Origin of the sequence: Vibrio rarus (assembly GCF_024347075.1) — a bacterium.
Lineage (GTDB): Bacteria > Pseudomonadota > Gammaproteobacteria > Enterobacterales > Vibrionaceae > Vibrio > Vibrio rarus.
Window position 1 is genome coordinate 1,383,872 of the sequence record NZ_AP024900.1, and the last position, 57,671, is coordinate 1,441,542.

Sequence of the window (57,671 nt, forward strand, 5' to 3'; positions counted from 1 at the left end):
GATAGTTGGCAAGCAAATCTTCTAAAAGTTCCAATGTTTCGATATCTAAATCATTGGTCGGTTCATCGAGTACCAATAAATTGTTCGATTTAAGGAAAATTCGCGCCAATAATAAGCGGTTTTTCTCACCACCAGAAAGCGCCTTAACCGGTGAACGAGCACGACGAGGAGAGAACAAGAAATCTTGCAAATAACTTAATGCATGACGCTCACGGCCACCCACTGTCACTTCTTGTTTGCCATCGGCTAAGTTATCAATCACGGTTTTTTCAGGATCAAGGGCTTCACGGTATTGATCAAAATAAGCAATATCGAGTTTGGTACCACAGTGCAGACGACCACTATCTGGTTGTAATTCACCAAGCATCAACTTCAGCAAGGTACTTTTACCACAACCATTAGGACCAATTAAGGCAATTTTGTCGCCACGCATAACCGTGAAGCTAAAGTCATCAACAATGGTTTTGCCATCAATACTGTAACTCACATTTTGCGCTTCAAATACGATCTTACCACTGCGAGCACCGTCATCAATTTCAATTTTGGCTTTGCCCTGCACGGCTATTCTGTCTTTACGTTCGTTACGTAATTGCTTTAATGCACGCACACGCCCTTCGTTACGAGTACGGCGTGCCTTAATGCCTTGTCTTATCCAAGTTTCTTCTTGAGCGAGCTTTTTATCAAACTCCGCATTTTGTGCTTCTTCTACACGAATCGCTTCTTCTTTATCAATCAAATACTGTTGGTAGTTACCAGGAAACGATGACAATTTACCACGATCTAAGTCGACAATGCGTGTGGCCATAGATTGAATAAAGCTACGGTCATGGGAAATAAAGATAATGGCACCACGAAAATCTTTTAAAAAAGTCTCTAACCATTCAATGGTCGTCACATCCAAATGGTTGGTAGGCTCATCTAAAAGTAATACGTCAGGATCGCACACTAAGGCACGAGCAAGAGCGGCTTTACGTTGCCAACCGCCGGATAAGTCCGTGAGTAAAGTGTGGCCATCTAAAGCTAGCGCTTCTAATACATTAGTTATGCGGCTTTCAAAGCGCCACGCACCACTATGGTCCAACTGTTCTTGAACCTTAGATAAGCGATTAATGTTCTTTTCACTTGGGTCTTCAGCCACAAGATCCAGCAGATCTTGATAGATCTTAAGTTGCTTGCCTATCTCTGCCAGCCCTTGAGACACATACTCATAAACAGTACCCGCTTGATTACGAGGTGGATCTTGCTCTAGACGAGAAACCACGACATCTTGGGTAATTTGCATATGACCATCGTCCATTTGCACATCACCGGCGATGACTTTCATCAAAGTGGATTTACCCGCCCCATTGCGTCCGACTAAACAGACACGTTCATGCTCTTGTAGCTGAAAATCAGCTTTATCTAATAAAGGAATATCGCCAAACGCGAGTTGACCATTATGAATGGTAAGTAATGCCATTATTGTCTAACCAATGTTGTAATTGTTGTAAGTTAAAGGGCCAATTGAGCTGTGAATCATTAACAGAGACCACGGGGATAGTGACCCCGTAACGTGCAAACAATTCATCATCAAAAGCAATATCAATCACCTTGGCATGGATGCCACAGGTGGTGAGTTGTGCTTGCGCCAACTCACATAGATGACACCCTTCAGTACTATAAAGGATGACTGTCACTAATCCTCACTTGCTAAAGACACTAACCAGCAGTTATGAATGTGTTTATTGCGGGCAAAATCTAAAGGTAAGGTTTTATCGGAAATATTTTGTGCTTGCAGACCGAGCTCTTTTAACCCTTGCATATCCATTTTAAATTGACGCTTGTTATTAGAGAATACTATCGTCCCTTTGGCACGCAACAAGCGTTTAAGGTGCGTCATAAGCTGAATGTGGTCACGTTGAATATCAAAAGTTTGCTTCATGCGTTTTGAGTTAGAAAACGTAGGAGGATCAATAAAGATAAGATCGTACTGCCCAGTGGCTTTTTCTAACCATTGTAAACAGTCCGCTTGAATGAACTCATGCTGCTTGCCTTTAATCCCGTTAATGGCCAAGTTTTCTTTGGCCCAATCAAGGTAGGTATTGGACATATCAATGGTTGTGGTGGATTTAGCTCCCCCTACCGCAGCGTGTACAGTAGCACTGCCCGTGTATGCAAATAGATTTAAGAAGTCACACCCTGCCGCCATTTGACCAATCTTACGACGAGTGAGTTTATGATCTAAGAACAAACCCGTATCAAGATAATCAAAGAGGTTCACTTTTAAGTGAACGCCATACTCAGACACTTGCATCTGATGGGATTTTTGCGCCAATTTTTGATACTGACTAGTGCCTTTTTGCTTTTGACGTACTTTAAGCACCACGTTGTTGGCTTCGACTCCAGTCACTTGAATGCTGGCACGGATAATATCGGTTAAGCGACGCTTAGCCACTTCAGGGTCAATGGTTTTAGGTGCTGCATATTCTTGAATCACTAAATGACCCGGATAAACATCAATGGCCACATTGTAATCCGGCAGATCCGCATCATAAATACGGTAACAATCGAGCTGTTCTTTTTTAGCCCACTTGCCAATTTTGCCAATGTTCTTTTTCAAACGGTTAGCAAAATCAGGGGCCACTACTGCCTCGTGTGATGCACTAGCGGTATTGGCTCTCGCCTTACTAGAAATTGCGTAGTTCTTTTGCAAACAATTGAGTGCGCCGTTATTGGCTTTGTACTGTTTGTCAGCGCGCATTCTTAGGCAACTGAGTAGCTCATCGGAGCTGGAGAAAATAGACGCATTCCAACCGGCAAACTCAGCTTTAAGTTGCGCACCAAACGCCGAATAAAGGGCAATAAGGCCCGGTTCGGTACTTAAACGTTCACCGTATGGCGGGTTACAAATTACTGTCCCCTCTGTAGTGTCAGCAGGCGCGGTAATTTGTGTTGCGTCGCCAAGTCGAAAATCGATCAATCCTTCAATACCAGCACGGATAGCATTTTTCTTCGCGGTTTCTAAAACACGCGCATCGTTATCGTAGCCAATCACCGGTACGTCAAACTTATTAATGCCACGACGGCCCACCACTTTAGCTTCAGATTTTACTTCTGCCCAAAGTTCATAATCAAAGTCTTTAAGGTTCTCAAGACTCCAATTGGTACGCGCATGACCGGGAGCCACATTAGCCGCTAACATAACCGCTTCAATGAGCAAAGTACCTGAGCCACACATAGGGTCGATAAGCGCACTGCTTTTATTCCATCCACTGCGCATAACAATAGAGGCTGCTAGGGTTTCACGCAAAGGTGCGCGACCCGTCTCGGTACGGTAGCCACGTTGGTTTAAGCCCTGACCCACCATATCAATACCTAAAATGGCATCTTCACGATGCAAACGAACATGCACGCGAAGATCTGGACGATCTTTACTGATCTGAGGTCTAGGCAAGTTTGCTTTGGTAAAGGTATCCACAATGGCATCTTTTACCTTCATCGCCCCGTACTGGCTATTACGGATCTCTTTGTTCGTTCCGTTGAAATCTACAACAATCGATTTGTGCGCATCAAAGTGATTGGGCCAACGTATAGACATACACGAAAGGTACAAATCCATATCGTCTTGACAGTTAAACTCAGCCAACACTCGCACAAAACGAGAAGCGGTTCGAGTGGATAAACACGCACGATAAATTTGTTTAAGGTCGGCTTTAAAACGCACCCCTGCCTGCACGGGTTTTGGGTCTACTATCCCCAAGTTTTTAAGTTCTTCTACCAATAGATTTTCTAAGCCATTGGCCGTTACGGCAAGGTATTGATGCATGCTAATCACTAAGTTGCTAATAAAATGGCGTTAATTATAAACACTTCTCGTTATAAATTCCGAAATTTCTCCACTTAATCGTCCTAAATGTTCATTTCTACAGCAGTAATTCATTTTGGTTAACTTTCACCAATCTTGATATTAGCCATTGTTGTCTTGTTATCCATGGTGACCAAAATATCACGCCTTACGGCGTAGTGAATACTTATTCACGTCGATTTTGGTCTATACCAGCACTGTATTTCCACTGAAAGTTACTTACATTTTGTACAAAACAAGGAAATAAATGCGGTCTATAGGTGAAAAAACGCCCCATTGCGAAGCATAAAGCATCAAAAATAAATGTAGAAATTGTGTACTTAAATACGCTCCCCTCACATTTAGCTGCGGTTGTGGATGACAAAAGGGGCGATTAATGTATTCAAGGCCAGTACATCCCCGTGATTTGGGCACAAAAAAAAGCCGCTTTAGAGGAAGTCTAAGGCGGCCTTTTTATGTGTTCTGTCTTGTTTAAGAAGAGTGGTTACGAAACCATCTGAATATGACTTTGGCAGAATAGTGCGTTGGCAGAGCGCATGCGATCATGCATCACTTTGATAGGCTGACAAAAGCTCAGAGACTTACTGCCCGTCAGATAGAAATCATCACTATTTACAGAAACCACTATGCTAGCGGTATCGGATGTCTCTACCACCATGAAGTATCCAGTATTGTATTGGTTTTGCAGCTCAACTACCTCCCCCTCCATAGGGTGATACCCTTGAGATTGAGTATCAAAAAACCAACTTTTTGGCTGTACAGGCTTATGGAAGCGCTTTACTGCGACTGCTTTAAGGACAAGTTCTGCTTGGCGTGGAATAGAAAGAGGTAGGCCTTTTACGGAATCTTGGAAGAGATGATAGATATCGGCATCTTCCACCGAGAATTTTTGCGGTTTAAATGCGGCTTCTACCAACACTTTGCGGGCTAAGTTCGAACAAAACACTATATCGTCACTGATCTCTAGCATCAGAGAGGCGTTCTCGTCATCGTAGTACCAATTCCATGTATCGTTTAGTTTTAGCATAACTCAGTCCTGTCTTTAAACTCGGTTCAAGTAAGACGCTACACCATCCCTTTTTTTTCGGGTCCACGTTACTTCCTGATAATTCTACTAACAGCGGACGAAAAAAAAAGGGGAAAATACATTCCCCTTTTTATGCTAAATATTGGATTTCACTGCAAATAAATTACAGATTTATGCTCACAGACTGAATGTGATACACTTTGACTATAGGTTTTTAACGATATCGCGAACCAAGTTAGGACCGTGGTAGATAAAACCTGAATAGACTTGGACTAATTGCGCACCCGCTTGCAGTTTCTCTTTGGCAGAGACATAAGAGTCAATACCGCCGACACCGATAACAGGGATGTCATCACCTAGTTGCTCATGCAACTTAGCCACAACTTCCGTACTGCGTAATTGTAAAGGACGACCACTGAGTCCCCCCACTTCATCCGCAAACTTCATGCCTTCGACCATTGAACGATCCAATGTCGTATTGGTGGCAATCACACCATCAATAGCGTGCTTACGTAAAGAGTCACAAATTTGAACAATTTCATCATCGCTCAAGTCAGGGGCAATTTTTAAAGCAAGAGGTACATAGTTACCGTGTAACTCATGCAACTCAGTTTGCTTCGCTTTTAAGTCGCTAAGCAAAGAATCGAGTGCATCACCATACTGCAAAGTACGAAGGTTTGGCGTATTAGGCGAAGAGATATTTACTGCAATATAACCTGCATATTGATATACCTTCTCCATACAGATCAGGTAGTCGCTGTTACCTTCTTCAATCGGTGTATCTTTGTTTTTGCCAATGTTGATGCCTAGAACGCAATCAAACTTAGCTTTTTTGACATTCTCAACCAAAGCATCAACACCAAGGTTATTGAAACCCATACGGTTAATAATGCCTTCCGCTTCTAATAAACGGAACATACGTGGTTTATCATTACCTGGTTGTGGACGTGGTGTGACGGTCCCTACTTCAACGCAACCAAAGCCCATTGCATCAAATGCTTCAATACATTCAGCATTTTTGTCTAAGCCCGCAGCGAGACCCACAGGGTTTTTAAAAGTGATACCCATGCACTCTACAGGACGACTCGGCAGTTTTTGACGATAGAACAGATCAAGAGGAGTGCCGGTGAATTTTGGAAGATAGTTAATAGCAAGATCATGCGCCGTTTCGGCGTTGAATTGAAATAAGCCAGTTCTGGCAAGACGGTACAGCATTGTGCCTCCGATAAAAAAAAGCCCCGTATAAACGGGGCTGTATTATTTACTTTGTAGCTTCACAATTCAAGTTCAAAAGCATTAACTCTCTTAATGCGACGGAAAATTTAGCAAATTCATGCACATTTCCTACTTTAAATTCATTTAATGTGTTTTCCCAACGCTGTAATGCAATGCGATTGTTGCCGATCCAGTTTTCTATGGTCTCCTCTTCCGACATCACATTCTCACCACAATGACAATTAAGCACTTGTACTGTTAATTGCCTTTGCTGCCAATCGAGATCTTCTCTAAATGCGGCTCTGGCTAAGGCTTGCCAGTTATTATCCACCACTTGATTGTTAATCTGCTCTAAGAACCAATGCAGGGATAATCGCTCTCCAAGATAAAAGTACAATTTTGCGGTGCGCTCAATGGAAGTGCCACACTCTTTCGCCGCCAGCGCTATGTCATAACAGCAATACAAGCTGGACAATCTTGCTAAGTAGTTGGCCAATTGCTTATCCACACCTTGGCTTATCCATTGATCAGCCACTGTTTGATGTTGTTGCACCTCACCAGGTACTAAGAATTGATCCAACTTAGCAACGATCACCGCCACGTCCGATTTAAAACGTTTCACTAACTGTTCAACACTGCTGTTGTGTGAACGGTTGCGTAACATCCAGCGGGTTAAGCGACGTAATGTACGACGAATAACGCCCATTAATTGATACTGCAGTGAAGCGTCTATGCGGTTGTCATGATCGCGAATTTGGCTAAATACTTCTGCAAAGTTAAACAGCTCTTTCGATGCCGTAAAGGCATTGGCAATATCTACCACACTTGCCCCTGTTTCTTCTTGCAAACGAGTGACAAAATTACAGCCCATTTCATTGACAATTTCATTGGCTAAAGCCGTGGCGATAATTTCTGTACGTAGTGGATGGTCATCCATAGTCGATAAATAGTGACAGCGTAACCTCTGTGGAAAGTATTGCCCAAGAAGACGAGAGTGATAACTGTCTTTGGCGATAGCATCGTTAGCAAGCTCTTCTTTTAAAAGCATTTTTCCATAAGCAACTAACACAGATAATTCAGGTCTCGATAAGCCAACCCCCAATTTCTCTCGCTCAAGGAGTTGCTCATCATCCGGAATATACTCCAACTGACGATCTAAATGGCCCGCTTTTTCCATCGTATGAATAAAGCGCATTTGCTCTTTCATACCACTTAAACCCTGCTCTTGTGTGACGGATATGGACTCTGATTGGCAATACGCGTGATGCAGTACTATCTGTGACACATCTTGCTCCATAGAGTCTAAGATTTCATTGCGCTGTTTCACGGTCAAATCACTGCTTTGCACTAACCCATTGAGCAATATCTTGATATTGACTTCGTTATCAGAGCTATCAACGCCCCCCACATTATCAATAAAGTCTGTATTGACGCGTCCTCCATTAAGCGCAAACTCAATGCGTCCTAACTGAGTTAAGCCTAAATTACCTCCTTCACCCACCACTTTCGCTTTCAGTTGATTGCCATTAATTCGCAAAGCGTCATTGGCGCGGTCCCCTACATCCCCATGGCTCTCCTTGCTCGACTTAATGTAGGTGCCAATGCCGCCATTCCATAATAGATCCACATCCATCATTAACAGGTGTTTAATCAGATCGTTGGGTGCCATGGAGTCCTGCGAAACCCCTAGCATAGCTTTGATTTCAGGTGACAACGTCACTGATTTTGCTTTGCGTGAAAATACGCCACCACCTTTAGAGATCAATGACTTATCATAATCATCCCAACCGGTACGCGGGGTATTAAATAGGCGATCACGCTCTTTATAAGCGCTTGCCGCTTGTGGATTTGGATCAATGAATATATGCAGATGATTAAACGCGGCCTGCAAACGTATGTGCTTGGACAGCAACATGCCATTACCAAACACATCCCCCGCCATATCGCCCACGCCAATCACCGTAAAATCGGTGGTTTGGCAGTTAACACCAAGCTCGCGAAAATGACGCTTCACCGACTCCCAACCCCCTTTAGCAGTGATGCCCATCACTTTATGGTCGTATCCGTTAGATCCACCGGAGGCAAACGCATCTCCAAGCCAAAAGTTGTACTGTTCGGATACACTATTGGCAATATCGGAAAAGGTGGCTGTGCCTTTATCTGCCGCTACCACTAAATAGGAATCATCTTCGTCATGACGCACTACATTTGGTGGTGGCACCAACTTTCCTTCAATAATATTGTCCGCCACATCCAGCAACGAACTGATAAATTTACGATAGCAACGTTGCCCTTCAGCAAAGATTTCATCTCTTCCTTGCATTAAGTGCTGCTGTTTACAGACAAAGCCTCCTTTAGCGCCTACAGGCAATATCACGGTATTCTTTACTTGTTGCGCTTTAACAAGACCTAAGACTTCGGTACGAAAATCCTCTTGCCTATCAGACCAGCGCAAACCTCCTCGCGCCACTTTGCCACCGCGTAAGTGAACCCCTTCTACATCAGGAGCATAAACAAACATTTCAAACTCTGGCACAGGTTTGGGGATCTCTGGGATCTGTTTAGGGCTTAATTTTAATGCCAGGCAAGGTTTACGCTCACCCGCATCGGTGACTTGATAATAGTTGGTTCTCAACGTTGCTCTGATCATTTCAACATAGCGACGCAAGATCCGATCGTCATCTAGACTATCCACTTTATCTAATAGCCCTTTGATCTTTTCTATGATTTTTTGTTGTGAACTCTCATCGCCTTTATTTTGTGGTTTGAATCGTTTTTCAAATAGTTGCACCAAATAGGTGGCAATTTTAGGGTGAGCGGCTAACGCATCACCAATATAGTTTTGACTAAATGGGAAACCAACCTGACGCATATATTTGGCATAAGCACGTAAGATAGTGGTTTCCACACCACTGAGTCCTGCGCCTAACACTAAGCGGTTAAAGCCATCGTTATCTAATTCACCTTGCCAAACGCCAGCAAATGCCTGCTGAAAACGATCACGTACTTTATTGAAATCAACCACATTGCTGCCTTTGTGCAACATAGAGAAATCTAAGATCCAATAGGTTTCCGCGTCATTGGTTTCTACTTGATAAGGAGACTCACCAATTACTCTTAAATCAAAGTTTTCCAACATCGGCATTACATCGGATAAATGTATCGGGGCATTTTTATGATACAGCTTAAGATGCACAACCTTTGAGTCCATTAACTCTTCTTGTGGACGATAGAACAACATACCTAACTGATTGAATTCATTTAATAATTGTAAACGCTCTATATCTGCAACCGCCGTATTAGGCAGTACCATCTCTTGATATGATCGGGGAAACGCTTGCATGTATTTTTTCGCTAGAGGCAAACCTCGGCTTTCACCCAAATTGGAGATAACCGCTTGTTTCAATCGATCTCCCCAAGTGGATGAGGCTTCCATAAGATCTTGCTCAATGCTCTTTACATTGTAATCAAGATGACTGTCATCAACGCGCACGATGTAATGGGTTCGAGCCAAAGGACTTTCTGAGAAATAAGTAGTGAATTCTACCTCATTATCGGTATTAAACGCCCGTTGCAATATGCGCTGAGTTTGATGCCTAAGCTCGGTGTTATAACGCTCTTTTGTCACATAAACCATGCAACTGAGGAAACGACCAAACGGGTCTTTACGCACAAATAAACGAATCATATCGCGGTCTTGCATTTGTACGACGCCCATTCCGATATGTAGCAGTTCGTCTTCGGTTGCTTGCAGTAGTTCATCACGAGGATAGGTTTCTAGAATATTATGAAACGCTTTAAAGGCGTATGAACCGGGCATAAATCCACTGCTTTCTAAAATACGAGCCACTTTATTACGGATCAAAGGGATCCTTTCCACGCTTTGGTTGTACACCGCCGATGTGTACAGGCCTGTAAAACGGTGTTCACCAATGACATTACCCTGCTTATCAAAGCGTTTGATCCCAATATAATCATTGTACGCTGGGCGATGAATGCGCGATGCGCGATTGCCTTTGGTCAAAATTAGGATATAAGGTTTCGTCGCCTCTTCTCTAGCGGATACAGAAAAATTCGACAGCTTAGTGGCTCGCACACGTGCAGGATCGGCAAATAAGCCAAGACCTGGCTCTGGTGTGGGTTGTAAAATGCTTTCTTCATCCACCTCTACCAAACGATACTCTTTGTAACCCATTAAGGTGAAGTTATGATCCCCAAGCCAGTTTAAAAACTGCAACGACTCTTCAATATGGTCGTTATCAATGCTTTTAATGGATTCCAGTTGTTTCACCTGCTCTATCACTGCGGCCAAACTGCTGCTCATAGGTTGCCAATCACTGACCACCCGGTGTGTATCTTCCAGTACACTGATTAATTCAGATTCAAGTTGCGTCATCTGTCCTTTGCTGGACAGTCTATCCACTTCGAGATGAAACACCGATTGCAACTGGCCACCTAATTTATTGTTATTAATATCAATAACTTTGTTTTGTTTTAGATGCAGTTTTGCTGGCCCATGTAACATAATATGGCTAGATAAGCCTAAACGTGACAGTGTCATTTTTATTGAGTCTACTAAGAACGACATGTCCGGCACTATGATTTCCACTATGGTGTGCGTTGACTGCCACCCATGGCGACTTAATGTAGGGTTAAATACTCGAACAGAGAGATCATTGAAAGTTTTCTCCTTCATGTGTTGCCATAAACTGACCACGGCCCCATACAAATCGGATTCATTTCGAGATATCAGATCATCATGAGAGATATTGCTAAATAAATGCTGTGCCAGTTTTGTTACAACTTGCTGATGTTCAGAATCCAACTTATCGTTAATCAGTTGGTAGACCTTTTCGAGTAAAACAGGGACTGAGGGTTGACGAGTGTTCACAGGGCATACTCCATATGAGAGTTTTATTGTTATATTAGTAGCTAGAGGTTGCCTCAGTAGCTACGAGCAGAATTCTCTGCTACTTCGCCCTATTGTAAGTTTTTAATATCAAAAATGTTATAAAAATAAACAGATGATAATCAAAAAACCCATACATGTAACAAATTCATTAGTTGCTTCATGTTTCTCTTGAATATGCTCAAAAAAAAGGCTTAGCAATTGCTAAGCCTTAATACATCAATGAAGTGCCTTTATAAACAAACCCGTAGCTTATTTAAGTGCCGCTTCCACTTTTTCAAACAAATCTTTTGCTAAGTTTGGTGTGTCTCTTAAAGACTCAAGCTGTTGACGCATCAACTGTTTTCTTTGCTCATCGTAACGGGCAAATTTCAACAATGGATCCAATAAGCGAGACGCCACTTGTGGGTTGATGCTATTAAGTTTCGCTAACATCTCTCCTGCAAATTGATAACCACTGCCATCAATGGCATGAAATGCATAAGGGTTAGCAAAGAAAGAACCAATCAAGTTACGGGTACGGTTCGGATTTTGTAAGCTAAACGCGCTGTGTTGCATGGACTCTTTCACTCCTGCTAACGCGTCTTTGCTTGGCTTAATGCCTTGTAACATAAACCATTTATCCATAACTAGTCCATCATTAGACCAAGTATCACTAAAGGCTTGCATCAGTTCATCACGACTTTGTAGGCCACACAAGTTGGCCGCAGACAGTGCGCCCATAGTGTCAGTCATATTGTCACTAGCCTTAAATTGCTTAGCGGCTAAATCGCTGTAGTCAGGTAAACAAGATAAGAAATTCAAACAAATGTTACGCAGTGAGCGCTTTGCAATGCTTTGATGGGCAACATCATAGCTCTCACTGGCCAGTGTTTGATAAGTGTGTAGGAGCTCTTTCTCTAATCCTTTTGCTAAGTTCAGTTTTAGAGATTTCAGAGCTTGGCAAATGCCATCAACATCAATGACATCAAACCAACCGCTCACTTCACTGTGCGGTGGTAATGTCAGTGCTTCGGCAATAAAGGCATTGTCTAAATGTTCATCCACTAACAAGGCTCTATAGGCATTCAACACGTCATCGGATAATTGGATTGGGCATCCATCTGTCACAGCCGCTTTGATGTATTTTGCCATCAAGCTTTGTCCTGCATCCCAACGAGAAACTTCGTTAGTGGCGCACTTCATTAACAAGACTAGTTGTTGTTCGCTGTATTGGTAGTTGAGTTTGACCGGCGCGGTAAACTCACGTAGCAAAGATGGGGTTGGTTTCTCATCCACATTTTCAAACACAAAACGTTGAGAGTCCTGTTTTAGTTGCAGAAGTGAAGCACAGCTTTCACCATCTATCTGCAATGGAATAACGGTGCCATCGGCGCGATACAGTTCCACATCAAACGGAATGTGCAGTGCTTGCTTATCCTGTTGCGTGGCGGTGGGTTCGGTATGCTGAGTGATGGTAAGTGTGTACGTTTTGCTTTGTGCATCATACTCATCAGTAACCGAAACAATTGGAGTACCTGACTGGCTGTACCAAAGTTTGAACTGGCTTAAATCAACCCCTGACGCATCTTGCATTGCTGCCACAAAATCATCACAAGTGGCCGCTGTGCCATCATGGCGCTCAAAATAAAGTTTGATGCCCGCTTGGAATGCTTGTTCACCTAAAAGCGTGTGGATCATACGGATCACTTCACTGCCCTTTTCATACACAGTTAAGGTATAAAAATTGTTCATTTCGATGACTTTTTCTGGACGAATTGGATGCGACATAGGGCTGGCATCTTCAGCGAACTGTGGACCACGAATGATACGAACATTTTTGATTCGATTTACCGGGCGAGAGCCTAAATCACTGGAGAACTCTTGATCGCGAAATACCGTTAAACCTTCTTTCAGGCTCAATTGGAACCAATCACGACAAGTCACGCGGTTACCCGTCCAGTTATGGAAATATTCATGGCCAATTACCGCTTCAATACCTAGGTAGTCTCTATCTGTTGCTGTTGCTTGGTCTGCTAGCACAAACATAGAGTTAAAGACGTTCAAGCCTTTATTCTCCATCGCTCCCATATTAAAGAAGTCCACCGCCACAATCATGTAGATGTCTAGATCATACTCAAGATCAAAGCGCTCTTCGTCCCATTTCATGGAATTTTTTAAGCTAAGCATTGCATGTTGGGCACGTTGTTTATTGCCTTTATCCACAAAGATTTCAAGGGCAACATCACGACCAGAGCGAGTGGTAAAGGTATCGGTAAGTTGGTCAAAATCCCCAGCCACCAGCGCAAACAGATAACAAGGTTTTGGATGAGGATCTTGCCATTTAACCCAATGACGACCATTCCCACAATTCCCTTGAGCAATCTTATTACCGTTACTTAATAGAAACGGGAAAGCGTCTTTATCTGCTTCTATAGTGGTGGTGTATTTTGCCAGAACGTCGGGTCTGTCAAGAAAATAGGTAATACGTCTAAAGCCTTCTGCCTCACACTGAGTACAAAATGCACCATCGGATAAATATAACCCTTCTAGTGCAGTATTCTCTGTAGGGTTAATTTGTGTGGTAATGGTTAACTCAAATGACTGCGGTAAGTTTGCAATAGACAAACCCTCTTCTGTCACTGTGTAATCAGACCAAGATTTACCATCCACTAAAAGATCTTTTAATAAAAGCTGATCACCCACCAACTGTAATACAGTGGCCCCTTGTGTAGCGGTGACCATTGAGGTGGCCGTAACTAAGGTATCAGTGGTGTGTAAGTTAAACACCAGATCAAGGCTTTCGATTGTGTGAGATGGGATAGTGTAATCTTTACGATATTTAGCCACAGGCTGAACAGAAGCAGCGTCGTTCATTTCGACTTCCTTTGAATGAAATTAATTTAAGTTAAGAGTCTATTTTTCTTACATAAATTACAAGTTTTCTACTTGTTTATTTAGCAATAGTCGGTAAAAGCTCTTTCCTTTGCAGGGATTATATTACCATACACAATCATAACTCTACTCTAAGGTGCAAAGAGCAATTATTTTTATTTAGAGATGCACAAATACATTGCAAATTTATCAGTAGAAATGTTTAACGTACCCGAGTGAGTTCGGCGTACATGTCGATTCCTGAACCTGATAATGTGAGAGTGTCGTCTTGCAGATTATAATTAGATTGAGTTTCGCCATTTTCATACAGCAATACTAAGTGGTCATCTTCTATATAATAAATGCCGTGTCGTACCGACTCTTGTCCTTCTATACCACTGGTACGGAACATAAAAATAAAATCGGGTTGTAGCACTAAGTCGACCTTTTTAACTTTACTGGCTAATAAATCGTCACCCGACAAAACGCGACTAGACCACAGTCCGGCTAAAGGCTTCGACAAATTTTTCTTAAAAATAATGCCATTTAAATTTAAGCGATTATGGGTAGTTTTATAAGCATACACTTGTGGTGCTTGGCTATTTGACCCCAGCATAAGTGTATCGTCATTGGCATGATACTCACCTTCCCAACGCTCTACGCTGTAGTCTCGTTTTTGTATATCTAAGGTAAAGTAATATTGAGAATTAAAACGCATACGAATGGCAAGAAAATCATCTTGATTAGCGTCAGGTTCGCTATTAACAATGTACCATTCACCGAGTAAAAACGGATATTCAAAACTGGCTTCTTGCCCTTCTTTAGCTTGAGAAAGAAACGGCAGTAAGGTTATGCAGACAAAAATAAACCACATTCTCAACATCAGCTTTCCCTCATCTAAGCAGTAATAACTCAAGCTTAGATACACATCGCTAATAATGCTAAAAATTTGATCTCAATCACACAATTAAACTCGGCAGTTTATGGCAAAAAAAAGGTGACCTATGGCCACCTTTTAAAAACACTTAAACAAAATGCGCTTATTTTTTGTCTGAATCAGACAACATATCAACCATGATAGCCATAGATTCATCTAGGTAAGCATCCGGAGCTTTATAATCACTCGGTACATCATCTAGAGATTTAAAGGCTTTCTCTCCATGGGCTTTTTGACGCTGATTAATGCGTTGCAAGCGTTGCGCTTCTCGCTCTGCTGACTCTTTCTGACGGGTCTTCATATTTAAAGAAAGATCGTTTGAATCTTTCTCAGCTTGATATTTGACAATATCTTGCTCAATGAAACCAAACTCCATGTCTTGTTTAACACGTTGTTCGTGTTGCTTAGTCAAAGTCGCAATTAAAGAAGATTCATCGTGAAATTGGCTGTAAGTGGCTGCCGGAATGCTATCCCAAGGTAGAGCATTGTCCTCAACACTTTCCCCAGTTTCTGCAGGAATCACCGGTGTTGGGTATTGAATATCAGGAATCACCCCTTTATTTTGCGTACTGCCACCGTTAATTCTGTAGAATTTTTGAATGGTGTACTGCACATAGCCCAACTCATTATCAAACAGATCATAGATATGGTTTAACGATCTGTGTTGTTGCACTGTACCTTTACCGAATGAATTCTCACCCAATACGATGGCACGGCCATAATCTTGCATAGCTGCAGCAAAGATTTCTGACGCCGATGCACTGTAGCGGTTTATTAATACCGTTAAAGGACCATCATAACTGATCACGTTATCGTTATCGGAATTGACATTAATGCGGCCATAACTGTCTCGAACTTGCACAACAGGACCGCTAGTTATAAACAATCCAGACAGAGCCGTTGCCTCACTGAGCGCACCACCACCGTTATTACGCAAATCAACTAAAATGCCATCGACTTTTTGCTCTTTTAGCTGTGCAATCAGCTTATCCGTATCTTTAGACAGACCCACATAAAAACTTGGTACTTCTAAAACACCGAACTTTTTACCGTCTTTTTCTATAACTTCTGATTTAACGGCGCGATCTTCTAAGCGAACTTTATCGCGAACAATGGTGATTTCACGACTTTTTGCGTTTTTACCTTCCGGCAAGATTTGCAGTATCACTTTAGTGCCTTTAGGCCCCTTAATAAGTTCAACCACATCATCAAGACGCCAGCCGATAACATCGACGACCTCTTTGCCTTCTTGACCAACACCAATAATGCGATCCCCTTTATTCAGCTCTTTACTTTTAGAGGCGGGACCACCGGTAACCAAAGAACGGATAACCGTATAATCATCGGTCATCTGTAATACGGCCCCGATGCCTTCAAGAGAAAGGTTCATTTCAGCTTGAAAAGTATCGGCATTACGAGGAGATAGATAACTGGTATGAGGATCCACTTGGCGAGCAAATGCGTTCATGTACGTTTGGAACACATCTTCACTATGAGACTGAGAAATCCGTTTCATTGCATTATTATAACGCTTGCTAAGTATCTCTTTAATTTCTGGCCATTTCTTGTCAGTTAATGCCAGATTTAACGCATCATACTTAACTCGTTTACGCCAAAGCTCATCAATGTCATGTTGATTTTTTGGCCAATCCGCTTTACTTCGATCCAATTCGATGGATTCATCCGTATCAAATTTTATTTCATGATCAAGTAAACTAAGAGCATAAGTATAGCGTTCAAAACGTTTACGCATCGCGTTATTGTATAACTCAAAAGCAATGGTGTTATCCCCTTGCTTTAATGCATCATCTAATTGAACACGTTGCTGTTGAAAGCCATCGATTTCAGATTGAGTAAACAGATTATGGCTAAAATCAAGCATGTTTAAATAACGATCAAAGATCTCCGAAGAGAAAGCGTCATCTAAGGTAAATTGCTTATAGTGAGATCGAGTAAAACGAGAAGTGACTCGCTTTGCCGCTGTCTGATGTTGAAGTTCTGGAGTGAGAACAGGTAAGTCTTTAACCGTAAGGTTAGCTTCAACAGCATTTGCTGAAGCAGCTAGCATAACACTAGCTGCAATCAAGGTAATCTTTGAACGCATTTTCATTCGCAGGATAAGCTCCTTTTAAGCGCGAAGATGCTCCGCTTTAACGACCATTTGTAAGCCATTATTGAGTTGCACTCGCACATCGCCTTTGTTTACTTCAACAATGGTCGCTGCCATGTTGCCTTTGCCCATGTTGACATTCACGTTATTACCAACAACAACTTCATCGCTGTTTAATGCACGAGTTTCAACTACTGGGGCTTTCTTTTCTTGCTCAACACGAGGCTTAGGTTTACGAGCCGGTGCTGCTTTTTTCGCTTGAGCGCGTTTAGCTTTTTGCTCTTCACGAGCTTTTTCTGCTTGTTCTTTTCTGCGAGCCGCTACACGAGCTTTACTTTCAGCTAGAGCTTGTTGTGCATGCTCTACGTGTTCTTGCTCTAGTACGCCACATTCGTTGCCGTCTAGGTCAACACGTACCGCGCCAGCTTTAACGCCATGTAGGTAGCGCCAAGAAGAGGTGTATTGTCTTAGTGCCGCTCTAAGTTGAGTCTTGCTCACTTTAGCATCTTCACTTAGACGTTGAGCCAAATCCTGAAAAATACCAATTTTCAGAGGTTTAGCTTCACCCTCTAAAGTAAAGCACTTAGGGAAGCATTCAGCAATATACGCAATCACTTCTTTGCTGGTTTTTAATTTTTCGGTGTTTTCCATGTGGTTTCCTGATTAAACGCGTCTTTCGCGCGAGATTCTCAATAATATTCTTCGCCATTATAAAGAGATGCCAACTAAAAACCACTCCCCAGTGTTATTTTACTGAGAGTTAATTGCCTTATTGAGTGTTTTTTCTACCATATCCATCAATAAAGTCAGTCCTTGCTGATCAATTTCACTAAAACGGTCATGTTGTGGGCTGTCAATATCCAGTACACCGAACACTTCACCATTAATAGAAAATGGAATGACTATCTCTGAATTGCTGGCAGCATCACAGGCAATGTGCCCTGGAAACTGGTGAACATCTTTAATTCTTTGTACCGTATTGGTAGCCGCGGCAGTACCACAAACGCCCCGTCCCCAGTTGATCCGCACGCAAGCAGGATTACCTTGAAATGGACCTAATACCAACTGTTCCCCTTCTTTCAAATAAAACCCCACCCAATTAATGTGGTTCATCTCCATGTTGAGTACCGCACTAATATTGGACAAATTCGCAATCATATTGCTTTCCCCTTCAATTAAGGCGGCAACCTGCTGTGTCACTCTTTGATAATCTTTTATGTCCATTTTTGTCGTACCCATTTTAAATTGTAAGCAAATCCTTTGAAATTATATGCAATTGGATTCAATATCTAGGATTGTGTATATAATGCAATCTGTTGCATGCGAGCCGTTGAGATGACCTCGGCTGTCACTGTGATGAATGTCATTATGTTTTGTTTATAAAAGGACTTTACCCACTCAATGGAAAATAGCAATAGTGCCGAACGTTTCAGAGCCTAATATTCGCCTTTGCCAAGGCTGTGGGTTGGCCGTGTCGCAACAGGCAATACAAAACAATCAAAATGCGTATTGCCCTCGCTGTGATACGCAACTCTATCGTGGTCATCGCCACTCTTGCTCTGGAGACTTGGCGTTAGCCTGCGTCAGTATTTTGCTGTTTATCCCTGTCATTTTATACCCCTTCTTATCCATACGTTTATTTGGCGAATACATCAGTGCCACCTTGCTCGATGGGGTTGTATTGTTATTCAAAGAAGGGTTCGCTTTTGTCGGCCTGTTAGTCCTGTTTTGTGGTTTTTTCGTTCCTTTACTGCATACCTGTTGTGTGGTTACAGCCAATATGGCGTTAAAAACCCGCAATCAGACACTGATGCGTTATAGCATGAATGGGATTTACCATCTTAAACATTGGATGATGATTGATGTATATATCGTCAGTATCGCCATTTGTTGTTTTAAACTCACCGATTACAGTGATCTTATTTTTGGCTTAGCCTTACCCGTCTTAGGGATCTTACAATTAGTGTGTCTAGCATTAGTGATTCGAGTCAGTCCGCGTAAATACTGGCAAAAAATGGACACGGCCCTTCACATATCGCGCCCTACATACACGATGAACTCTGTGACGCCGTTATTAGATTGCCCCCAATGTCATTTAGTGCAAACACACACCACCCACTGCCTGCGCTGCCAGCAAAAAATGAAATTGACTGCCACAGGTTCGCTACAAGCCACGTGGGCCTATTTACTGGTGGCTAGCATCGCTCTGATCCCAGCAAACCTGATCCCTATCTCCATTTTATTTACCAATGGCAGCCGAATTGAAGACACCATTTACACTGGGGTGATCTCACTGGTCAATAACGACATGCTGGCTATCGCGGTGATTATTTTTGTCGCCAGTATCGTGGTGCCTGTGGCGAAGATTTTAGGGATTTTTTATCTTTTACTGTGCATTCACTTCAAGCGCACTGTCTTTCACAAACAGCGCATGATGCTGTTTTATATAGTGAAGTGGATAGGTAAATGGTCAATGGTCGACCTGTTTGTAATGTCGATTATGTTAACTCTAGTAGATAGAGGTCAGGTATTAAATTTTACCCCAGGCTATGGCGCTGTGGCTTTTGCCATTGTGGTGATATTTACCATGCTATCTACAGACGCATTAGATCCACGACTTATTTGGAAAAATCACTCTTACACGCACTTAAATTCAACTTTAACTGGTAATACTTCTGCATGACTGAGCACAATCACTCTACCTTACCACCACCGAACGTGCGCCGCTCAACTGGGTTGTCTCCCCTTTGGGCGCTTCCTATTATTGCGCTGCTACTGGGTGGTTGGCTTATTTACAAAAGTATCAATGAAGCAGGACAACAAGTTCGCATACACTTTGACAACGCTCAAGGACTGATCGCCGGACGTACTACGTTACGCTTTCAGGGCTTAGAAGTGGGCATAGTAAGAAAACTAGAACTGGCCAGCGACCTCAATGGCATTTATGTCAGTGCAGAACTCTATTCCAATGCACAGCAGTTACTGGGGAAAGACACTAAGTTTTGGTTGGTTAAGCCCACCGCCAGTATTTCAGGGGTGTCCGGTCTGGACGCATTAGTGTCTGGTAACTACATTGCCATACAAAGTGCCACCAATGGCTTTAATAAACCACCTACATCATTTAACGCTCTATCTAAAGCCCCACAAGATCTGCACAGTGGCAACACTCAAGGGTTGCGCCTGACCCTTAGAAGTAAAGATTTAGGCTCTGTGAATGTGGGATCAAAGATATTGTTTCGTAAAATCCCCATCGGTGAAGTGTACAGTTTTGATCTTGATGACAACGGTAAATCCGTCATTCTTCGGGCTTTTATTGATGAAGAGTATGAACATATTATTACCAATGAAAGTCGCTTTTGGAACGTCTCTGGCATCAATGCCAAGGTAGGCTTTGATGGCGTCGATGTGCGAGTGGAAAGTCTGGCGGCGCTGATCGGCGGTGGCATTGCCGTAGACTCTCCGGCGCAAGGGAAAAAGGTGGCTCCCGATACAGAGTTTACCTTGTACCCCGATTTAGCCACAGCAGGACGTGGCATCCCCATTAATATTAAGCTACCTGATAACAATAATATTAATCCTGACGGTGCACCTTTGGTGTATAGAGGCATTGAGATTGGCCAAATTACCAATGTCCACCTCAGTAAAGATCGCAGTGACATCATAGCGCAAGCCACCGTTGAACCTGCCTACCATGACATGCTCAATAGTGGCTCACAATTTCTGTTAGAAGAAGCGTCCCTGTCTCTTGCAGGTATAGATAACTTAGGTAACTTTGTCACTGGCAACTACTTAACCCTACTCCCGGGCAAGGGCGACGCCACACGCTGGTTTAATGCGGTGAAACAAGAAGAACTCAATACACAAGACAGTGGCAACTTAGCCCTATCTCTTATGGCAAAGCACAGCTTTGGCTTAGAAACAGGCTCATCCATTCTCTATAAAGGCATTCAAGTTGGCCACGTGACCTCGTCACAACTGCAACAACAAGGGGTTAAAGTTAATGTATTAATTGATGCTCAATATCGTGAATTGATTCGCTCCGCCAATCGCTTCTATGTATCCAGTCATGTTTCAGCGAATCTTGCCGACGGTAGCCTCAATGTGAATGTGCCACCATTACAGCACCTATTAGCGGGCAGTATCAGTTTTATTCGCGCTGGAAAAGAGTCGGTAAGTTCAAACTACCACCTGTATGCCAGTAAAGCTCAAGCTGAAATAGCCTTACACACCACTACAGGCAGTGAAGTGATTTCGTTGCTGTCGGCCACTATGCCATCGGTCAATGTTGGCAGTCCTGTCTATTATCGAAACTTAGTGGTGGGTCAAGTACTGGATTATAAATTGGGCCACTCAGCCATGGAGGTGCAAATTAAGTTGGATAACCAGTATCGCCACCTCATTGATAAAAATACGGTATTTTGGAATCACTCGGCTATTGAAATCGACGCCAGTATTGCTGGCATATCGGTAAAAGCCCCGCCCCTGACTAGCGTATTACAAGGAGGCATCGCTTTTGACTCCATTGACGGGGTGGAAAATAAGCTCAGCCATCACTACAAACTGTATCCAGATCAAGATTCCGCACGTCAGTTTGGAAAAATCATTCAACTCAATGCCAAAACGAACAGCGCCATAACTCAAGGCACTAAAATAAAATACCAAGGGGTCGATGTGGGCGAGATCACTCTAGTGACCCCATTATTTGATCAAAAATCTGTGCAGTTTATGGCGCGAATTTATCCACAATACGTAGACAAAATAGCGGTAAAAGGATCGCAATTTTGGCTTACCACCCCTGAAATTAGCTTATCGGGTATAAAGAATCTCGCCAGTGCTTTAGTGCCCACCATAGAAGTCTCCCCGGCAATGTCCAACGATTTGCACTATCAGTTTACCTTACAACAAGACTCTCCTAGGCGTAATAGCGTGACGTTTTCTCTACAAAGTGAACGCAAAGGCTCGGTGAGCGTTGGAACGCCAATTCTCTATCGAGAGATCCATGTGGGCCAGGTGAGTGATGTCCGTTTAGGGGAGTTATCGGATCGCGTGATCATCACTATTGAAGTGGAGAACGATTATGCCTATTTAGTGCGTAAAAACACCCACTTTTGGAATGTGTCAGGGTTAGATATTTCCGTTGGATTGAGCGGGGCGAGTGTCAAAACAGGCACCGTAGAGAGTTTACTTAAAGGGGGTATTGCCTTTGCCACACCGCAACAGTCGCCACTGCAACCTTTCGCCAAACAAGGACGCTCTTTTTACCTCCACGCCAATGCCGAACCACAGTGGTTGCAGTGGAACACCGCCATTCCTAAACCTCAATAAGGGGATTTCATCGTCCTGAAACGTTAATCCCTTTCATCCAAAGGCGAGCATTGCTACACTTCCCATGCTCGCTTCCCCTCTACAGGACACCTAACTTGCATCAGAATGTATACATACCCGATGAGTTTATCCAACTCATCGCTCAGCAACTGCCTTCTCACCTTGATCTTAATGAACTACTGGATGCGTGCAAACGGCCTTTAAAAAGAAGTATTCGGGTCAATACACTGAAAATTTCTGTAGAGCAGTTTAAACAGCAAGCGAACAAAATGGGTTGGACACTGACCCCTGTTCCTTGGTGTGAAGAAGGCTTCTGGTTAGATAATGTGGATGAATCCACCACAGCCCTTGGCAATACCAGCCAACATCTTGCGGGACTGTTTTATATTCAAGAAGCCAGTTCCATGATGCCAGTCACCGCACTGTTTGATAACCTTGAACTGGATGAACAGAGCCGCGTGCTCGATATGGCTGCTGCTCCGGGGTCAAAAACCACGCAAATAGCCGCTAACATGGCCAATAACGGCATGGTTATCGCTAACGAGTTTTCTGCCAGCCGCGTGAAAATTTTGTTTGGTAACTTAATGCGTTGTGGCATAGGCAATATGGCTATGACCCATTTTGATGGACGAGTGTTTGGCCCTTGGCTTCCCGAAACCTTTGACGCCATCTTGTTAGATGCCCCTTGCTCAGGAGAAGGTTCACTGCGTAAAGATGCCGATGCCATGAAAAACTGGAGTCTGAACTCGGTTAATGACATCGCCAACACTCAACAAGAGCTCATTGAAAGTGCCTTCCATGCCTTAAAGCCTGGTGGCCGACTGGTTTACTCCACCTGCACCTTAAACCTGCAAGAAAACCAGCAAGTCGCCCAGCACTTACTCGAGACTTTTGCAGGACACATTGAAATCGAACCTCTTGATGATTTATTTACCGACGCTCATCGCGCCATAACGGAACAAGGTTTTATTCACGTCTACCCGCAAATTTATGATTGTGAAGGCTTTTTTATTGCCCGATTCAAAAAAACAGGCTCCGTTGAGGCCCCTAAAGTTAAAAAACGTCTAGGCACATTCCCCTTCCAGCCACTCACCAATAAAGAGCGTGACAATGTCACACATTCGTTATTGGATGCGCTGGGTATGCAAATTCCAACGTCGTTTTCTTTATGGCAACGAGATAACGAAGTGTGGTTATTCCCCACCCTTATTGAGCCACTACTGAGCAAAATGCGCTTTCAACGTATTGGCATCAAATTGGCAGAATCTCATAAAAAAGGCTATCGCTGGCAGCACCAAGGGATTGTTGCTATGAGTGAACATAATGAACGCAATGCTATCGACTTAACTATAGATGAAGCCAGACAGTGGTATATGGGTCGAGATATTAGACCTTCGATGCCGTCAGCGAAGGGAGAAGTCTTGGTGCGTTACGATAACATCACCATTGGCATAGGAAAGTGGGTAGGAAATCGCATTAAAAACGGCTTGCCAAGAGAAATGGTAAGGGATAATAACCTTTTTTAATTCAGCGAGATGAGCCAGCACGGTGCGTGATACTTGGCTCACTGGTGGCAGGAAGTGCCTTATGTACTAAACTTGTACCAGTGAAACGGTTAGCGCAGGCTCTTAATATAAGAGCCCTTCCCCAAAGCCTAGGTTAGGATAGCCTAGGCTATTTTTTGTTCTTTGCTCGCTATTTGGGCTATTTAACCAAATGAATACCATCCCCTTGAATGGTAATGTGTCCGGCTTTATACAGGCCACCAATGGTTTTCTTAAAGGTGCCTTTACTGGTGCGGAACACTTTAAAAATAGCATCCGGTGTGGATTTATCATTTAACGGTAAGAAACCCTCTTTCTTATTGAGAAGATCAAGGATTTTTTCACTAAGATCATCCATCTTAGCCACGCCAATTTTCTGTAGCGACAAATCAATTTTGCCATCATCACGAACTTGCTTGATATAGCCTTTTAAGCGTTTGCCTACAAACAATTTACCAATGACATCCGAGCTGAAGATCATGCCCCAATGTTCACCATTAATGATCGCCTTGTAACCTAAGTCACTGCGTTCGGCAATCAGCAACTCAACCTGTTGGTTTGCCTTATAGTGTTGCGGGGTTTTGTCTAACCATTTGTTAAACTTAGTGGTACCCACAATACGGCCACTGGCATTATCTGTGTATACATACACTAATATGGTTTGGCCTTCGTTAAAGCGCGCCCGTTGTTCGCTATAAGGGATCAACAGATCTTTTTTCTCTATGCCCCAGTTTACGAATGCGCCAGTACTATTGATGCTGGTGATTTCCATCAAGCCCCACTCGCCTACTTGCGCTATGGGTTTCTCTCTGGTGGCACACACTTCATTATTTGAATCAAAGTACAAAAACACTTTTATCTGTTGACCAACCTCTGGCTCTTCTTCCAGTTGCTTTTTTGGTAGCAACACACTGCCATAATCGTAAGCATCAAGGAATACACCAAAATCTGTGATTTGTGAGATTTTAAGAGCGTTTAATTGGCCAATTTTAATCATGTTTTTACTCATATTTGTGATTTGGCGATGATTGTATTGTGTTAGGCACACAATACAAAGCCTTTTCTGTGACTTTAACCATTTGCCACTTCTGTGGGCACCCTCATTAGCACCCACTTTGTTAGTCACTCATGCACAGCACTATTGCACATTAATAATGTCGCATTGTGGGTACTCTACTAAGTACTCTTGTAGCTTGGCTTTTTGCTCTAGTTGTTCAGTAAGGATAATGCACCCTTTACCTGCAGCGATAGCTTGAGAAACAATCAGAGTAAGCATCTCTATTACCGACTCATGTTCATCGTTATACACCGTTGCCACTAACTCATTGTTTCTATCGATGCCTAATGTCAATTGCGCTAAAGAAGCAAGATCCACACACACACCATCGAAGTACTTAAGTAAACGCTCTGCAAGTAGTGCCGCAGACGGAGTATCAGCACCAAATAAGACTTTTAAGCCGTTTAAACCACGAGGAAGTCCTTGCTCTGCTAGATTATCAATCACTTTAGCTGCGTCACTGAGGCTGCGCACAAAAGGAACAACGATTTCGACATCGATGCCTTTGTCTCGTAATTGCTTTATAAATTCACATTCAAGTGCAAAGCTCGACTTATACAAGTCAATAGAATAACGAGACACACCGCGGGCACCCAACATAGGGTTAAGCTCTGTGGTTTCAACACTGCCGGCAATCAAGGTAGACAAGGCACTGCTGTCACTATTGCTTAGCTGAACGCGCACTCGTTTGTGTTCACTTAGCGCTAATTCTTCTGCTGCTGCATGTAGCGCGGCTAAATAAAATGCTTTTAAGTCTTGTCCATTTACTACCGCATCCAGTGCCATGCGATCGCTATCACTGAGATCTTGTGGTTGGCCGATAATGGCTGGATGAAAAAACACACGCTCTTGAATCACATCACCTAACGAAAGAAACACATGATCTGCGTTCTCGTTGCGTTGTTGCAAAGCGTTGCCCAAAATAATTCCCGGATTTAGCGTGTTAGCCATTTGCGTCCCTATTCAATTTTTTTCGATATTGATTCCAAAATACCACCTCATATTAATGTTTCAAATAGCCAAATCATAATTTCAGTTAATAAAGTGATTATTTGTTCATTCTTCTGGCATCTATGGTTGTTAAAGTGGCAATCATGCCCCCTACAATGACTCTTATTTAGGCGATTTTTGATAATTTAGATTATTAACGTTTATTCACAAGCATAATTCCGTTATCGTTGAGCCAATTTCGAAAGAAGAAGACGACACATTATGACTCTAAAAACAGATGAGTTGCGTACCCAACCTCTTGGGCCAATGCCAACACCTGCAGAATTATCAAACAGCCACCCTTTAACCGTTGAAATCGGTGCTCGTATAGCAAGCGCACGTCAGCAAATTGAAGCCATTTTAAATGGCGATGATAAACGTTTGTTAGTCATCGTTGGGCCTTGTTCAATTCATGATACTGAAGCGGCAATGGATTACGCGACCCGCCTGGCGGCAATTCAAGATCAGTACAAGGATCAATTGTTCCTTGTAATGCGTACCTATTTTGAAAAGCCTCGCACTATCATTGGCTGGAAAGGTCTCATCACTGACCCTAACCTAGATGGCTCTTATGCTTTGGAAACGGGCTTAAATAAAGCGCGTCAACTTCTGCTTGATATCAATAAACTGGGTCTAGCTACTGCCACTGAATTTCTAGATATGATCACCGGTCAATATATTACCGACCTGATTTCATGGGGCGCTATTGGCGCGCGCACCACGGAGTCACAAATTCATAGAGAAATGGCCTCAGCTTTATCTTGTCCTGTGGGCTTTAAAAACGGCACCAATGGCAGTGTAAAAATTGCCATTGACGCAGTTCGCGCTTCAAAAGCCTCACACTATTTTTATTCACCGGATAAAAATGGCCGTATGACGGTATATCGCACTGCCGGCAACCCTCATGGTCATGTAATTTTGCGTGGTGGTGATACTGGACCTAACTTTGATCAACACTCTGTGGCTAAAGCATGTCAAGCCCTTGGTGAAGTGGGTTTAGCGCAACGTGTGGTGGTGGACTTTAGCCATGCTAACTGTCAAAAACAACATCGTAAACAACTGGACGTCGCCAAAGATATTGCCGCTCAAATTAAATCGGGTAGTCATTCTATTGCCGGAATTATGGCAGAAAGCTTTATAGAAGAAGGCAATCAGCCAATGGATGATCTCAATGCATTACAGTACGGTAAATCTATCACAGATCCATGCTTAAGCTGGGCGCATACTGTGGAAATGCTTGATATACTGTCTGACGCTGTAAAAACACAACTTTAAGGAGAAATTGATGCCGTCATTTGACATTGTTTCAGAAGTCGAATCTGTTGAACTACGTCACGCTGTTGAAAACGCCAACCGTGAACTGGCCACCCGCTTTGATTTTCGTGGCGTACAAGCCAGTTTTGAATTTAAAGACGATTCGGTCAAACTTATCGCTGAAGCCGAGTTTCAGCTAAAGCAAATGCGTGACATCTTACGAGGCAATCTGACCAAACGTAGTGTTGACGTAAACACTATGGACTCTCAAAAAGAAGAAGCCTCAGGCAAAAACTGGTATCAAACCGTGTTGTTTAAGCAAGGTATTGATAAAGAGATGGCGAAGAAATTAGTCAAGCTGATAAAAGAAGCCAAACTCAAAGTTCAGGCGAGCATCCAAGGTGAGAAAGTCCGTATCACAGGTAAAAAACGTGATGATCTACAAGGGGCTATTACACTGATCAAAAGTGCCGATTTAGGTCAGCCATTTCAGTATGAAAACTTTAGAGACTAATTAAAATGAGCCCATCACTGAGCTGAATTTATAGCAAAAAGCGAGGGATATGCCCCTCGCTTTTTTTATGCCAAAATGCCAAAAAACCATTCGCTCGCAACGGTCCATTGCTCTACCGCTGTACTGCCGATAGACGCACTATTTTAATAGCGCTTGCGTTAACCATTGTTCAAATTGAGATTTTGGCAAAGCGCCATTAATCATGTCCACCCGTTGCCCATTTTTAAACAGCATAATTGTAGGTATGCTCCTAATTTGAAATTGGCTGGCTAGAGCTTGTTGAGCCTCGGTATCTATTTTCACAAAACGTAGTTGGCCATTGCGTTGTTGCGCTGCCTCGGAAAATACAGGAGCAAATCCTACACAAGGGTTGCACCATGGGGCCCAGAAATCCACCACGACTGGCGTATCACTTTGCAATAAAGCCGAAAAGTTATCGCTGGTGCCTTCTATAGGCATGCCATCAAATAAGGCTTGTTTGCATTTTCCACATTTTGCGGTCTCAGAAATACGGTGATTAGGTACACGATTCAGCCCCTGACAATACGGGCAGCGAGTGTTAAAAGATGACATGTTTCCCTCGTTAATGACTTGTATTTATTGTTTATTTTATTTTAAGTGCACAAGAAGGCCGAGAATCTGCCTCCTTGGTAACCTTGGCATCTAGCTTACAATAGATAGCCTAGCTAGATTGCCTCGCGTAACGGAGGATCTTAATCTCACCACAACCTAATGACAACTCTGCTTGTAATGCTGGTGATAGTTCTGCGATTAACACCACCACTGCGCATTTGTTTTGCTGTTGTATGGCCAACTGGTGTTGCAGGTGCGGCACGCTTTTCCATGTATCTCGCTGTGCATCTCTACGACACCCTTCAATAAACACAGGCTCAACACCGTGCTCATAAAGAACACATTCTGCTGACTGCATGACACTTAGGGCTTTTAGAGTCAACATTTCAAAATCACGGCCTGTTTCAATCCAAGTCACTTGGTAGCTAGGATCAAACTGATTGCTTGCCACTATAGTGTTGTAACACGCTTGTAATTCAACGTTATCTTTCGCCCGCTTCACTTGCTGTGACTCAAAAAAATACTCCCAAAATAAACGTCGACGAGTCACATCGGGCAGCTTTGATTTAATGTCGTTGCGTTTAGATGCCGCAAAATCTGCAAGCAAACCTAAGTTTTGTGGCAAAACCGCTTCAAAAGTGCGCCTCAAATTGCGGATCAATACAGGTGAACCTCCTCCACTGGAAAAGGCCACTTGAATACGGCCGCGGCTGATCATCGAAGGAGTAATGAAATCACAATACTCAGTATCGTCCACCACATTAACCATAATCCCCGCTAATTTTGCATCTTTATGCACTCGATGATTCAATTCTGGATTATCTGTAGTCGCCCAGATCTGAATAAACTCATCAATTAAATGACTCTGATAAAAGCCTTTTATCCAACTGATTTGTTGCGTGTTATACAGCCCTACAAGAAATGGATCTAAAGTGGGTGACACTACCGAGACATGGGCACCTGCGTTAATGAGGCTTTCCACTTTTCTACTGGCAACATCGCCCCCTCCTACCACCAATACTGGCTTGTGATGAAGATCATAAAATAGAGGAAAATATCGCATACTGTTCCTTGTTTGTTAACGTAAAGATTCTCTCAGGGCTCACTATTTTGGTGCGTACATTTTGCATAAATAAATGACAATCAAACTAATCCTCTGTAATAATGAAAAAATTAGAACTTTAAACCAACGCCTTTAACGCTATCGAGATAAAAAACCAGTTTGATTGATGTTTTTAAGGGATTTATCCGATTCCCCAAAACCGCCCACTTTCGCACTATTTACAAATAGATAACATTTAGCCATCCTAGAGTGGTTAGGCAGAGTAAATCACAATTTGTAATTAATTGAGATACTTAGCAACCTCTACTACTTTGTATATGGGTGTTAGAAATATGCCCCAAATTGGTGATTCGTTCAATTGAATTCACTTTTGCAACAAAAACAAGGTAGCACTTGATAATGCCTCATCAATCATGGACTTTACAGAAAGGATACAAATAGATGGCGAATAAACTCACAATTCTAGCTTCAGTTGTCGCGGCTTCGACAGCGGTTATGGCCACTTCGGCGTCAGCTGCAGATAGTACGCTAGACAAAGTTTTAGCGGCAGGCTCTCTCACGTGTGGCGTGAGTACAGGCCTACCCGGCTTCTCTAACCCTAACTCCAAAGGCGAATGGGAAGGTATTGACGTAGAATACTGTCAAGCTCTCGCCGCTGCGGTATTGGGTGATAAATCCAAAGTTAAATATGTTCCTCTTACAGCAAAAGAGCGATTTACTGCATTGCAATCGGGTGAAATTGATGTTCTATCGCGAAACACGACTTGGACACAACACCGTGATACCGCTCTTGGTCTTAACTTTGTTGGCGTGAACTATTACGACGGCCAAGGTTTCATGGTGAAGAAAGAATTAGGCGTGGCAAGTGCTAAAGAGCTTGATGGTGCGGCTGTGTGTGTTCAGTCTGGTACGACGACCGAGCTTAACCTTGCTGACTACTTCCGCGCCAGTGGCATGGAGTACAAACCTGTGGTCTTTGATACAGCAGCACAAACATCAGCAGGATTTGACGCTGGACGATGCGACGTTCTAACCACAGACCAATCTGGCTTATACGCACTGCGTTTAAACCTGAAAGATCCTACCAAAGCTATCGTTCTACCAGAAATCATCTCTAAAGAGCCTCTAGGCCCTGTCGTTCGTCAAGGTGATGATAAATGGTTTAATGTGGCAAAATGGACACTCAATGCCATGATTAATGCCGAAGAGTACGGTATTACATCGAAAAATGCGGATGCGATGCTGAAGTCTTCGGATCCAAATGTAAAACGTATTTTAGGTGTTGACGGTCCAAAAGGCACTGCTCTAGGTCTTAAGGACGATTGGGGTTACCAAGTCATTAAGCAAGTGGGTAACTATGGTGAAAGCTTTGAGCGTACTGTAGGTACTGGCTCTCCTCTACAAATTAACCGTGGTGTTAATGCACTATGGAATGCGGGTGGCTTTATGTACGCGCCACCAATGCGCTAAGCCAATCCTGTTGTAGTAACCTAAGGGCGGCTTCGCCGCCTTTTTGTTTAAATGGATTTGATAAAAGGTTAGCAGTATGACGCCACCAAAAATAACGCCGAGCAATGACGCTTCGGCGGCAAAGAGTTCCAACCTTCTTTATAACCCCACATTCAGAGCAGTAGCGTTTCAAATTATCGCGGTACTTGCTCTTGTTTGGTTTTTTTACACCATAGTCAACAATGCGTTAAGTAACCTCGATGCACGTGGTATTGCCACAGGTTTTGATTTTCTATCAAAAGAAGCGGGATTTGGCATTGGCCTTCACCTTATCGAGTACGATGAAACCTTCAGTTATGGACGCACCTTTTTTGTAGGACTGATTAATACCGCCTTAGTGTCTATGCTAGGTATCTTTTTTGCGACGGTACTTGGTTTTATTATGGGTATTGCAAGGCTGTCTAGTAACTGGTTGGTCAGTCGCTTAGCTGCGGTGTATATTGAGATATTCCGTAACATCCCTCTCTTATTACAGATTTTCTTTTGGTATTTTGCCGTACTGCAAGCCCTGCCATCCCCACGACAAAGTTTGAGTCTTGGTGAAGCGGTGTTTTTGAATGTACGCGGACTGTTCTTCCCCGCTCCCGTATTTAATGACGGCAGTGGTCTAGTGCTCGCAGCCTTAGTCATCGCTCTTGTTGCCTCAATTTTTATTGCCATTTGGGCTAAAAACAAACAAAAACTCACCGGTCGACAGACGCCAGTGGGACGCATCTCTATGGCATTAATTTTAGTGCTCACTTTAGCTGCTTACTTTATTGCGGGTATGCCAATTAGCGCTGAATTCCCAGAATTAAAAGGCTTTAACTTTAAAGGGGGCATCAGCATCATACCTGAGCTTGCCGCCCTCACCCTTGCACTGAGTATTTACACAGCGGCCTTCATTGCAGAAATTGTCCGCTCTGGCATCAATGCGGTGAGTCATGGTCAAACCGAGGCGGCCATGTCCCTTGGTTTGCCACGCAGTCGTACACTGCGCCTAGTGGTTATCCCACAAGCACTACGGATTATTATCCCCCCCCTTACCAGCCAATATTTAAACCTAACCAAAAACTCATCCCTGGCGATGGCTATTGGTTACCCTGATCTCGTTTCAGTATTTGCCGGTACAACCTTAAACCAAACAGGACAAGCCATTGAGATTATTGCCATGACCATGGGAGTCTACTTAACCCTGAGTCTACTCACTTCGTTGATCATGAATATCTATAACAAGAAAGTGGCTTTGGTGGAGAGATAATATGAGCATACATCAGTTTCAACCGGATCTGCCGCCCCCATCAAACTCTGTAGGTGTTGTCGGTTGGATGAGAAAAAACCTTTTTAGTACCCCTTTAAATAGCATCGTTACCCTAATTTTAGGCTATCTTGCATTTGTACTTATCAGCCATATTTTTAGCTGGGCATTTATCAATGCCGACTGGATAGGCACAACCCGAGATGACTGCAGCAGTGCTGGGGCGTGTTGGGTGTTTATCAGTGTGCGCTGGGAGCAGTTCATGTATGGCTTTTACCCAGAAGCCGAACTGTGGCGACCTCGCCTATTTTATGCCACCTTAGCGCTGTTTATTGCGGCATTAATGTATGAAAAAACCCCTAAACGCACTTGGATTTGGCTGTTTTTTGTCAATATTTATCCATTTCTCATCGCCGCTTTACTTTACGGTGGAGTGTTTGGCCTAGAAGTGGTTGATACCCACAAATGGGGCGGATTATTAGTCACTCTTATTATCGCTTTAGTGGGCATTGTGGTTTCTTTACCTATTGGCGTTGCTCTGGCCTTAGGCCGTCGCTCTGAGATGCCCATCATTCGCAGTATGTGTACTGTGTATATTGAAGTTTGGCGTGGTGTACCACTTATTACCGTGCTATTTATGGCATCGGTCATGTTACCGCTGTTTCTTTCTGAAGGAATGGACACTGACAAACTGATTCGTGCACTGGTAGGTGTGGTACTATTTAGCGCCGCATACATGGCAGAAGTTGTGCGCGGTGGCCTGCAAGCGATCCCTAAGGGACAATATGAGGCGGCGGATGCGTTAGGGCTCACATATTGGAAGAAAATGCGTTTAATCATTCTTCCACAAGCCCTTAAAATTACCATCCCTTCAATTGTAAACACCTTTATTGGTTTATTTAAAGACACCAGTCTTGTACTCATCATTGGTATGTTCGATGTATTGGGTATTGGACAATCGGCTAACACCGACCCAGAATGGCTTGGCTTTGCCATTGAAAGTTATGTATTTGTCGCGTTAGTGTTTTGGGTGTTTTGTTTTGGTATGTCGAGATACTCGATATGGTTAGAAAACAAACTAAACACCGGCCACAAACGATAATTATCAAGGACGTATTATGACGCAACATCAAGATTACATGATCCAGTTGGAAGACATGAATAAGTGGTACGGTGAGTTTCACGTACTTAAAAACATCAACCTAAGTGTTAAAAAAGGCGAGAAAATCGTTATCTGTGGCCCTTCAGGCTCCGGTAAATCGACCATGATTCGCTGCATTAACCGCTTAGAAGAGCATCAAAGGGGGCATATTTTTGTTTCTGGAACGGAGCTAACCGAAGATCTGAAAAACATTGAAGCGGTACGCAGAGAAGTCGGCATGTGTTTTCAGCACTTTAATTTGTTCCCGCACCTCACCGTTTTAGAAAATTGCACCCTAGCCCCTATCTGGGTGAAAAAAATGCCTAAGGGGGAAGCAGAAGCTGTAGCGATGAAGTATCTAGAGCGGGTAAAAATCCCAGATCAAGCGGACAAATACCCAGGTCAGTTATCTGGCGGGCAGCAACAACGTGTGGCCATTGCTCGCTCTTTATGCATGAACCCGCAAGTAATGCTTTTTGACGAACCGACCTCAGCGTTGGATCCTGAGATGGTGCGTGAAGTTTTAGATGTTATGGTGGAACTGGCAGACGAAGGCATGACCATGCTGTGCGTGACGCACGAAATGGGGTTTGCCAAAGAGGTCGCCGATCGCGTTATCTTCATGGATGCCGGTGAGATTATTGAAGAAAACAATCCTGTTGATTTCTTTGAAAACCCACAGTCTGACCGAACCCAAAACTTTTTATCACAAATATTGCACCATTAATGTCCATCGTGGAATATTTCAAGGGTGGCAGATAGGGCCACCCTTTTTCACGTAAAAGTCACTAGCTGTTACTGGTTGTTACACTTTCCAGTTCACACCGTAGTACTATTTGCTTAATATCAATGTGGCTTAGGCGAACGCTATACTTGAAAAATGGAACTTTTCGCCATATATCTATACTAATTAATTAAAAGGTCTTTGAGGAACATTATGAACAGTCCAATGGTATCACGCACTCGCTCACAAGATAGTGTGTTACAAACCAATAAGGTTCTGCGTAACACCTACTTCTTATTATCACTAACATTGCTTTGGTCTGCCGTGGTTGCCGGCATCTCTATGGCGATGAACCTGCCCCGTCCTGGGCTTATTCTTATGCTTGTTGGCTTTTACGGACTGCTCTTCTTAACCGAAAAGAACCGTAACAACAGCATGGGCTTAGTATTTACCTTCCTATTTACTGGATTCCTTGGTTACACCACCGGCCCTATCCTAAATATGTATATTGGTGCTGGCATGGGTGACACTATAGTGACAGCCCTTGGCGGTACGGCGCTGGCGTTTATGGGAGCATCGGCTTATGCCTTGACCACTAAACGTGATCTTTCTTTCCTTGGCGGCGTACTAATGGCTGGCTTTGTGGTTCTGCTGATTGGAATGGTAGCCAACATATTCCTACAAATGCCAATCATCCACTTGGCTATGAGTGGTATGTTTGTGTTGTTCTCCACAGGTGCCATCTTGTTGACAACACAACAAATTATCCGTGGTGGTGAAACAAACTACATCTCGGCAACCATTACTCTATACGTGTCAATTTATAACCTATTCATTAGCCTATTAAGCATTCTAGGTATCATGAATAACGATTAATTTTCATTAATCTGCTGTTTGTTAAGCCCGCACTGGTTGCGGGCTTTTTGTTTTTTAATGATAATTAAATCAATGTATCGAAAACAGGAACTCCCTATGTTTACATTTAATGGAAAAAACATAGAAACAGACGCCCAAGGCTACTTACTGAACCATCAGGATTGGGAAGAAGGTATGATCCCCCTGCTAGCAAAAGCCGAAGGGATTGAACTCACAGAGGCGCACCTTGAAGTGATTCACTTTGTGCGTCACTTTTATTTGGAATTTAATACTTCTCCCGCAGTGCGCATGCTGGTTAAAGCCATAGAAAAAGCCCACGGACCGGAAAAAGGCAACAGTAAGTATCTCTTTAAGCTATTTAAACAAGGACCGGCTAAGCAAGCCACAAAACTTGCGGGCTTACCCAAACCTGCTAAGTGCTTATAAAAATGCCGAGTCATTAACAAGCTATAAAATTTTAAAATCAGAGTAGTGTCTAAATGCCGTCTCAATTTTCACCACATCGGCAACGGTGGACGTTTTAGGCCCTACTTTCAGCCACTCATCCAGCGCTTCGATAGCTTGCCTTTCCCCACACGCCATTACCTCTACTCGACCGTCATTAAGATTTTTTGCATACCCCGTCAAACCAAACTTTAACCCTTGATGAGCTGTATGATAGCGGAACCCCACCATTTGAACTCGCCCACTGACGACAAATTTTTGACAAACTGAAGACATAGCGTCTGCTCCTATAGAATGAATTTATTGATGCATAAGTGACATACATCTCATCAAGTCGCTTACGTTAAATGAATCACGGCATGCTGGGCATCAAGAGACAGGGCCGACTGAGCTTGACTGGTAATGTAGTTGACAGTGATGATTTTAGTATTGGAAAAGTAGTCAAACCAATGAACCGCTATGTGTTGTAGTTTTTGCGGCGCTTGACAAGTAAAGTGATATTGAATGTCAAAGTTATTGTGGGTGCTATGATCGGCAAATGGATTATGGATGGCACTTTTGGGTTGCGTTGTATTTTCCGTAGGTGGCAAGTTTTTAAAGGTTTGCACCTTCTGGGTTAATAGTTTGCATTGTGCTTGCGACTCCATTGAGACAATGGCATTCGCCTGCTTCAATATTCCCATGGCATTGGCCATAGTCTTAGCGTCAGTCTCTGTTGTTACATCGTGCTCAAACCCCACTACATCCATTCCAGGGGCGACAATATCGATTAATACATCGTTATCGTCTTGGGCAACATCAAATAACACATAACCATGTACATGTGCCCCATGCTGTCGAAAGCCTTCGCCAAAGCACAGCGTTGAAATCATTAAGCTAATAATCAAACAAATGATGCGTTTTTTGAACATAACATAGCCATTTAAATAGGAAAAATAGTAGGTGTTCATAAAATATGACGTTGCAAAACTGTCACACCCCTTCCCTTATTGAGTTACTTAGAGCGCAATAAAAAGAAGATCACTGATACCTAAGTGGTTGTCTAAAATGATATAAATCAGATACAACGCGGACAGCGTCGCCCATTTCGCGCGCCCCCCATTGCCCAATTATTTTGTAGTTTATTTCATCTTTATTGCAAAAGAAACCAGACAACTTATTTTACAGTGATGGGTATTATTTGCTTTTGCGCAGTGCTTCCACGACAATGTGACCACATTTCTTTTGAGACATACATTTCTATGAGCGCATCCATCAAACTTGCTAAAGGCCGAGATAAATCTGTTCGCCGACGTCACCCTTGGATTTTTTCGAGAGGCATTGAAACCGTCACAGGCGAACCACAACTGGGTGATACTGTAGATGTTTATGCGCACAACGGACAATGGCTCGCTAAAGCGGCGTACTCACCACACTCACAAATTCGTGCACGTGTATGGACCTTTACTAAACAAAACATAGACAGTGCCTTTTTTGTACAGCGCATTCAGCAAGCGCAACTGTTAAGAGAAGAGTGTATCCGTGACGGCGAACTGACCGGTTACCGCCTTATTGCGGCAGAATCTGATTCTATGCCAGGCGTTACTATTGATAAATACCAAAATTATTTAGTCTGCCAGTTATTAAGTGCCGGTGCAGAAAAGCAAAAAGACAACATAGTACAAGCCCTTGTAGAGTGCTTCCCAGACTGTTCTATCTATGAGCGTTCTGATGTTGCTGTGCGCAAGAAAGAAGGTTTAGAAGAGCGCGTAGGATTGCTACACGGTGATGAGCCAACAGCTCCTATCGTTATTGAAGAAAATGGCGTTAAAATTCAAGTTGATATTAAAACAGGCCATAAAACTGGTTTCTACTTAGATCAGCGTGACAGTCGCCAACATTCCATGAAATACGTTAAAGGTAAGCAAGTATTAAACTGCTTCTCTTACACGGGAGGGTTTGGCCTTTATGCATTAAAAGCCGGCGCAGAACGGGTGATTAATGTTGATGTATCACAGCCTGCTCTAGATATTGCAAAACAAAATGCGCAACTCAATGGTTTTAACATTAAAAAAGCGGTCTTTCTTAATGCGGATGTGTTTAAGATTTTGCGTGAGTATCGCGATCAAGGCACCCAGTTTGATGTAGTGATCATGGACCCACCTAAAATGGTCAGCTCAAAAAACAATCTCACCAGTGGCGCTCGCGGCTATAAAGATCTCAACATGCTTGCGATACAAATTTTAAAACCGGGTGGCACACTTCTTACCTATTCTTGCTCCGGTTTGATGGAAGCCAGTTTATTCCAAAAAATCATCGCTGATGCAGCATTAGATGCCGGCCGTGAGGTGAAGTTTATCGAGTCATTTACTCAATCAAGAGATCACTTATTCGATACCGCCTATCCAGAAGGGCTATATCTAAAAGGCTTTGCCGCTAAAGTTCTTTAATGCAACTTTGGGTGAGTGTTAGCCTTTTTTTGTAAAATCGGGGCGAACCATCATCTGTACTGTCTGTAAGCAATGAATCATTGAAAGGTTGCGGCTCTTTATATGCTCAACAATAAAGAGCCACAAGCCTTTTAATATTACCCGCCACTATCAAGCCACTATTCTGTTTTTATTACTAATAGATCCAGAATATCTGAAGCATCAAAGTTGCCATTATCGCCAATAAGATCACCAAACTGTTCTCTAGAGTCTTGAATGACGATGGTTTGAGTTCCACCATTATGACCAATGTCTAAGGTGATATCCTCCCCAACAACGTTAACCTCTATTTTTTCCAACAAGGCATCAATATTATCGCTCTGCGTCGGTTCTAAAATATCTGCAAGAATAATGGCGTCAGTATCTATAGTGAAATCGGTTATAAAATCAACGCCATCATCTAAAGTATCACCACTCCACACAAAATTATCTTGCCCTGCTGTCCCTACCAATATGTCTTCACCCAGTCCAGCTAATATTTCATTACTCGCCTCTTCATCAACAGCAAATTGCAACATTTGTGGTGCATCTATAATGGTGACATCCACTTCATCCTGGGACGGTTTAGGTGAACCGATACTCGCATCAACAAGCAGCAAGGTAAATTCTTCATCAGACTCTTGCTCGTTATCCAAATGAGCTAACACTTCCAAAGACAACAAACCATCATCAGAGTTACCTCTTCCCACAACTAACTCATCTCCTGAAATGTTGCGTATCGTCACCTCAATATTCCCTTCGGCATTAATTTGCGAGCTAGCTTCATACCCATTTGAAGTGGTTAAGTTAATAGAGAATTCACTGGCCTCTAACCCTGCGCTAAAGCCAATTAGAGCAAAAGTAAAGATTAACTGAGCATCAGCGGCAAGACGAACCGTTCCACCTTCAAGGAGCTTTATGGCAATGGAACCACTGAGATTCCCTTCCACAACAGAGAGGCCATTTTTGGGCGTCAATCCCCAAGCTGCATCGTTTTCTTCAGGCTCTTGTGCTGCCACAATTTCCAAAGGTAATACGATGATTTTACTGGCAAAATCACTATTACTGCTTTCTGTTGCGGTAGCGGATACTTCCACATTGTAGCTGCCGACTTCAGGTACATTCGCTTGTAAACTGGACCAATCAAAGTGACTAATATCTGCCACCTCGTCATCGCCAACGACAATGCTATTGCCCTGTGCATCTTTAACAACCGTCCCCTGAGGAAGTCCGCTGATCAAAACACTCAGCTCTTCACTGCCATCGATATCGTTCAAACTGGCACTTAAATCCCATAAATCGACAAAGGTATCAACCTCACCCCCCATATCGTCATTATCGACAACAAGATTTGGCATATCGGCTACGGCGGCAATATCAATGGTCATAGATTTGCTAGTACTTTCTTTATCACCGTCTGAAATGGCAAATTGAAACTGTGCATAATCGGATTTCTGATCGCCAACACCGTTATTAGAAAAGTCATCATCTCCTGATTCATTTTCCGCCGGCATAAACCGAAAATCACCATTGTCTATATGTGCTCTCATTATTTGGTCACCCACACCGATATCGATCCAGTCACCTTCCACATTCAGTTGCAATACACCATTAAGTGGCAGTGATTTAATCACAACGGACAAATCAGATAGTGCATTATCAATATCTTGACCATTAAAATCAGACCAATTAAATATAACGCCAACATCCTCGGTACAACTAACAGCACCACTTTGCGCCGTAGGGGCATCGTTCACATTAGTCAAAGCAATATTAACGGTGGCGCTGTCTTGCCCGCCATTACCATCAATGACTTTAATAGTTAACGAGTAATCCCCTAACTGTGCATCGTCTATATCTTGATTGAGGGTAATTTCACCCGTATCAGGGTTGATATCAAAATAGCCTTGCGTGGTGGTGCCATCATCAAAGCTATAGGTTAACGTATCATCATCCGCATCAAAGGCGCTAACAATGCCAACAGTATCACCTTGCTCGCTGCCCTCTGGCGCATTGAAATTGTAGACATCGCTATTAGGAGCATCTCCTTCCAGATCCTCTCCTGAGATAAATTCAGGGGCATCGTTCACATTAGTTAAAGCAATATTAACAGTGGCGCTGTCTTGCCCGCCGTTGCCATCAATGACCTTAACGGTTAAGGAGTAATCCCCTAATTGTGCATCGTCTATATCTTGATTGAGGGTAATTTCACCCGTATCAGGGTTGATATCAAAATAGCCTTGCGTGGTGGTGCCATCATCAAAGCTATAGGTTAACGTATCATCATCCGCATCAAAGGCGCTGACAATGCCAACAGAAGACCCTTGCACGCTGCCCTCTGGCGCATTGAAATTGTAAACATCATTATTAGGAGCATCTCCTTCCAGATCCTCTCCTGAGATAAATTCAGGGGCATCGTTCACATTAGTCAAAGCAATATTAACGGTGGCGCTATCTACACCACCATTGCCATCAATGACCTTAACGGCTAAGGAGTAATCCCCTAATTGTGCATCGTCTATATCTTGATTGAGGGTAATTTCACCCGTATCTGGGTTGATATCAAAATAGCCTTGCGTGGTAGTGCCATCATCAAAGCTATAGGTTAACGTATCATCGTCCGCATCAAAGGCGCTGACAATGCCAACAGTATCACCTTGCTCGCTGCCCTCTGGGGCATTGAAATTGTAGACATCGCTATTTGGAGCATCTCCTTCCAGATCCTCTCCTGAGATAAATTCAGGGGCATCGTTCACATTAGTCAAAGCAATATTAACGGTGGCGCTGTCTTGCCCGCCATTGCCATCAATGACCTTAACAGTTAACGAGTAATCCCCTAACTGTGCATCATCTATATCTTGATTAAGAGTAATTTCACCCGTATCTGGGTTGATATCAAAATAGCCTTGCGTGGTGGTGCCATCATCAAAGCTATAGGTTAACGTATCGTCGTCCGCATCAAAGGCCCTAACAATGCCAACAGTATCACCTTGCTCGCTGCCCTCTGGGGCATTGAAGTTATAGACATCACTGTTAGGAGCATCTCCTTCCAGATCCTCTCCTGAGATAAATTCAGGGGCATCGTTCACATTAGTCAAAGCAATATTAACGGTGGCGCTATCTACACCACCATTGCCATCAATGACCTTAACAGTTAACGAGTAATCCCCTAATTGTGCATCGTCTATATCTTGATTAAGAGTGATTTCACCCGTATCTGGGTTGATATCAAAATAGCCTTGCGTGGTGGTGCCATCATCAAAGCTATAGGTTAACGTATCGTCGTCCGCATCAAAGGCGCTAACAATGCCAACAGTATCACCTTGCTCGCTGCCCTCTGGGGCATTGAAGTTATAGACATCGCTATTAGGAGCATCTCCTTCCAGATCCTCTCCTGAGATAAATTCAGGGGCATCGTTCACATTAGTTAAAGCAATATTAACGGTGGAGCTGTCTTGTCCGCCATTGCCATCAATGACCTTAACAGTTAACGAGTAATCCCCTAACTGTGCATCGTCTATATCTTGATTGAGGGTAATTTCCCCCGTATCAGGATTGATATCAAAATAGCCTTGCGTGGTCGTGCCATCATCAAAGCTATAGGTTAACGTATCGTCGTCCGCATCAAAGGCGCTAACAATGCCAACAGAAGACCCTTGCTCGCTGCCCTCTGGGGCATTGAAGTTATAGACATCACTGTTAGGAGCATCTCCTTCCAGATCCTCTCCTGAGATAAATTCAGGTATGCCATTAGGCATATCCTCTGCTGGTGTCACCACAGGATCAATCAATGCTGACTCACCGTCTTGTTGACCGTCATTTGGAGTCAGACGAAAAGGAGGTAACTCATAACCGCTATTCACTCTATCCGCACCAAGCTCTGTTAATACTACGCTGCCATCACCTTCTATTTTGTAGTATTGCTCATCCGATAAAACAACAGTGACGTTGTCACCATCCGCATCCCTTGTGGAAAATTGAGCAACAACATCATCTTCGGAGACATCATCACCTTCAGCGAAATTATTGACCAAAAACACATCTATAGTAGGCGGAGTATTTTGCACAGAGTCTAAGATAGCCACCGATTGAATGACTAGCTCTTCAATTGCACTGTTTTGTTCAACGGTCAATTGATCTGAGAAAATGCCTTCTGTCTGAAAATCCGTACTGGCTATCGTTTGAGCGCCGTCTCGAATCACCGCACCTGTCGTGGTTAAACTTGAACCATCATCGTCTATTTCATCATCTTGCAGATTAGCTCGATCATCACTAGTTTCATTTGAATCAATCACTTGCTGAACTAAAGAACCACTATTAACAGACTGAATTCCATTTTGCTGAACAATGGAAACCCTCAGTTCACTGACAATATCTTCAGGGATAGTTAATGGCTTATCGCCAACAGATATAATCACATCCCCCTCTAAGGGAGTGTAACCTTGTGGAGCAATTTTAAGTTTGCCTTGTGCATCCACAATCAACCAGGCTGAACCTGCTACTAAATTTTGAGCAAACGAGATACTCTCCATGTGTTCTCCTCACTAGCTTATTGCCTAGTTTGTGTTCTACCAACTCCATCTGTTTAAATTTTACTCTAGTTTTAATGCAACAGCATGGTAATATCTCATTAACCTCTGAATTATTTTTATACGTTTTTCGTAACCTAACGTATTGAAAGTGATTTTTTATTTACTATTATGTACTTAGCGACCAAATATCGTATTGCTAGCAAGTAAAGCTTCAATTTTGGTTGACAACAGTAACGGATTACTAGGGAGTACACCTTGCACAAGTTTAAGGTAAGCACAATCACATTGGCGACGTTGCTTAGCACCCCTTTATCAGCACAGTCGTTAGAACAGGCGATCTCTCATACCCTGCAAACCAATCCAACTGTCAAAAGTTCGTACAATGAATTTATGTCTTATTTATATGACAATAAGTCAGCGGTTCGTGAGTACTACCCTAAAGTGGATTTAACGGCAGGTATAGGCTGGGAGAATTATCAAAATGACACCAATCGCGATGACGATTACACCGCTATTGATGCATCGATTCGACTGACTCAGTTAATTTGGGACGGTTCAAATACGCTCAACAATATGGACCGTACAGCGGCTGAAGCTGAGTCCTTACGCTATAAAGTATTAAGTGACGCCTCAGACACCGCCTTAGAAGTCTCTAAAGTGTACCTTGATGCTTTAAAAGCATTTGAGATTCTGGCTCTTTCAGAAAGCAACCTTGCCACGCACAAACGCATTTTTAAAGATATAAAGAAACGAACAGAATCAGGGATAGGCTCAACGGCCGATCTCTCGCAAGTAGAAGCGCGTATCGCGAAAGCCCATGGCAACTTGCTGGCCGCGCAAAACAATTTATTTGATACCCATACTCAGTTCACCCGCTTAGTTGGGCAATCACCACAAGGTTTGGTTTTCCCTCGAGCCGATGTCACGAAAATCCCGTTAACCCTAACCGACGCCATTGATATTGCTATTGAAAAACATCCCGTCATTAAAACCGCACGGGTTGATGTTGATGCGGCTAAATTTCAATATAAGCAATCAAACAGTCCTAATTTACCCACTTTCACCATAGATGCTGGCTATGACTACTATGACGACGCTGAAGGCGTTGCGGGTCGTCGTGATGAAATGAACGCGACTTTACGCATGAGATATAACCTGTTTAACGGTGGCGTGGATAGTGCTCAAAAAGACAAAGCAGCCTATCAAATGAATCAAGCAAAAGATCTTAGAGACAGGGCTTACCGAAATGTTGAAGAGAGTTTACGACTGTCTTGGAGCGCGTTAGATCTCACCTTACAGCAAAAAGAATTCTTAGCAGACCACGTTGATGCGGCTTCTGATACTGTAGTGGCTTATGACAAGCAGTACAAAATTGGTCGACGAACGCTGTTGGATTTGCTGAATACAGAAAACGAATTATTTGAGTCACGCAAAGGCTATGTGGATGCATTATATGCCGAACAATACGCAAAGTTCCGAGTATTGAATGCAACCGGTACCCTACTTGAATCCCTATTGGTAGATGTTCCTGAAGAGTGGAACTCGGCGGTGGAGTACTAAAATGAAAAAACGAATTTTAGCATCGATAATCTCCGTAGTTTGTGTGGGGTGTGCCAATGATACTGACGACTACATTGAAACCCCCTTGCCACAACAACAAGCGGATCTGAGAGATTTTGACAGTGATGGCGTGATCAATGCTCGAGATAAATGTCCTGCTACCCCTTCAGGAGCAAGAGTCAATAACAATGGCTGTGAAGAGCTTATTGAAGTGGCCCAAGAGCAAACGCTGAAGATCCTCTTTGAAAATGATTCTGCAGAAATCAACCCAGTTTTTGCCGGTCAAATTGAAGGTATGGCCGAGTTTTTGAATCAATACCCAGAGACATCCATTGAAATTCAGGGGTTTGCAAGTAACCCAGGGAATAAAGAGTACAACTTAGAGTTGTCTCGTAACCGAGCATTATTTGTTCAAGATAAACTGATTGGTTTTGGTGTCGACCCCAATAGAGTGACCATTATCGGTTATGGTGAAGATGAAGTAGAAGATACAAACCCTACCGAAGAAGCACTTGAGCGACGCGTTGAAGCCACAGTGATCGGTTTCAAAGGTGACTTTATTCGAGAATGGACCATTTTTACTAAGTTACCCAAATAACCATTGACTAAGTCACTTTAATTTTGTCACCATTGCCACTAAATTAAAGTTACCCTGTAACTCAGTCTGTCCTCTATTAACAAAAAAGCTGAATCTTATTCGGCTTTTTTTGCTATCAAACGCTAAATTGTGCCATGTCATCGCTAAGCGTGCTAAAATACTCGACATATCACACTGTTAGGAAAAAACCATGAGCCAATTAAGCAACGATATTCAACAGAATCTAGATTTGTTTATTGAACAAAGCAAAAAAGACAATCGTGTTTGGGGTCTAAAGAATGAAGATGGCTGGTTAGCCTGTGATTCTAGTGAGTTTGAAGAGTGCGAAGTGATGCCATTTTGGTCTGACGAGGCTGATGCTAAATTCCACAATGTTGAAGAATGGTCTGACTTCGAAGTGACTGAAATTCCTCTTGATATCTTCGTAGAAGATTGGCTAATTACCCTTTCCGAAGATGGTGTGCTTATCGGCACAAACTGGAATGCTCAGCTTGAAGGCCAAGAATTAGAGCCTGAAGCATTGGCTAAACTGTACATCTAATTATTAAAAACCCTATCGTTTACGGTAGGGTTTTTTCTTGGAATGATGGTCTAACCCTATGTATAAACTGATTGCCATCGATATGGATGGTACTTTACTCAATACCGATAAAGTTATTTCACAAAGAAATATCCACGCTATTGCTCAAGCTAGACAACGGGGCATAACTGTTGTACTCGCCTCAGGCAGACCATTACAGGGCATGTTGCACAGTCTTTCTCAACTAGGCATGGACACTGAGCAAGATTACGTTATTTGTTATAATGCGGCCATCATTCAAAATATAGGCACCGGTGCCATACTAAAAGAAAGTCTCGTAACGGGCAAAGATGCCAAACGTATTGCTCAATTTGCCGAGCAACAAAAATGCCATTGTCACGCCTTTAGTAAAGTGCACGGTTTAATCACACCTCGCAACAGCCACTATACTCAGCACGAAGCCAAAATTAATAATTTACCCGTCACCATCATGGATTTTGCAAAGCTCGATGACGATCATCCTATAATTAAAACTATGCTGGTTGATCCTGTTGACATTATTCAGCCTATTGCAGAGGCTATCCCTGCAAGCCTAAAACAAGATTACTCGGTTGTACGCAGTGCCCCGTTTTTTCTTGAGTTTAACCACCCTTTAAGTAATAAAGGCGCTGGCGTACAAGCCTTAGCGGAGCATTTAGGTATAAAACGCAGTGAAGTGATGTGCATCGGTGATGCCGGAAACGACCACGATATGTTGCGCTATGCAGGTCTTGCTGTTGTCATGGACAATGCCGACAATGAAACCAAAGCCTTTGCTGACTTTATTACTGACAGCAACAATGAATCTGGTGTCGCTAAAGCCATTGAGCAATTTATATTGACCTAAACAACCGCAGTGCTGCTGTTTAGGTCAAAGATACTTTTTCTATAGTTTTAAGTCTTAGCTTTCACTCAATCTTTTTACTCATACAATGAAGGTGCGTGTTAAAGCCCAATGTAGCATAACTCTTTCGCGCCCCTTTATTGAAACTCCATACCTCAGCATCCATTCGTTCAACACCATGCGCTTTAAATTCCATTTGCAACTTTTCAAGCAGTGCATAGCCCATGCCCTGCCTTTGATAGCTTGGCTCTATAAACCAATGATCGATACTGCCGATATATTGCGATTTAGCCAGCGGTGAGGTAAGTTGATACAACTGCCCGCTGATGAACCCGCAAAGTGTTTGATCACGCTCAACCACAAACAACATACAGTCTGGGGCCGTAAAATAACCGTTCATTTCACTGGCAAGCTCCTCTTGGCAAGGCGCTTTTATAGACTCAGGACATTGTTGATGGTGCCATTGATAAAGGCCACGCCACAGTAATAACAGTGTGGCACGCTCACTTGGTATGGCTCTTCTTACCTTAAAAGTATCCGACATTTTGCCACACGACCCTCAAGGCTAAAGCCAATAAAATCACCCCTGATACTTGATCGATACGCTTGCCATTTTTGCGCAACGAATCCAATAAAAAAGAACTCGAGAGGACAAAAGTGATCAAGGTATACCATAAACCATCCACCAACAGCGGGGTCAGTACCACGATGGCTTTGGCAGAATGACTCTCACCCACTGCAACAAACTGGCTAAATAATGCGATGAAAAACAAAGCAATTTTAGGGTTCAGCAAAGAAATCAATAACCCTTCTTTGGCTGATTGTCTAACGCTGACTCGCTCTCCTGACTGTAAGGTTTGCGCTATTCCCCCTTTTGAGGTCAACGATTGCCAACCCAAGTAAGCAAGATAACACGCCCCTAACAGAGAAATTGTCACAAACAGTGCTTCAGATTTATGCAGCACGACCGCAAGACCAATGACGGAAATAAAGGCATAAAAACCAATACCCAAAGAGTGTGCCCATGCTGCGGCAACACCATTTAAGCGACCACCGGCTAAAGTGTGCTTTGTGACCGTGGCAAGACTTGGCCCTGGGGACATAGCACCCAGTAAACAGATAGAAAAAAGTGACAACCACAAATGAAATGACATAGTTCAGCCCTTATAAAAACCTATCGCTATGCTAGCTATATTTTCATAGAGGTAAAGGATCTTATCACTCTATTTTTAAACTCTTAGTTATTCCCTTTGCTGTGAATGTTGTGACAGCGTTATACAGGCGGTTAAACACCGCTATTCGCTATCAAAGCTCACCACTTTCGCTTGTTTGGCATCAATAGTCTGATCCAGGGTTTTCAAGCGATCTGATGCGGTTTGTTTACGAGAACACGAGTCCGATTTGGCATCCCAACTCTTTCCATCTTGATAGGTCTGGCACTCTTTAACCAAACTATTTAGGATGACTATCAGCTTTTCTCTTTGCACATGCAGCTTAGTCAACTCTCGCTGTAGAGCCATTTGTTGTTGGAAAAACGATTTCGAATCATTGAGTGTGGCTCTATGTTCATCCACCTGCTGTTGCAACTCTTGATTATCGGCACGCAACTGACTCTCTAATAACTGTTGCTGCTGAACAAGGCGTTGCTGTTGTTCTATTTTTTGTTGTAATTGCTTATGTTGCAGCCCTTGCTCAGTCATCCGCTTTTGCATGTCTCCCAAAGAGTGTGTGACTTTTTGTAACTGCTGTTGGCTATGGGACGCCTCAGATTGACTCTGCTTTAGGGATTGTTCAAGGGTCTGGTTAAGCGACTGCAACTGAGTCAATTCATTGGCCTTTTGTTGCTGTGATTGTTGCTCTATCTGACGAATTTGTTGATGAGATTGAGTCAAATAAAAAGTGGTTGCCGTAATACCGACGGCAATACCAGCAAGGGCGGTTAATAAATACAGTGCTACACCGCCACTATGAGTCGAACTAACGTGCTTCTTTTGCTCAATCACACACTTCTCCATTAACGAAGTAATTCAGACACCATCAAAGAAATGGAATAAATAACAAAGGCACTGCACAGTACGATCACCACCCACTTTTGCAATTTCTCATTGGTATTATAACGAATAAATAAAAAGGCTAAGGTAATTAAAATAACAATAGCTAACAATCGGGTCATGTTACCCTCTCAATGACGACATTTAATGACGATAGAGGTCAGTTTAACAGTTAAGTATTTGTTTAGGTTATTCATCAACAAAAGAATTTTCTAAGAGCCACTTGAATCTGTAACGAAATGTGATACTTTATCCACCTGTAAGTAATTTACTTACAGACCTGGCGTTTTTACGTCAGTTCCGATGAAGACTGCAGGAGAATGACGTTTTATTACGTCTACCGAAGAAGTAAATCTTTCAGGTTCTTATTTTACCTAGTGTAAAAATAAGTGAGGACTGCAGTTGGAGGAATCTCTGGAGAGAGCCATTAAGTTGGCCGCCGAAGGAGCAAGCCCATTATGGGTGAAACTCTCAGGCAAAAGGACAGAGGAGTGATTCAGCGTTTAGCCACTTTGTTGTTAATTTTGTTCATTAGATCCGCGTTCACTCTTCTCCTTATATGTTGTTTATTAAGGGGAAATCATGCAACTTTCACAATCTTCGTTACACTCAATTTTACTGTCTATCGATGGCTTCATTTGGGGCCCACCACTACTTATTTTATTAGTTGGCACAGGTGTCTACTTTACTTTTAGTCTCGGTCTCATACAGTTTAAACACCTACCTACTGCGCTAAAGATGGTTTTTAGCAAATCCGATCACAATCAATCTAAAGGTGACGTCACGGCATTTGCGGCCTTGTGTACTGCCCTTTCCGCTACAATCGGTACAGGTAACATCGTTGGTGTTGCTACCGCTATTAAACTGGGTGGTCCTGGTGCATTGTTTTGGATGTGGTTAGCTGCACTATTTGGTATGGCCACTAAATACGCAGAATGTTTACTCGCGGTTAAGTACCGCACAACTGATGACAAAGGGGGCATGTTAGGTGGCCCAATGTATTACTTGCGTGATGGCGTTAAATCACCGGTATTAGCCACTTTGTTTGCTGTATTTGCTCTGGGTGTTGCCCTATTTGGTATTGGTACCTTCCCACAAGTTAATGCTATTTTAGATGCTTCAGAAGTGACTCTCGGTGCCGACCGTACTTATGCCGCTATCGTACTTACCTTGTTAGTCGCATTGGTGACACTTGGCGGGATCAAGTCTATTTCTCGAGTGGCAGGTAAAGTGGTTCCGACTATGGCCGTCATTTATATTGTCGCCTGCTTAGGTATTCTCATTAATAATAGCCATCAGATTTTATCTGCTGTGGAATTGGTTATCGTTTCAGCGTTCACTCCTACAGCGGCCAGTGGTGGCTTCTTTGGTGCTAGCGTCATGCTTGCCATTCAATCGGGTATTGCACGCGGCGTATTCTCTAACGAATCCGGTTTAGGTAGTGCCCCTATGGCTGCCGCCGCCGCAAAAACGGATTCTTGTGCTCGCCAAGGTTTGATTTCAATGACAGGTACTTTCTTTGATACCTTGATCATTTGTACCATGACGGGTTTGGCTCTGATCATTACCGGTGCGTGGCAAACGGATCTTGCAGGGGCAATGATGACCACACACGCTTTTGCCGTTGGTCTTAACGCCGATGTGTTAGGTCCTATATTGGTTTCTGTTGGTCTACTGTTTTTTGCCTTTACCACTATTTTAGGTTGGAACTACTACGGCGAACGTTGCGTGGTCTATCTATTTGGTACTAAAGCGATTATGCCTTATAAAGTGCTGTTCATTGCTTTGGTATTCTCAGGGGCTTTCATGAAGCTTGACATGATTTGGATCATCGCCGATATCGTCAATGGTTTAATGGCCGTTCCTAACTTGATTGGTTTAATCGCACTGCGTAAAGTTGTCATATCAGAAACAAAACTGTTTTTTGAACACCACTTAATGGTAAAAAACACCTTAGCGCAAACTCACTAAACCTAAACTCAAACAATAAAGGCCGCATTTATGCGGCCTTTATTGTTTATGAAAAGAGCTTATACCAATCACACTAAGTAAGCAGAAATAGCGCAGGAAAAAGGCTCGAAAACAAGGCAGAATTTTTCGATAAGTCGTTATTCTACAATCAAAAATTCTAACGCAGTTATCGAGTATTTTAACAAGCTAGAATGATCAGTTATTTAGTACGATTGGTATTAATCCTTTACCGCTAAGATATTCGGGTTACCCGTATGCGCATTAATGGAAACCTGCACCTGATAAGGATACATGCCTTGAATAATATCTTGGGTTAACAGTTGTTGCGGGGTGCCGTCAGCCACTAAAGTGCCCTTGCCAAACAATAATAAACGATCGCAAAATTCTGCTGCTGTATTTAAATTATGTAGAGCTACTACGACGGTTTTACCCTCTTGTGTAAGGCTCGACAGTATGTTCATTAATTGCGCTTCATGGCCAATATCTAAACTTGAACTCGGCTCATCAAGTAAGATTAACGGGGTATCTTGCAACAAGATTCGCGCTAGGTGCACTAACTGCTGCTCTCCTCCTGAAAGGTGATCAACCGTTCTCTCTTGCAAAGATTCAATGCCCAGTCGTTGCAGTACTTGGGTGATTTTGCTTTGTTTTTCTGGTGTAGACAAACAATGGCCATCTAACAGACCTAAAGAGACCATTTCCGACACTTTATAAGGAAACTCAACTCGGTTCGTTTGCGGTAAGTAACTGATTAATTTAGCCCGTTGCTGCGCAGGTAACGCACTGACTGATGTTCCTTGTAATAACACTTCCCCTTGCTGTGGAGAAAGGTAGCCACTCAAATGTTTCAATAAAGTGGATTTACCTGCACCATTTGGCCCAATAATACCCACTAAAGAACCTAAACCCAATTCAAATGAGACATGGCGTAAAATGGTCTTTGTATTAACCATTGAACCAAGAGCGTTAACCTGAAGTAGTGGCTGACTCATAATAAACGCCCCTGTTTTTGTACTCGAACCACGAGCAACAAGAAGTATAACCCGCCCACTATTGCGGTAATAATGCCCGCTTTTATTTCATAAGGAGCAATGACATAACGCCCCAACAAATCACAAGCAATCAGGAACGTCGCGCCAAATAGAGCAGAAATAGGTAACAAACTTATATGATTTGCTCCCGTAAGCAGGCGCACTAGGTGTGGCACCATTAAACCAATAAAGCCAATGGGACCGGCTATCGCAATGGACATGGCCGTTAAAATAGCGGCACAAAACAGTAACAGAAAACGGCTACGAGCTACGTCCATTCCTAACCCATGGGCCGCCTCATCACCAATGGACAAGATATTGAGCCATTGCGCACGTCTTAACAACCAAATAGAAGCGATAATTATGATAGGTAATGGCCAAATGATGTGTTGCCATAAACGCCCTTCTAAGCCACCCATCGTCCAAAATACAAATTGGTTCACTTCATACTGCTGAGCAAATAATAGCACCCCCATCGTCGCGCCGCCCAGTAATGAAGATAAGGCTAAGCCCGCTAAGATCAAATAGAGTGTTTGCCCGCTACCGGCATTTCTTGCAATGATAAAAATAAACAGCGCACAAATTAATGCGCCTATACAGGCACTGACTGGGATCCACAATGGATGAACTATCGACAAGCCACTCGCAATTGCAATGACCGCGCCAAAGCTACTTCCTGCACTCACCCCTAATACGTCAGGGCTTGCCAATGGATTACGAAACAGTCCTTGAGTACATGCCCCTGCTAGCGCCAAGGCTCCACCTGCAGCAATCGCTGCAATAACTCGAGGTAAGCGAATATGAAGCACAATGGCCGAAACCATTGGGTATTGCGCACTGGCCGCGTCATATCCCTGCATGCACCACTGACCAATAAATGCAAAAAGGTGCGTCAATGGAATACTGACTGCACCTAAGGCTAGCGCAGCCCAACTGGTAAGGGCAAGAAGGAGGAAACCGCCAATACGATAACGTTGTAATTTCACGTAGTTAGACTCTGCTATCATGGCGCTGGCGCACCCAATACAGCTCGGTTTACAAATAAAATGGTATCCACAATATGTTGACTGAATGTACCACGTAAATTTTCAGGGATAGGATAGACACTGCCTTTTTGTATCGCTTGTAATGAGCGTAATGCAGGATCGCTCATCACTTGATTTAAAAAACTTTCGGTCTTTGACTTGTCTCCATAAGTCCAACCAGGAACAAACAAGACCTCTGGGTTCACTACCACTAGCAACTCTTTAGACATAGGGGTTTGTCCATATTTATCTGCATCTAAATCGGCAACGGCATTAATAAAACCGGCCTTTTTCACAATCAACTGCCAAGTGGAATGTCGAGTGCTTGAAGTGCCCCAGCGGTTATAATCGAGCACTTTGTATTTATGACTGGTAAAAACAAGCCCTTGCTCAAGACGAATATCCATATTATTCACCACAGCCTCAGCCTTATCTTCTTCGCCAACCATCTTACCCACCAACTTGATCAGCTTTTTGATGTCGTCATAACTGTGAGGGACGCCAATAAGAAAAACGTTAATACCCGCTGAGCGTAACTGTTGAATACGTCCACTATCGCTCCAACTTCCTGCTAAGACTAAATCGGGTCTATTAGCAAGAATACGTTCAACGTTTAAATCCAAGCGAGGCACTGCTGCCGGCATTTTACCGACAACAGTAGAATAATGAGGATCATCGACAAATTTAGTCACAGAGCTAAACCTTTCAGGAGCAATAAGATCAAGCAACACTTCATCACTAAACAGCGATTTAGAGGAGATCTTCTGCGGGGCCGATTCTAAAGTGATTTGAGTATTACTGGCATCTGTCACTGTGACGGGGAAATGAGCGAAAGCAATTGCGGAATAAAGATAAGCTAATAGTACAAACGCGCGCATAAAACTTCCTGCTGTATATTGATATATCTAGGTGCCCTAATAATACGCACCACACTGAGGGAACAGTTAGTGCAGACAATAGTAAACGTCTCACAGTTTCTATCAATACTTTATTCAATAAATAGATGATTTTAATAAACAACAGTGTTTAGATAGACCCATAAGCGTTGCGACGCTAGGTTTCACCACCGTTCATCTAGGTTTAAACGGTGCATTAACGTAAGGAATAAACATGAAATTCAGTGGTAACATTGATGAACTCGCCTATCCATTTATTTTTGAAGACAGTCCATTATGTGATTTCGAAATTTTAACGGATGAATTATGTACTCTCACGGGCCTTGCCATCAGCAACATTGACCACAGTGAAATTCGTCAATCCTTAGAGGCATTACAACCAAAGATATTCCATCTTAATGGTTCTATTCGTGGCAAAAACGGCATCTTTGAAACGGATATCCAACAACTGGCTAAACAGTACCACCAGTTTAGAGACTTAGTAGAAGATGACCAAAAGCGCTTCGTGCTACCTAGAGGAACAGGGCCTGTGATACTGCTCCATCAATGCCGCAGTTTATCCAAGAAGGTCGTGCGACAATTAGTGTTGGTTGAAAAATCCGGAAAAACCGTTCCACCAACATTGCCAAGATTTAGTAACTTATTAGTGAACTATTACTTTGCGCTCACTCGTGTGCTCAACCAAGAAATGAACATTGCAGAGCCGGAATACATCAGCATCAACTACCCTGCAAAGCCTAAAGGTGATCATTAAAGAGATTCAACCACCAGCAACACACCTAAAGCCACTAACACCACGCTGCTGCACATTTGCAGACGATAATTAGTGCGGCCGTTAGATAACCAAGCTTTGGCTTTATCTAACGTGCTGGCCAAACCGCATTGCCATAGCATAGCCAAGCAAAAGTGAATGAACGCAAGCAACATGGACTGTAGCCATAAATTACCACTTTGGTCGATAAACTGCGGTAAAAATGCCAGATAAAAAACCGCCGTTTTAGGGTTCAGTACGTTGGATAAAAAGCCCTCTTTAATGGACGTTAACCTTGAAACAGATTTCGTGTTCGCCTCCATATTAAATGAGCTACTGCCATTTCGCAGAGAACGAATGCCCGACAGCCCTAACCAACACAAATACGCGGCTCCAACCAGTTTTATGCCATTAAACAAACTTGGGCTTTGACTGATAACAGCAGCAACACCAATCGCAGACCAAGTGGCATGCACAAATAAGCCTAAACAAATTCCAAGACTGGTAATGTACCCATCCACCTTGCCTCCGCGACTGGTGTTGCGAATTACCAAGACGGTATCTAAACCTGGAGTGACGGTTAATAAGGTCATTGCGGCTACAAAGGTATATAAATCATTAATCTGCATTGAATATCTACTACTAGCTAGGTGGAAAGCGCTAAGTTTGGTAGTCTAAACTACTTTCACAGACTTAAGGAAGTGATATGTCTGCATTGCAATCGCTAAAACAGCATTTTCAAAAAATTGATAACTTTAATCATCTCTCTTCAATATGCAACTGGGACGCTGCCGCCATGATGCCAAGTGGTGGTAATGAAGCACGCTCCCGTGCTATGGCTGATTTGTCCGTTCATATTCACCAATTAAAAACCGCGCCACAATTAGAAGAGTGGTTTGGCAAGGCCGCACAACAGACATTATCTGTTCAAGAAACGGCTGAATTGCGAGAAATGAAAAGAACATGGCAAATGGCCAACGTCTTACCTGTGTCGTTAATTGAGGCAAAATCGTTAGCCGGTTCTAAATGTGAACATGCTTGGCGCAGTCAACGAGTCAACAATGACTGGCAAGGCTTTGCTAAAAACTGGCAAGAGGTCGTCACACTATCACAGCAAGAAGCACAAATTCGCGCTGAAGCTACTGGCCTATCTCCTTATGATGCCATGCTTGATATTTACGAGCCGGGTACGAACAGCCACACACTCAGTCAAACGTTCGATAGCATCAAAAGCTGGTTGCCCTCGTTAATTGACGAGGTGGTCGAAAAACAGAGCCATCAGTCTATTATTCAGTCCAGTGGCACATTTGCAACCGCCAAACAAAAAGCTTTAGGCTTACAAGTAATGGAGCTGTTGCAGTTTGATTTTTCTCATGGTCGCCTTGACGAAAGTGTTCATCCATTCTGTGGTGGCGTTGCTTCAGACGTGCGCATTACGACTCGCTACAATGAACAAGAATTCATGCAAAGCTTAATGGGTATTGTCCACGAAACTGGTCACGCCCGCTATGAGCAAGGATTGCCTGTTCATCTAGCTGGCACGCCTAGTGGAGAAGCTCGCTCTATGGGAATCCACGAATCACAATCGCTATTTTTTGAAATGCAGTTAGGGCGTAGCCAAGCTTTCATTAACCATTTGAGCCGCCTAGCAACACAACAGTTTACAGATCACGCCCCTGCACTGTTCGCTCCTGATAACCTAATAAAGCTCTACACTCAGGTGAAAAAAGACTTCATTCGCGTAGATGCTGATGAACTCACCTACCCTGCACACGTTATTCTACGTTTCGAAATTGAACGTGACCTAATCAACGGCAACATATCCTACAAAGACGTTCCTGAACTGTGGGATAACAAAATGCAATCCTACTTAGGTTTGTCAACGGCGGGTAACTACAAAAATGGTTGCATGCAGGACATACACTGGACAGACGGAAGTTTTGGCTATTTCCCAAGCTACACCTTAGGCGCTATGAATGCGGCACAGTTTATGGCTGCAATGAAGCAAACCGTCAATGTCGATGAAACGATTCGTAGTGGAGATTTAACGCCAATCTTTAACTGGTTGTCTGAAAAAATCTGGAGCAAAGGCAGCCTACTTTCTACCGATGAACTCGTTAAACAAGCGACAGGTGAAACACTAAATCCACTGCACTTTCAAGAGCACTTACGTAGTCGTTACTTGTAATCAGTCTAGATATAATTGTGTGCATAATACTCAATTGTGATACGAGACAACATACCAAAAATTGAAGTGAAGCCCAAAATGGTGCATACTTCGCTCTATAATTAATTTAGCTAAGCTCGTATGGATAACTTAAACTACGCACAACAGCAAAGACTTGCCTTCATCGACTTCAAGTTGATGTTTGTGGGTCACTTCACTCGTTCTGAAGTGGTCGAGCACTTCAGGATGGGGCTTTCCAATGCAACTCGTGATATCAATCTATACAAGGAGCTTGCACCCCAAAACCTGGTTTATGACAACGCAGAAAAACGCTACTTTCAAACCAACAATTTCAAGCCAATCATCAACCACAACGCTAATGAAAGCCTGAATAAACTGGCGAGTCAGTTATCAGGTGAAGACAGCGTTATTAATAGCATGTCTATTCCATTCGAAATGCCAAGCCAACTGATCGCTCCCGATGCGGATATCATTGCGGTACTAACCCAAGCAACGCTAAATAAGAAAGCGGTAAAGATTGGTTACGTCTCCTTAAGTAATGGAGAAAGTACAAGAACCATCGTTCCACACTCTATCGTAGATAATGGACTGCGTTGGCACATTCGAGCATTTGATTTCCAAAGCCATGAATTTAGAGATTTTGTCATCTCCCGAATAGTCAAAGTACAACTGTCTGATAAAAAAGTTTCTGAGCAACACCAATCTATTTCAGACAAACAATGGATGCGCTTTGTGCCGTTAGAGTTAGTTCCTCATCCAAAGAATATCCAACACCCTAAAGCGATAGAATTAGACTATTCAATGACGGATGGAAAGCTGTTGTTAGAAGTCCGTGCAGCGCTGACTGGTTATGTACTAAGACAATGGAACGTTGATTGCTCAGAACACGCAACCCAGACAACACCAGAACACCATTTGTGGCTGGCAAACAGACCCACACTATACGGTGTTGATAACCTACATTTAGCATCTGGCTATGAACAGCCAACCCAATCTCAAATTTAATCGGTTAATAAAAGATGAAAGAACATAAAAGATACTTAGGTGACTTGATTGGCGGAAGCCTGATGATTACAGAAGCCCAGTTGATCGCTGAACTCCTTTTAACCGAGCTATCAAAAGAGGATTGGGACTACGCTATTGTTGATCAAAACATTCTGCAAAAACGTTCTCCTGCCTCTGCAAAACGTAATGCAGCTACAGTCAAAAAACGCATTGGTTCACTCGAAAATCGTTTTCTAACAAGCTTGGTTAACGCCAATCATGAAGAAGCTGCGCAACTAATGATGGCAGCAACACTCATGAACTCACCTCTTTTAGCTGAATTTATGCGTACTGTGGTTATGGATGCAAAACGCATGTACCGAGACTCTATAGATATGAAAGACTGGAAAGAGTTTTGGGAAGACAAGTGTCGCCTATACCCAGAACTGGCAGAAATGTCCGAAGCCTCAACTTACAAGATAGCCCAAGTAGCCTTTAAAGTAATGACTGATGGCGGCTTCCTTGAAAGCACCAAAACCAAGACTCTAACCAACATCTACATTGTTCCCGATGTCAGAGACCTACTGATTGAGATGAACCGTGAAGACATCATTCAAGCAATGGAGGTTTACTAATGCCTCAGTTACAACAACGCCTAGATAAGATCCAGCCTCGTTTAGAGAGCGAAGAGTTTCTTAAAAACAAAGAACTTGGTGGTGAAATCGGCTTCTATGTGTTCGACTACAAGCCAGAATACGAGTTGAGAGTTCGCCAACACGTTTCAGTACTTGAAAAGAAACTTCAAAAGCGAGAGTACAAGTTTGCAAGCATTAATCTATTTGAAATGATCATTAAAATGCTTGAGTCGGAAGAGATCTTAAAAAGCACTTTCGAGATGCAAACCAAACGCAGCGAACGCTTTTTCCAAAAAGCCCTGAAAGGTACTTTCGAGCAGAATCGTGTTGCTCAATTCATCATTGATGAAATGGATCTGGCTAACTGCGATTTTATTCTCATCCACGGTTTGGGTAGTGCGTGGCCAGTCGTAAGAGGACATTCACTCCTTAATGCACTTCATGCAAAAGTAG

The 57,671-nt window shown here is 43.0% G+C and carries 48 protein-coding genes and 1 riboswitch (2 of these 49 running past the window's edge); of the genes, 22 read left to right on the forward strand and 26 right to left on the reverse strand.

What is annotated here, in order from left to right:
* The 11 genes from OCU56_RS06545 to OCU56_RS06595 all read right to left on the reverse strand — a co-directional run.
* Nucleotides 1-1,459 carry the 5' portion of an ABC transporter ATP-binding protein gene (locus OCU56_RS06545; protein ID WP_261874709.1) on the reverse strand. 455 nt of this gene lie to the left of the window's left edge, so only the first 1,459 of its 1,914 coding nucleotides appear in the window; the start codon lies at nucleotides 1,457-1,459; the stop codon falls past the left edge of the window.
* Nucleotides 1,437-1,676, reverse strand: coding sequence for a glutaredoxin family protein (locus OCU56_RS06550; protein ID WP_261874710.1), 240 nt, complete (start codon nucleotides 1,674-1,676; stop codon nucleotides 1,437-1,439). Before OCU56_RS06550 ends, OCU56_RS06545 begins: the two co-directional genes overlap by 23 nt.
* Complete coding sequence (gene rlmKL / locus OCU56_RS06555; RefSeq protein WP_261874711.1) at nucleotides 1,676-3,805, reverse strand: bifunctional 23S rRNA (guanine(2069)-N(7))-methyltransferase RlmK/23S rRNA (guanine(2445)-N(2))-methyltransferase RlmL; 2,130 nt, start codon at nucleotides 3,803-3,805, stop codon at nucleotides 1,676-1,678. The genes OCU56_RS06550 and rlmKL overlap by 1 nt, the downstream gene beginning before the upstream one ends.
* A 523-nt stretch (nucleotides 3,806-4,328) precedes the next feature.
* A complete protein-coding gene (locus tag OCU56_RS06560) occupies nucleotides 4,329-4,871 on the reverse strand; it encodes a cell division protein ZapC (protein WP_261874712.1) in 543 nt (180 codons plus the stop codon).
* A gap of 204 nt (nucleotides 4,872-5,075) precedes the next feature.
* Complete coding sequence (pyrD, locus tag OCU56_RS06565; protein WP_261874713.1) at nucleotides 5,076-6,086, reverse strand: quinone-dependent dihydroorotate dehydrogenase; 1,011 nt, start codon at nucleotides 6,084-6,086, stop codon at nucleotides 5,076-5,078.
* A gap of 46 nt (nucleotides 6,087-6,132) precedes the next feature.
* Entirely contained in the window at nucleotides 6,133-10,977 is a 4,845-nt protein-coding gene (locus tag OCU56_RS06570) for an NAD-glutamate dehydrogenase (protein ID WP_261874714.1), read from the reverse strand.
* A 270-nt stretch (nucleotides 10,978-11,247) separates the two neighbouring features.
* The gene (gene pepN / locus OCU56_RS06575; protein WP_261874715.1) at nucleotides 11,248-13,851 is read right to left on the reverse strand and encodes an aminopeptidase N; all 2,604 of its coding nucleotides are present in this window, start codon (nucleotides 13,849-13,851) and stop codon (nucleotides 11,248-11,250) included.
* A gap of 220 nt (nucleotides 13,852-14,071) precedes the next feature.
* Nucleotides 14,072-14,731, reverse strand: coding sequence for a hypothetical protein (locus OCU56_RS06580; RefSeq protein WP_261874716.1), 660 nt, complete (start codon nucleotides 14,729-14,731; stop codon nucleotides 14,072-14,074).
* A 157-nt stretch (nucleotides 14,732-14,888) separates the two neighbouring features.
* Complete coding sequence (prc, locus tag OCU56_RS06585; protein ID WP_261874717.1) at nucleotides 14,889-16,895, reverse strand: carboxy terminal-processing peptidase; 2,007 nt, start codon at nucleotides 16,893-16,895, stop codon at nucleotides 14,889-14,891.
* A gap of 18 nt (nucleotides 16,896-16,913) precedes the next feature.
* Complete coding sequence (proQ, locus tag OCU56_RS06590) at nucleotides 16,914-17,546, reverse strand: RNA chaperone ProQ (protein WP_261874718.1); 633 nt, start codon at nucleotides 17,544-17,546, stop codon at nucleotides 16,914-16,916.
* A gap of 99 nt (nucleotides 17,547-17,645) precedes the next feature.
* On the reverse strand, nucleotides 17,646-18,119 hold the full coding sequence (locus OCU56_RS06595) for a GAF domain-containing protein (protein ID WP_261874719.1): 474 nt from the start codon (nucleotides 18,117-18,119) through the stop codon (nucleotides 17,646-17,648).
* 136 nt (nucleotides 18,120-18,255) lie between these two features.
* Between OCU56_RS06595 and OCU56_RS06600 the strand changes: the two genes are divergently transcribed.
* From OCU56_RS06600 to rsmF, 3 genes are all read left to right on the forward strand, one after another.
* Nucleotides 18,256-19,578, forward strand: a complete 1,323-nt coding sequence (locus OCU56_RS06600) for a paraquat-inducible protein A (protein WP_261874720.1) — start codon at nucleotides 18,256-18,258, stop codon at nucleotides 19,576-19,578.
* Nucleotides 19,575-22,220: a PqiB family protein gene (locus OCU56_RS06605; RefSeq protein WP_261874721.1), complete on the forward strand. Its 2,646-nt coding sequence runs from the start codon at nucleotides 19,575-19,577 to the stop codon at nucleotides 22,218-22,220. Before OCU56_RS06600 ends, OCU56_RS06605 begins: the two co-directional genes overlap by 4 nt.
* Nucleotides 22,221-22,315: 95 nt before the next feature.
* Entirely contained in the window at nucleotides 22,316-23,746 is a 1,431-nt protein-coding gene (rsmF, locus tag OCU56_RS06610) for a 16S rRNA (cytosine(1407)-C(5))-methyltransferase RsmF (protein WP_261874722.1), read from the forward strand.
* 178 nt (nucleotides 23,747-23,924) lie between these two features.
* Here rsmF and OCU56_RS06615 read toward each other — a convergent pair whose 3' ends face one another.
* Together OCU56_RS06615 and OCU56_RS06620 are read right to left on the reverse strand one after the other, a co-directional pair.
* Nucleotides 23,925-24,761: a CvfB family protein gene (locus OCU56_RS06615; protein WP_261874723.1), complete on the reverse strand. Its 837-nt coding sequence runs from the start codon at nucleotides 24,759-24,761 to the stop codon at nucleotides 23,925-23,927.
* A 141-nt stretch (nucleotides 24,762-24,902) separates the two neighbouring features.
* Nucleotides 24,903-25,772, reverse strand: coding sequence for a putative PEP-binding protein (locus OCU56_RS06620; protein WP_261874724.1), 870 nt, complete (start codon nucleotides 25,770-25,772; stop codon nucleotides 24,903-24,905).
* A 261-nt stretch (nucleotides 25,773-26,033) separates the two neighbouring features.
* On the opposite strand from OCU56_RS06620, the gene OCU56_RS06625 reads away from it, so the two are divergent.
* Both OCU56_RS06625 and OCU56_RS06630 read left to right on the forward strand, forming a co-directional pair.
* A complete protein-coding gene (locus tag OCU56_RS06625) occupies nucleotides 26,034-27,086 on the forward strand; it encodes a 3-deoxy-7-phosphoheptulonate synthase (RefSeq protein WP_261874725.1) in 1,053 nt (350 codons plus the stop codon).
* A 10-nt stretch (nucleotides 27,087-27,096) separates the two neighbouring features.
* Nucleotides 27,097-27,579, forward strand: a complete 483-nt coding sequence (locus tag OCU56_RS06630) for a YajQ family cyclic di-GMP-binding protein (RefSeq protein WP_261874726.1) — start codon at nucleotides 27,097-27,099, stop codon at nucleotides 27,577-27,579.
* 138 nt (nucleotides 27,580-27,717) lie between these two features.
* Here the strand turns inward: OCU56_RS06630 and trxC are convergent, their stop codons facing one another.
* On the reverse strand, nucleotides 27,718-28,152 hold the full coding sequence (gene trxC / locus OCU56_RS06635; protein WP_261874727.1) for a thioredoxin TrxC: 435 nt from the start codon (nucleotides 28,150-28,152) through the stop codon (nucleotides 27,718-27,720).
* A 109-nt stretch (nucleotides 28,153-28,261) separates the two neighbouring features.
* On the reverse strand, nucleotides 28,262-29,215 hold the full coding sequence (locus OCU56_RS06640) for a precorrin-2 dehydrogenase/sirohydrochlorin ferrochelatase family protein (protein WP_261874728.1): 954 nt from the start codon (nucleotides 29,213-29,215) through the stop codon (nucleotides 28,262-28,264).
* Nucleotides 29,216-29,656: 441 nt separating this feature from the next.
* Between OCU56_RS06640 and OCU56_RS06645 the strand changes: the two genes are divergently transcribed.
* The 6 genes from OCU56_RS06645 to OCU56_RS06670 all read left to right on the forward strand — a co-directional run bounded on the left by OCU56_RS06645 (nucleotide 29,657) and on the right by OCU56_RS06670 (nucleotide 35,128).
* The gene (locus OCU56_RS06645; protein WP_261874729.1) at nucleotides 29,657-30,685 is read left to right on the forward strand and encodes an amino acid ABC transporter substrate-binding protein; all 1,029 of its coding nucleotides are present in this window, start codon (nucleotides 29,657-29,659) and stop codon (nucleotides 30,683-30,685) included.
* 76 nt (nucleotides 30,686-30,761) lie between these two features.
* Nucleotides 30,762-31,964, forward strand: a complete 1,203-nt coding sequence (locus OCU56_RS06650) for an amino acid ABC transporter permease (RefSeq protein WP_261874730.1) — start codon at nucleotides 30,762-30,764, stop codon at nucleotides 31,962-31,964.
* A gap of 1 nt (nucleotide 31,965) precedes the next feature.
* A complete protein-coding gene (locus OCU56_RS06655) occupies nucleotides 31,966-33,063 on the forward strand; it encodes an amino acid ABC transporter permease (protein WP_261874731.1) in 1,098 nt (365 codons plus the stop codon).
* Between the two features lie 16 nt (nucleotides 33,064-33,079).
* The gene (locus OCU56_RS06660) at nucleotides 33,080-33,829 is read left to right on the forward strand and encodes an amino acid ABC transporter ATP-binding protein (protein ID WP_261874732.1); all 750 of its coding nucleotides are present in this window, start codon (nucleotides 33,080-33,082) and stop codon (nucleotides 33,827-33,829) included.
* Nucleotides 33,830-34,039: 210 nt separating this feature from the next.
* On the forward strand, nucleotides 34,040-34,702 hold the full coding sequence (locus OCU56_RS06665; protein ID WP_261874733.1) for a Bax inhibitor-1/YccA family protein: 663 nt from the start codon (nucleotides 34,040-34,042) through the stop codon (nucleotides 34,700-34,702).
* A gap of 96 nt (nucleotides 34,703-34,798) precedes the next feature.
* Nucleotides 34,799-35,128, forward strand: a complete 330-nt coding sequence (locus OCU56_RS06670) for a TusE/DsrC/DsvC family sulfur relay protein (RefSeq protein ID WP_261874734.1) — start codon at nucleotides 34,799-34,801, stop codon at nucleotides 35,126-35,128.
* Nucleotides 35,129-35,149: 21 nt separating this feature from the next.
* Here the strand turns inward: OCU56_RS06670 and yccX are convergent, their stop codons facing one another.
* Nucleotides 35,150-35,422 (reverse strand): acylphosphatase, encoded by a 273-nt coding sequence (yccX, locus tag OCU56_RS06675; protein WP_261874735.1) that lies wholly within the window; start codon nucleotides 35,420-35,422, stop codon nucleotides 35,150-35,152.
* A 62-nt stretch (nucleotides 35,423-35,484) separates the two neighbouring features.
* Complete coding sequence (locus OCU56_RS06680) at nucleotides 35,485-36,096, reverse strand: DUF2796 domain-containing protein (protein ID WP_261874736.1); 612 nt, start codon at nucleotides 36,094-36,096, stop codon at nucleotides 35,485-35,487.
* A 291-nt stretch (nucleotides 36,097-36,387) separates the two neighbouring features.
* On the opposite strand from OCU56_RS06680, the gene OCU56_RS06685 reads away from it, so the two are divergent.
* Nucleotides 36,388-37,575 (forward strand): class I SAM-dependent methyltransferase, encoded by a 1,188-nt coding sequence (locus OCU56_RS06685; protein WP_261874737.1) that lies wholly within the window; start codon nucleotides 36,388-36,390, stop codon nucleotides 37,573-37,575.
* A gap of 158 nt (nucleotides 37,576-37,733) precedes the next feature.
* Here OCU56_RS06685 and OCU56_RS06690 read toward each other — a convergent pair whose 3' ends face one another.
* Nucleotides 37,734-42,125 (reverse strand): cadherin domain-containing protein, encoded by a 4,392-nt coding sequence (locus tag OCU56_RS06690; RefSeq protein ID WP_261874738.1) that lies wholly within the window; start codon nucleotides 42,123-42,125, stop codon nucleotides 37,734-37,736.
* Between the two features lie 255 nt (nucleotides 42,126-42,380).
* Between OCU56_RS06690 and OCU56_RS06695 the strand changes: the two genes are divergently transcribed.
* From OCU56_RS06695 to OCU56_RS06710, 4 genes are all read left to right on the forward strand, one after another.
* Nucleotides 42,381-43,685: a TolC family outer membrane protein gene (locus OCU56_RS06695; RefSeq protein WP_261872461.1), complete on the forward strand. Its 1,305-nt coding sequence runs from the start codon at nucleotides 42,381-42,383 to the stop codon at nucleotides 43,683-43,685.
* A gap of 1 nt (nucleotide 43,686) precedes the next feature.
* Nucleotides 43,687-44,283: an OmpA family protein gene (locus tag OCU56_RS06700; RefSeq protein WP_261872462.1), complete on the forward strand. Its 597-nt coding sequence runs from the start codon at nucleotides 43,687-43,689 to the stop codon at nucleotides 44,281-44,283.
* Nucleotides 44,284-44,473: 190 nt separating this feature from the next.
* Complete coding sequence (locus tag OCU56_RS06705; RefSeq protein ID WP_261872463.1) at nucleotides 44,474-44,824, forward strand: DUF2750 domain-containing protein; 351 nt, start codon at nucleotides 44,474-44,476, stop codon at nucleotides 44,822-44,824.
* A gap of 58 nt (nucleotides 44,825-44,882) precedes the next feature.
* A complete protein-coding gene (locus OCU56_RS06710) occupies nucleotides 44,883-45,689 on the forward strand; it encodes a Cof-type HAD-IIB family hydrolase (RefSeq protein WP_261872464.1) in 807 nt (268 codons plus the stop codon).
* 61 nt (nucleotides 45,690-45,750) lie between these two features.
* Here OCU56_RS06710 and OCU56_RS06715 read toward each other — a convergent pair whose 3' ends face one another.
* The 4 genes from OCU56_RS06715 to OCU56_RS06730 form a co-directional block, all read right to left on the reverse strand.
* Nucleotides 45,751-46,230: a GNAT family N-acetyltransferase gene (locus OCU56_RS06715; RefSeq protein ID WP_261872465.1), complete on the reverse strand. Its 480-nt coding sequence runs from the start codon at nucleotides 46,228-46,230 to the stop codon at nucleotides 45,751-45,753.
* On the reverse strand, nucleotides 46,214-46,840 hold the full coding sequence (locus tag OCU56_RS06720; RefSeq protein ID WP_261872466.1) for a LysE family translocator: 627 nt from the start codon (nucleotides 46,838-46,840) through the stop codon (nucleotides 46,214-46,216). The genes OCU56_RS06715 and OCU56_RS06720 overlap by 17 nt, the downstream gene beginning before the upstream one ends.
* Before the next feature lie 141 nt (nucleotides 46,841-46,981).
* The gene (locus tag OCU56_RS06725) at nucleotides 46,982-47,689 is read right to left on the reverse strand and encodes a hypothetical protein (RefSeq protein ID WP_261872467.1); all 708 of its coding nucleotides are present in this window, start codon (nucleotides 47,687-47,689) and stop codon (nucleotides 46,982-46,984) included.
* Between the two features lie 11 nt (nucleotides 47,690-47,700).
* The gene (locus OCU56_RS06730) at nucleotides 47,701-47,859 is read right to left on the reverse strand and encodes a hypothetical protein (RefSeq protein WP_261872468.1); all 159 of its coding nucleotides are present in this window, start codon (nucleotides 47,857-47,859) and stop codon (nucleotides 47,701-47,703) included.
* A gap of 282 nt (nucleotides 47,860-48,141) precedes the next feature.
* A riboswitch (glycine riboswitch) is annotated at nucleotides 48,142-48,234 on the forward strand.
* Nucleotides 48,235-48,319: 85 nt separating this feature from the next.
* Here OCU56_RS06730 and OCU56_RS06735 point away from each other — a divergent pair.
* The gene (locus tag OCU56_RS06735; protein ID WP_261872469.1) at nucleotides 48,320-49,708 is read left to right on the forward strand and encodes an alanine/glycine:cation symporter family protein; all 1,389 of its coding nucleotides are present in this window, start codon (nucleotides 48,320-48,322) and stop codon (nucleotides 49,706-49,708) included.
* Between the two features lie 218 nt (nucleotides 49,709-49,926).
* Here the strand turns inward: OCU56_RS06735 and OCU56_RS06740 are convergent, their stop codons facing one another.
* Genes OCU56_RS06740 through OCU56_RS06750 form a run of 3 tightly spaced genes read right to left on the reverse strand, consistent with a single transcriptional unit; the run spans nucleotide 49,927 to nucleotide 52,642 of the window.
* A complete protein-coding gene (locus tag OCU56_RS06740; protein WP_261872470.1) occupies nucleotides 49,927-50,700 on the reverse strand; it encodes an ABC transporter ATP-binding protein in 774 nt (257 codons plus the stop codon).
* Nucleotides 50,697-51,746, reverse strand: a complete 1,050-nt coding sequence (locus tag OCU56_RS06745) for a FecCD family ABC transporter permease (RefSeq protein WP_261872471.1) — start codon at nucleotides 51,744-51,746, stop codon at nucleotides 50,697-50,699. The genes OCU56_RS06740 and OCU56_RS06745 overlap by 4 nt, the downstream gene beginning before the upstream one ends.
* A complete protein-coding gene (locus OCU56_RS06750) occupies nucleotides 51,743-52,642 on the reverse strand; it encodes an ABC transporter substrate-binding protein (RefSeq protein WP_261872472.1) in 900 nt (299 codons plus the stop codon). The genes OCU56_RS06745 and OCU56_RS06750 overlap by 4 nt, the downstream gene beginning before the upstream one ends.
* A gap of 232 nt (nucleotides 52,643-52,874) precedes the next feature.
* On the opposite strand from OCU56_RS06750, the gene OCU56_RS06755 reads away from it, so the two are divergent.
* On the forward strand, nucleotides 52,875-53,414 hold the full coding sequence (locus OCU56_RS06755) for a cobalamin adenosyltransferase (protein ID WP_390904826.1): 540 nt from the start codon (nucleotides 52,875-52,877) through the stop codon (nucleotides 53,412-53,414).
* On the opposite strand, the gene OCU56_RS06760 is transcribed toward OCU56_RS06755, so the two are convergent.
* The gene (locus OCU56_RS06760) at nucleotides 53,411-54,040 is read right to left on the reverse strand and encodes a LysE family translocator (RefSeq protein ID WP_261872473.1); all 630 of its coding nucleotides are present in this window, start codon (nucleotides 54,038-54,040) and stop codon (nucleotides 53,411-53,413) included. The genes OCU56_RS06755 and OCU56_RS06760 overlap by 4 nt on opposite strands.
* 77 nt (nucleotides 54,041-54,117) lie before the next feature.
* Here OCU56_RS06760 and OCU56_RS06765 point away from each other — a divergent pair, with 77 nt between their 5' ends.
* The 4 genes from OCU56_RS06765 to OCU56_RS06780 all read left to right on the forward strand — a co-directional run.
* Nucleotides 54,118-55,599: a carboxypeptidase M32 gene (locus OCU56_RS06765; RefSeq protein ID WP_261872474.1), complete on the forward strand. Its 1,482-nt coding sequence runs from the start codon at nucleotides 54,118-54,120 to the stop codon at nucleotides 55,597-55,599.
* Nucleotides 55,600-55,719: 120 nt separating this feature from the next.
* Nucleotides 55,720-56,604, forward strand: coding sequence for a WYL domain-containing protein (locus OCU56_RS06770; RefSeq protein ID WP_261872475.1), 885 nt, complete (start codon nucleotides 55,720-55,722; stop codon nucleotides 56,602-56,604).
* A 14-nt stretch (nucleotides 56,605-56,618) separates the two neighbouring features.
* Nucleotides 56,619-57,218 carry a DUF1819 family protein gene (locus OCU56_RS06775; protein WP_261872476.1) on the forward strand — a complete coding sequence of 200 codons (600 nt, stop codon included), beginning with the start codon at nucleotides 56,619-56,621 and terminating at the stop codon, nucleotides 57,216-57,218.
* Nucleotides 57,218-57,671, forward strand: the 5' portion of a protein-coding gene (locus OCU56_RS06780; protein WP_261872477.1) for a DUF1788 domain-containing protein. 110 nt of this gene lie beyond the right edge of the window; the window shows 454 of its 564 coding nt (coding positions 1-454); it begins with the start codon at nucleotides 57,218-57,220; its stop codon lies off the right edge, out of view. Before OCU56_RS06775 ends, OCU56_RS06780 begins: the two co-directional genes overlap by 1 nt.

Bases quoted from the DNA above. Each gene is read 5' to 3' on its own strand.
- OCU56_RS06655 (WP_261874731.1), top strand. From the start codon at position 31,966: ATGAGCATACATCAGTTTCAACCGGATCTGCCGCCCCCATCAAACTCT.
- pyrD (WP_261874713.1), bottom strand. From the start codon at position 6,086: ATGCTGTACCGTCTTGCCAGAACTGGCTTATTTCAATTCAACGCCGAA.
- OCU56_RS06765 (WP_261872474.1), top strand. From the start codon at position 54,118: ATGTCTGCATTGCAATCGCTAAAACAGCATTTTCAAAAAATTGATAAC.
- OCU56_RS06770 (WP_261872475.1), top strand. From the start codon at position 55,720: ATGGATAACTTAAACTACGCACAACAGCAAAGACTTGCCTTCATCGAC.
- OCU56_RS06775 (WP_261872476.1), top strand. From the start codon at position 56,619: ATGAAAGAACATAAAAGATACTTAGGTGACTTGATTGGCGGAAGCCTG.
- OCU56_RS06625 (WP_261874725.1), top strand. From the start codon at position 26,034: ATGACTCTAAAAACAGATGAGTTGCGTACCCAACCTCTTGGGCCAATG.
- OCU56_RS06760 (WP_261872473.1), bottom strand. From the start codon at position 54,040: ATGCAGATTAATGATTTATATACCTTTGTAGCCGCAATGACCTTATTA.
- OCU56_RS06665 (WP_261874733.1), top strand. From the start codon at position 34,040: ATGAACAGTCCAATGGTATCACGCACTCGCTCACAAGATAGTGTGTTA.
- yccX (WP_261874735.1), bottom strand. From the start codon at position 35,422: ATGTCTTCAGTTTGTCAAAAATTTGTCGTCAGTGGGCGAGTTCAAATG.
- OCU56_RS06700 (WP_261872462.1), top strand. From the start codon at position 43,687: ATGAAAAAACGAATTTTAGCATCGATAATCTCCGTAGTTTGTGTGGGG.
- OCU56_RS06705 (WP_261872463.1), top strand. From the start codon at position 44,474: ATGAGCCAATTAAGCAACGATATTCAACAGAATCTAGATTTGTTTATT.
- OCU56_RS06685 (WP_261874737.1), top strand. From the start codon at position 36,388: ATGAGCGCATCCATCAAACTTGCTAAAGGCCGAGATAAATCTGTTCGC.
- OCU56_RS06715 (WP_261872465.1), bottom strand. From the start codon at position 46,230: ATGTCGGATACTTTTAAGGTAAGAAGAGCCATACCAAGTGAGCGTGCC.
- OCU56_RS06615 (WP_261874723.1), bottom strand. From the start codon at position 24,761: ATGATTAAAATTGGCCAATTAAACGCTCTTAAAATCTCACAAATCACA.
- OCU56_RS06730 (WP_261872468.1), bottom strand. From the start codon at position 47,859: ATGACCCGATTGTTAGCTATTGTTATTTTAATTACCTTAGCCTTTTTA.
- OCU56_RS06670 (WP_261874734.1), top strand. From the start codon at position 34,799: ATGTTTACATTTAATGGAAAAAACATAGAAACAGACGCCCAAGGCTAC.
- OCU56_RS06605 (WP_261874721.1), top strand. From the start codon at position 19,575: ATGACTGAGCACAATCACTCTACCTTACCACCACCGAACGTGCGCCGC.
- OCU56_RS06620 (WP_261874724.1), bottom strand. From the start codon at position 25,772: ATGGCTAACACGCTAAATCCGGGAATTATTTTGGGCAACGCTTTGCAA.
- OCU56_RS06645 (WP_261874729.1), top strand. From the start codon at position 29,657: ATGGCGAATAAACTCACAATTCTAGCTTCAGTTGTCGCGGCTTCGACA.
- prc (WP_261874717.1), bottom strand. From the start codon at position 16,895: ATGAAAATGCGTTCAAAGATTACCTTGATTGCAGCTAGTGTTATGCTA.
- OCU56_RS06680 (WP_261874736.1), bottom strand. From the start codon at position 36,096: ATGAACACCTACTATTTTTCCTATTTAAATGGCTATGTTATGTTCAAA.
- trxC (WP_261874727.1), bottom strand. From the start codon at position 28,152: ATGTCATCTTTTAACACTCGCTGCCCGTATTGTCAGGGGCTGAATCGT.
- OCU56_RS06740 (WP_261872470.1), bottom strand. From the start codon at position 50,700: ATGAGTCAGCCACTACTTCAGGTTAACGCTCTTGGTTCAATGGTTAAT.
- OCU56_RS06560 (WP_261874712.1), bottom strand. From the start codon at position 4,871: ATGCTAAAACTAAACGATACATGGAATTGGTACTACGATGACGAGAAC.
- proQ (WP_261874718.1), bottom strand. From the start codon at position 17,546: ATGGAAAACACCGAAAAATTAAAAACCAGCAAAGAAGTGATTGCGTAT.
- OCU56_RS06600 (WP_261874720.1), top strand. From the start codon at position 18,256: ATGTCATTATGTTTTGTTTATAAAAGGACTTTACCCACTCAATGGAAA.
- OCU56_RS06630 (WP_261874726.1), top strand. From the start codon at position 27,097: ATGCCGTCATTTGACATTGTTTCAGAAGTCGAATCTGTTGAACTACGT.
- OCU56_RS06660 (WP_261874732.1), top strand. From the start codon at position 33,080: ATGACGCAACATCAAGATTACATGATCCAGTTGGAAGACATGAATAAG.
- OCU56_RS06735 (WP_261872469.1), top strand. From the start codon at position 48,320: ATGCAACTTTCACAATCTTCGTTACACTCAATTTTACTGTCTATCGAT.
- OCU56_RS06580 (WP_261874716.1), bottom strand. From the start codon at position 14,731: ATGTTGAGAATGTGGTTTATTTTTGTCTGCATAACCTTACTGCCGTTT.
- OCU56_RS06750 (WP_261872472.1), bottom strand. From the start codon at position 52,642: ATGCGCGCGTTTGTACTATTAGCTTATCTTTATTCCGCAATTGCTTTC.
- OCU56_RS06720 (WP_261872466.1), bottom strand. From the start codon at position 46,840: ATGTCATTTCATTTGTGGTTGTCACTTTTTTCTATCTGTTTACTGGGT.
- pepN (WP_261874715.1), bottom strand. From the start codon at position 13,851: ATGAACGACGCTGCTTCTGTTCAGCCTGTGGCTAAATATCGTAAAGAT.
- OCU56_RS06640 (WP_261874728.1), bottom strand. From the start codon at position 29,215: ATGCGATATTTTCCTCTATTTTATGATCTTCATCACAAGCCAGTATTG.
- OCU56_RS06595 (WP_261874719.1), bottom strand. From the start codon at position 18,119: ATGGACATAAAAGATTATCAAAGAGTGACACAGCAGGTTGCCGCCTTA.
- OCU56_RS06745 (WP_261872471.1), bottom strand. From the start codon at position 51,746: ATGATAGCAGAGTCTAACTACGTGAAATTACAACGTTATCGTATTGGC.
- OCU56_RS06690 (WP_261874738.1), bottom strand. From the start codon at position 42,125: ATGGAGAGTATCTCGTTTGCTCAAAATTTAGTAGCAGGTTCAGCCTGG.
- OCU56_RS06710 (WP_261872464.1), top strand. From the start codon at position 44,883: ATGTATAAACTGATTGCCATCGATATGGATGGTACTTTACTCAATACC.
- rlmKL (WP_261874711.1), bottom strand. From the start codon at position 3,805: ATGCATCAATACCTTGCCGTAACGGCCAATGGCTTAGAAAATCTATTG.
- OCU56_RS06650 (WP_261874730.1), top strand. From the start codon at position 30,762: ATGACGCCACCAAAAATAACGCCGAGCAATGACGCTTCGGCGGCAAAG.
- OCU56_RS06755 (WP_390904826.1), top strand. From the start codon at position 52,875: ATGAAATTCAGTGGTAACATTGATGAACTCGCCTATCCATTTATTTTT.